General features: G+C 68.0%; 50 protein-coding genes, 1 tRNA gene and 2 pseudogenes (2 of these 53 running past the window's edge). 29 read left to right on the forward strand and 24 right to left on the reverse strand.

Going from position 1 to position 56,612, the window contains the following annotated elements; genetic code table 11:
- Together hpnE and K6V06_RS11275 are read left to right on the forward strand one after the other, a co-directional pair.
- Window positions 1-221, forward strand: partial view of a hydroxysqualene dehydroxylase HpnE gene (gene hpnE, locus K6V06_RS11270; RefSeq protein WP_222243367.1) — the 3' portion only. 1,213 nt of this gene lie to the left of the window's left edge; only the last 221 of its 1,434 coding nucleotides appear in the window; its start codon lies off the left edge, out of view; the stop codon is at window positions 219-221.
- A gap of 31 nt (window positions 222-252) precedes the next feature.
- On the forward strand, window positions 253-1,539 hold the full coding sequence (locus tag K6V06_RS11275) for a Zn-dependent hydrolase (protein WP_222243369.1): 1,287 nt from the start codon (window positions 253-255) through the stop codon (window positions 1,537-1,539).
- A 42-nt stretch (window positions 1,540-1,581) separates the two neighbouring features.
- Here K6V06_RS11275 and K6V06_RS11280 read toward each other — a convergent pair whose 3' ends face one another.
- The gene (locus K6V06_RS11280; protein WP_222243371.1) at window positions 1,582-1,944 is read right to left on the reverse strand and encodes a hypothetical protein; all 363 of its coding nucleotides are present in this window, start codon (window positions 1,942-1,944) and stop codon (window positions 1,582-1,584) included.
- Between the two features lie 179 nt (window positions 1,945-2,123).
- On the opposite strand from K6V06_RS11280, the gene ompR reads away from it, so the two are divergent.
- The 5 genes from ompR (at window position 2,124) to K6V06_RS11305 (ending at window position 6,489) form a co-directional block, all read left to right on the forward strand.
- Window positions 2,124-2,846 carry a two-component system response regulator OmpR gene (gene ompR, locus K6V06_RS11285; protein ID WP_222243383.1) on the forward strand — a complete coding sequence of 241 codons (723 nt, stop codon included), beginning with the start codon at window positions 2,124-2,126 and terminating at the stop codon, window positions 2,844-2,846.
- Between the two features lie 15 nt (window positions 2,847-2,861).
- Entirely contained in the window at window positions 2,862-4,211 is a 1,350-nt protein-coding gene (locus tag K6V06_RS11290; RefSeq protein ID WP_222243385.1) for an ATP-binding protein, read from the forward strand.
- Window positions 4,212-4,492: 281 nt separating this feature from the next.
- A complete protein-coding gene (locus K6V06_RS11295) occupies window positions 4,493-5,041 on the forward strand; it encodes a peroxiredoxin (RefSeq protein ID WP_222243387.1) in 549 nt (182 codons plus the stop codon).
- A gap of 124 nt (window positions 5,042-5,165) precedes the next feature.
- Window positions 5,166-5,687 carry a carboxymuconolactone decarboxylase family protein gene (locus tag K6V06_RS11300; RefSeq protein WP_222243389.1) on the forward strand — a complete coding sequence of 174 codons (522 nt, stop codon included), beginning with the start codon at window positions 5,166-5,168 and terminating at the stop codon, window positions 5,685-5,687.
- 220 nt (window positions 5,688-5,907) lie between these two features.
- On the forward strand, window positions 5,908-6,489 hold the full coding sequence (locus K6V06_RS11305; RefSeq protein WP_222243391.1) for a GNAT family N-acetyltransferase: 582 nt from the start codon (window positions 5,908-5,910) through the stop codon (window positions 6,487-6,489).
- Between the two features lie 17 nt (window positions 6,490-6,506).
- Here the strand turns inward: K6V06_RS11305 and ispF are convergent, their stop codons facing one another.
- Together ispF and ispD are read right to left on the reverse strand one after the other, a co-directional pair.
- Complete coding sequence (gene ispF / locus K6V06_RS11310) at window positions 6,507-7,016, reverse strand: 2-C-methyl-D-erythritol 2,4-cyclodiphosphate synthase (protein ID WP_222243393.1); 510 nt, start codon at window positions 7,014-7,016, stop codon at window positions 6,507-6,509.
- A complete protein-coding gene (ispD, locus tag K6V06_RS11315) occupies window positions 7,013-7,768 on the reverse strand; it encodes a 2-C-methyl-D-erythritol 4-phosphate cytidylyltransferase (RefSeq protein ID WP_370637446.1) in 756 nt (251 codons plus the stop codon). Before ispD ends, ispF begins: the two co-directional genes overlap by 4 nt.
- Before the next feature lie 236 nt (window positions 7,769-8,004).
- On the opposite strand from ispD, the gene mfd reads away from it, so the two are divergent.
- The 6 genes from mfd (at window position 8,005) to K6V06_RS11345 (ending at window position 16,396) form a co-directional block, all read left to right on the forward strand.
- On the forward strand, window positions 8,005-11,520 hold the full coding sequence (mfd, locus tag K6V06_RS11320) for a transcription-repair coupling factor (RefSeq protein WP_222243405.1): 3,516 nt from the start codon (window positions 8,005-8,007) through the stop codon (window positions 11,518-11,520).
- Between the two features lie 103 nt (window positions 11,521-11,623).
- Window positions 11,624-12,874 (forward strand): acetylornithine deacetylase, encoded by a 1,251-nt coding sequence (gene argE / locus K6V06_RS11325; RefSeq protein ID WP_222243407.1) that lies wholly within the window; start codon window positions 11,624-11,626, stop codon window positions 12,872-12,874.
- A 148-nt stretch (window positions 12,875-13,022) separates the two neighbouring features.
- Window positions 13,023-13,889: a phosphoserine phosphatase SerB gene (serB, locus tag K6V06_RS11330; RefSeq protein ID WP_222243409.1), complete on the forward strand. Its 867-nt coding sequence runs from the start codon at window positions 13,023-13,025 to the stop codon at window positions 13,887-13,889.
- A 263-nt stretch (window positions 13,890-14,152) separates the two neighbouring features.
- Window positions 14,153-14,440 carry a hypothetical protein gene (locus K6V06_RS11335; protein ID WP_222243411.1) on the forward strand — a complete coding sequence of 96 codons (288 nt, stop codon included), beginning with the start codon at window positions 14,153-14,155 and terminating at the stop codon, window positions 14,438-14,440.
- Complete coding sequence (locus K6V06_RS11340) at window positions 14,437-14,709, forward strand: hypothetical protein (RefSeq protein WP_222243413.1); 273 nt, start codon at window positions 14,437-14,439, stop codon at window positions 14,707-14,709. The genes K6V06_RS11335 and K6V06_RS11340 overlap by 4 nt, the downstream gene beginning before the upstream one ends.
- Before the next feature lie 19 nt (window positions 14,710-14,728).
- Complete coding sequence (locus K6V06_RS11345) at window positions 14,729-16,396, forward strand: PepSY domain-containing protein (RefSeq protein ID WP_222243415.1); 1,668 nt, start codon at window positions 14,729-14,731, stop codon at window positions 16,394-16,396.
- 98 nt (window positions 16,397-16,494) lie between these two features.
- Here K6V06_RS11345 and K6V06_RS11350 read toward each other — a convergent pair whose 3' ends face one another.
- From K6V06_RS11350 to rimO, 4 genes are all read right to left on the reverse strand, one after another.
- Window positions 16,495-17,688 carry a cystathionine beta-lyase gene (locus K6V06_RS11350; RefSeq protein ID WP_255581775.1) on the reverse strand — a complete coding sequence of 398 codons (1,194 nt, stop codon included), beginning with the start codon at window positions 17,686-17,688 and terminating at the stop codon, window positions 16,495-16,497.
- Window positions 17,689-17,849: 161 nt separating this feature from the next.
- Window positions 17,850-18,572, reverse strand: a complete 723-nt coding sequence (locus tag K6V06_RS11355) for a hypothetical protein (RefSeq protein ID WP_222243419.1) — start codon at window positions 18,570-18,572, stop codon at window positions 17,850-17,852.
- Window positions 18,573-18,576: 4 nt separating this feature from the next.
- Window positions 18,577-19,761, reverse strand: coding sequence for a beta-ketothiolase BktB (gene bktB / locus K6V06_RS11360; protein WP_222243421.1), 1,185 nt, complete (start codon window positions 19,759-19,761; stop codon window positions 18,577-18,579).
- Between the two features lie 128 nt (window positions 19,762-19,889).
- Window positions 19,890-21,260 (reverse strand): 30S ribosomal protein S12 methylthiotransferase RimO, encoded by a 1,371-nt coding sequence (gene rimO, locus K6V06_RS11365; RefSeq protein WP_222243546.1) that lies wholly within the window; start codon window positions 21,258-21,260, stop codon window positions 19,890-19,892.
- Between the two features lie 332 nt (window positions 21,261-21,592).
- Here rimO and K6V06_RS11370 point away from each other — a divergent pair.
- A pseudogene (locus tag K6V06_RS11370) lies at window positions 21,593-21,893 on the forward strand (type II toxin-antitoxin system RelE/ParE family toxin).
- Between the two features lie 3 nt (window positions 21,894-21,896).
- A complete protein-coding gene (locus tag K6V06_RS11375) occupies window positions 21,897-22,193 on the forward strand; it encodes an addiction module antidote protein (protein ID WP_222243423.1) in 297 nt (98 codons plus the stop codon).
- 59 nt (window positions 22,194-22,252) lie between these two features.
- Here K6V06_RS11375 and phaR read toward each other — a convergent pair whose 3' ends face one another.
- The 4 genes from phaR to phaC all read right to left on the reverse strand — a co-directional run bounded on the left by phaR (window position 22,253) and on the right by phaC (window position 27,263).
- Window positions 22,253-22,813: a polyhydroxyalkanoate synthesis repressor PhaR gene (phaR, locus tag K6V06_RS11380; protein WP_222243425.1), complete on the reverse strand. Its 561-nt coding sequence runs from the start codon at window positions 22,811-22,813 to the stop codon at window positions 22,253-22,255.
- Between the two features lie 479 nt (window positions 22,814-23,292).
- Window positions 23,293-24,033, reverse strand: a complete 741-nt coding sequence (locus K6V06_RS11385) for a 3-ketoacyl-ACP reductase (protein ID WP_222243427.1) — start codon at window positions 24,031-24,033, stop codon at window positions 23,293-23,295.
- 93 nt (window positions 24,034-24,126) lie between these two features.
- Window positions 24,127-25,308 (reverse strand): acetyl-CoA C-acetyltransferase, encoded by a 1,182-nt coding sequence (locus K6V06_RS11390; RefSeq protein ID WP_222243429.1) that lies wholly within the window; start codon window positions 25,306-25,308, stop codon window positions 24,127-24,129.
- A gap of 98 nt (window positions 25,309-25,406) precedes the next feature.
- A complete protein-coding gene (phaC, locus tag K6V06_RS11395; RefSeq protein WP_222243439.1) occupies window positions 25,407-27,263 on the reverse strand; it encodes a class I poly(R)-hydroxyalkanoic acid synthase in 1,857 nt (618 codons plus the stop codon).
- A gap of 340 nt (window positions 27,264-27,603) precedes the next feature.
- Between phaC and K6V06_RS11400 the strand changes: the two genes are divergently transcribed.
- Complete coding sequence (locus K6V06_RS11400) at window positions 27,604-27,924, forward strand: hypothetical protein (protein WP_255581777.1); 321 nt, start codon at window positions 27,604-27,606, stop codon at window positions 27,922-27,924.
- On the opposite strand, the gene pgeF is transcribed toward K6V06_RS11400, so the two are convergent.
- Together pgeF and K6V06_RS11410 are read right to left on the reverse strand one after the other, a co-directional pair.
- Window positions 27,878-28,744: a peptidoglycan editing factor PgeF gene (gene pgeF / locus K6V06_RS11405; protein ID WP_370637447.1), complete on the reverse strand. Its 867-nt coding sequence runs from the start codon at window positions 28,742-28,744 to the stop codon at window positions 27,878-27,880. The two genes, K6V06_RS11400 and pgeF, sit on opposite strands and share 47 nt — an antisense overlap.
- Window positions 28,716-30,104: an RluA family pseudouridine synthase gene (locus K6V06_RS11410; RefSeq protein ID WP_370637448.1), complete on the reverse strand. Its 1,389-nt coding sequence runs from the start codon at window positions 30,102-30,104 to the stop codon at window positions 28,716-28,718. Before K6V06_RS11410 ends, pgeF begins: the two co-directional genes overlap by 29 nt.
- 16 nt (window positions 30,105-30,120) lie before the next feature.
- Between K6V06_RS11410 and K6V06_RS11415 the strand changes: the two genes are divergently transcribed.
- A complete protein-coding gene (locus K6V06_RS11415; protein WP_222243445.1) occupies window positions 30,121-30,951 on the forward strand; it encodes an outer membrane protein assembly factor BamD in 831 nt (276 codons plus the stop codon).
- A 139-nt stretch (window positions 30,952-31,090) separates the two neighbouring features.
- Window positions 31,091-31,372: pseudogene (locus K6V06_RS11420) on the forward strand (LysR substrate-binding domain-containing protein); the annotation flags it as partial.
- A 27-nt stretch (window positions 31,373-31,399) separates the two neighbouring features.
- On the opposite strand, the gene K6V06_RS20705 reads toward K6V06_RS11420, so the two are convergent.
- From K6V06_RS20705 to K6V06_RS11440, 3 genes are all read right to left on the reverse strand, one after another.
- On the reverse strand, window positions 31,400-33,688 hold the full coding sequence (locus K6V06_RS20705) for an ATP-dependent DNA helicase (RefSeq protein WP_370637449.1): 2,289 nt from the start codon (window positions 33,686-33,688) through the stop codon (window positions 31,400-31,402).
- 106 nt (window positions 33,689-33,794) lie between these two features.
- A complete protein-coding gene (locus tag K6V06_RS11435; RefSeq protein WP_222243447.1) occupies window positions 33,795-33,998 on the reverse strand; it encodes a DUF465 domain-containing protein in 204 nt (67 codons plus the stop codon).
- A 75-nt stretch (window positions 33,999-34,073) separates the two neighbouring features.
- Window positions 34,074-34,850, reverse strand: coding sequence for a hypothetical protein (locus K6V06_RS11440; RefSeq protein WP_222243449.1), 777 nt, complete (start codon window positions 34,848-34,850; stop codon window positions 34,074-34,076).
- A 127-nt stretch (window positions 34,851-34,977) separates the two neighbouring features.
- On the opposite strand from K6V06_RS11440, the gene K6V06_RS11445 reads away from it, so the two are divergent.
- On the forward strand, window positions 34,978-37,335 hold the full coding sequence (locus K6V06_RS11445; protein WP_222243451.1) for a Tex family protein: 2,358 nt from the start codon (window positions 34,978-34,980) through the stop codon (window positions 37,333-37,335).
- Between the two features lie 83 nt (window positions 37,336-37,418).
- On the opposite strand, the gene K6V06_RS11450 is transcribed toward K6V06_RS11445, so the two are convergent.
- From K6V06_RS11450 to K6V06_RS11485, 8 genes are all read right to left on the reverse strand, one after another.
- Entirely contained in the window at window positions 37,419-38,564 is a 1,146-nt protein-coding gene (locus K6V06_RS11450; protein ID WP_222243453.1) for a ShlB/FhaC/HecB family hemolysin secretion/activation protein, read from the reverse strand.
- Window positions 38,565-38,617: 53 nt separating this feature from the next.
- Complete coding sequence (locus K6V06_RS11455; RefSeq protein WP_222243455.1) at window positions 38,618-40,948, reverse strand: filamentous hemagglutinin N-terminal domain-containing protein; 2,331 nt, start codon at window positions 40,946-40,948, stop codon at window positions 38,618-38,620.
- 134 nt (window positions 40,949-41,082) lie between these two features.
- The gene (locus tag K6V06_RS11460; protein WP_222243457.1) at window positions 41,083-42,981 is read right to left on the reverse strand and encodes a potassium transporter Kup; all 1,899 of its coding nucleotides are present in this window, start codon (window positions 42,979-42,981) and stop codon (window positions 41,083-41,085) included.
- Between the two features lie 313 nt (window positions 42,982-43,294).
- Entirely contained in the window at window positions 43,295-44,011 is a 717-nt protein-coding gene (locus K6V06_RS11465; RefSeq protein WP_222243459.1) for an ABC transporter ATP-binding protein, read from the reverse strand.
- Window positions 44,008-44,925, reverse strand: a complete 918-nt coding sequence (locus tag K6V06_RS11470) for an ABC transporter ATP-binding protein (protein ID WP_255581764.1) — start codon at window positions 44,923-44,925, stop codon at window positions 44,008-44,010. Before K6V06_RS11470 ends, K6V06_RS11465 begins: the two co-directional genes overlap by 4 nt.
- Window positions 44,922-45,971, reverse strand: a complete 1,050-nt coding sequence (locus K6V06_RS11475; RefSeq protein ID WP_222243461.1) for a branched-chain amino acid ABC transporter permease — start codon at window positions 45,969-45,971, stop codon at window positions 44,922-44,924. The genes K6V06_RS11470 and K6V06_RS11475 overlap by 4 nt, the downstream gene beginning before the upstream one ends.
- A 79-nt stretch (window positions 45,972-46,050) precedes the next feature.
- Window positions 46,051-46,917: a branched-chain amino acid ABC transporter permease gene (locus tag K6V06_RS11480; protein ID WP_222243463.1), complete on the reverse strand. Its 867-nt coding sequence runs from the start codon at window positions 46,915-46,917 to the stop codon at window positions 46,051-46,053.
- Between the two features lie 72 nt (window positions 46,918-46,989).
- Window positions 46,990-48,240, reverse strand: a complete 1,251-nt coding sequence (locus tag K6V06_RS11485; RefSeq protein ID WP_222243549.1) for an ABC transporter substrate-binding protein — start codon at window positions 48,238-48,240, stop codon at window positions 46,990-46,992.
- A 416-nt stretch (window positions 48,241-48,656) separates the two neighbouring features.
- Here K6V06_RS11485 and K6V06_RS11490 point away from each other — a divergent pair, with 416 nt between their 5' ends.
- The 10 genes from K6V06_RS11490 to K6V06_RS11535 form a co-directional block, all read left to right on the forward strand.
- Window positions 48,657-49,607 (forward strand): helix-turn-helix transcriptional regulator, encoded by a 951-nt coding sequence (locus K6V06_RS11490; protein WP_222243474.1) that lies wholly within the window; start codon window positions 48,657-48,659, stop codon window positions 49,605-49,607.
- Window positions 49,608-49,927: 320 nt separating this feature from the next.
- Window positions 49,928-50,317, forward strand: coding sequence for an MbcA/ParS/Xre antitoxin family protein (locus tag K6V06_RS11495; protein ID WP_222243476.1), 390 nt, complete (start codon window positions 49,928-49,930; stop codon window positions 50,315-50,317).
- A complete protein-coding gene (locus K6V06_RS11500; protein ID WP_222243478.1) occupies window positions 50,277-51,038 on the forward strand; it encodes an RES family NAD+ phosphorylase in 762 nt (253 codons plus the stop codon). Before K6V06_RS11495 ends, K6V06_RS11500 begins: the two co-directional genes overlap by 41 nt.
- A gap of 77 nt (window positions 51,039-51,115) precedes the next feature.
- Window positions 51,116-51,192 (forward strand) — tRNA-Met (locus K6V06_RS11505).
- A gap of 218 nt (window positions 51,193-51,410) precedes the next feature.
- Window positions 51,411-51,995 carry an NUDIX hydrolase gene (locus K6V06_RS11510; protein ID WP_222243480.1) on the forward strand — a complete coding sequence of 195 codons (585 nt, stop codon included), beginning with the start codon at window positions 51,411-51,413 and terminating at the stop codon, window positions 51,993-51,995.
- Between the two features lie 62 nt (window positions 51,996-52,057).
- A complete protein-coding gene (aat, locus tag K6V06_RS11515; RefSeq protein WP_222243482.1) occupies window positions 52,058-52,810 on the forward strand; it encodes a leucyl/phenylalanyl-tRNA--protein transferase in 753 nt (250 codons plus the stop codon).
- Window positions 52,811-52,885: 75 nt separating this feature from the next.
- Window positions 52,886-53,644, forward strand: a complete 759-nt coding sequence (locus K6V06_RS11520; protein WP_222243484.1) for an arginyltransferase — start codon at window positions 52,886-52,888, stop codon at window positions 53,642-53,644.
- Between the two features lie 130 nt (window positions 53,645-53,774).
- Window positions 53,775-54,809 carry a quinone-dependent dihydroorotate dehydrogenase gene (locus K6V06_RS11525; RefSeq protein ID WP_222243486.1) on the forward strand — a complete coding sequence of 345 codons (1,035 nt, stop codon included), beginning with the start codon at window positions 53,775-53,777 and terminating at the stop codon, window positions 54,807-54,809.
- 65 nt (window positions 54,810-54,874) lie between these two features.
- Window positions 54,875-55,942, forward strand: coding sequence for an aldo/keto reductase (locus tag K6V06_RS11530; protein ID WP_222243488.1), 1,068 nt, complete (start codon window positions 54,875-54,877; stop codon window positions 55,940-55,942).
- Window positions 55,943-56,222: 280 nt separating this feature from the next.
- Window positions 56,223-56,612, forward strand: partial view of an ABC transporter substrate-binding protein gene (locus K6V06_RS11535; protein ID WP_222243490.1) — the 5' portion only. 582 nt of this gene lie beyond the right edge of the window; only the first 390 of its 972 coding nucleotides appear in the window; its start codon is at window positions 56,223-56,225; its stop codon lies off the right edge, out of view.

Raw genomic sequence — 56,612 nt, forward strand, 5'->3', positions numbered from 1 at the left:
CGGACCGTGGCCACTTCGTCGTCGCCGAGAAGCGCGCGACCTTCCGCTGCGTGCCCGGCCTGCCGCGTCCGCACAACAACATCGGCGTGGCCGGTCTTGCGCTGGCGGGCGACTATACCGCCGGACCCTATCCCGCCACCATCGAGGCGGCGATGCGCAGCGGCAGCGCCGCCGCCAGGCTGCTGACCGACGCGGCGCCGGCGCGCGGACGACATTCCTGATTCCTCCTTCACCCGAACCAACCCCTGCCAGATGCAAACCAGTCCGACTTCCTCCCTTGGCCAGACCATTCTCGATCACGCCGCATCGCTCGCCCGCTTCTCCGACATGGAGGGCGGCCTGACCTGCGCCTTCCTGACGCCGGCGCACCGGGCCGCCGCGGCCGAGCTGGCCCAACGGATGAGGGACGCCGGCATGCAGGTTCGCGTCGACGCGATCGGCAACGTGATTGGCCGCTATGCCGCCGCGGGCGACGCGCCGCTCGACCCCAAGGGCCAGCCGCGCGTCCTGATGACCGGCTCGCATTTCGACACCGTGCGCAATGGCGGCCGCTACGACGGGCGGCTTGGCATCCTGCTGCCGATCGCGGTGGTTGCCGAGCTGAACCGTGCCGGCGTGCGCCTGCCCTACCATCTGGACGTGGTGGCCTTCGCCGAGGAGGAAGGGCTGCGCTTCAAGACCAGCTTCCTGGCCAGCAGCGTGCTGGCCGGGCGCTTCAACCCGGACCTGCTGGCGCGCACCGACGCCGACGGCGTGACGCTGGCACAGGCACTGGCCGATGCGAAACTGGCGGGCGGCGGCGAGCTTGCCGCACTGCAGGCGGCGGCGGTCGACCCGGCTACCCTGCTCGGCTTCGTCGAAGTGCATATCGAGCAGGGACCGGTGCTGCTGCACCACGAGCTGCCGCTTGGCATCGTTACCCAGATTGCTGGCAGCAGCCGCTTCCAGGTACGGGTGACAGGACTGGCGAGCCATGCCGGCACCACACCGATGACGATGCGCAAGGACGCCGCGGCGGCGGCGGCTGAAATGGTGCTGCTGGTCGAATCGCGCTGCGGGCAGGCGCCGACGCTGGTGGGCACGGTCGGTCAGTTCACCGTGCCGGACGGCTCCAGCAACGTGATCCCGGCCGCCTGCCACTTTTCGATGGATATCCGCGCCGGCGACGATGCGCTGCGCGAGGCCGCCATCGCCGATATCGTGGCGGGCATCGAGGCGATCGCGCAGCGGCGCGGCGTGCGCGCCGAGGTGGAACGGGTGCCGCCGGTCAACAACGCGCCTTGCGCGAGCTGGCTGCGCGATCAGTTCGCCGCGGTGCTGACCAAGCGCGGGCTGCCCGCGTTCGAGTTGCCCTCGGGCGCCGGCCACGACGCGATGATGATGCATCGGATCACCGATGTCGCGATGCTGTTCGTCCGCTGCGGCAACGGCGGCATCAGCCACAATCCGCTGGAGACCATCACGGCGGAAGATGCGCAACTGGCGGCGGAAGTGTTCGTCGACTTCTTGCGGCACTTCCGCCCGAAGCAGGAGGACTGAGGGACCGCGAGAAAGGCAGGCCGGGTGGTCGGGACCGGCAGCCTAGCCGCCGTGGTACATTTCCCGGCCAAGCTCGTACAGGCTCTGGCGCAGCCGGCGGCGCTCCTCGGCCGACAGGCCGCCGCGTTGCGACCGGCCGGCGTCCCGCTCGGCGCGATAGCGCAGGGCGCGGGCCCGCGCCTCGCGCTGCGTAGCGGCACGCTTGGGCACGACCCGGTCGCGCTCCTGGCGGGCGACGCCATCAGGGGCGCGCCCCGTCCGTCCGTGCCCCTGCATCAGCGCGCTGACACCGGGCGACTGCGCCCAGGCCACTCCGTGGCAGCACAGCAGGAAAAGAACGCCGGCGATGCGGCGTTTCGCACGGCCGAAACGATGGGGAGACTGCCGGTCGGTATTCGGTTTCATCGATAATGTCATGCCCGTCCTCGCACGGACGCGCCCTCGGAACGACCAGGGTGCGCCTGCCGTGACGCAGGCGCAGTGTAATCGCACCTGACAACGCGGCCTGGGCGCGAGCGCAGTAACCGTTGTAACCTTTTGTTAAGCCGTTTCGCCCCCCTTCGGGACTCGTTAAGATTAGCGCCATGGAAAATACCAGCCACAAGATTCTCGTCGTGGACGACGACCCTCGTCTGCGCGACCTGCTGCGCCGCTATCTGGGCGAGCAGGGTTTCACCGTGCTGGTGGCGGAGAACGCCACCGCCATGAACAAGCTCTGGCTGCGCGAACGCTTCGACCTGCTGGTGCTCGACCTGATGATGCCCGGGGAAGACGGGTTGTCGATCTGCCGGCGGTTGCGCGGTGCCAACGACCAGACCCCGATCATCATGCTGACGGCCAAGGGCGAGGATGTGGACCGCATCGTCGGCCTGGAGATGGGCGCCGACGATTACCTGCCCAAGCCGTTCAATCCGCGCGAGCTGATCGCGCGGATCCACGCCGTGCTGCGCCGCAAGGGCCCGGCCGAAGTGCCGGGCGCGCCGTCGGAAACGCCGGAGACCTTTGCCTTCGGCGACTTCGTGCTGAACCTGGCGACCCGTACGCTGAGCAAGAACGACGAGGAAATCACCCTGACCACCGGCGAGTTCTCGGTGCTGAAGGTGTTCGCCCGCCATCCCCGCCAGCCGCTGTCGCGCGAGAAGCTGATGGAAATGGCGCGGGGACGCGAGTACGAAGTATTCGACCGCAGTCTGGACGTGCAGATCTCGCGGCTGCGCAAGCTGATCGAGCCCGATCCGAGCAACCCCCGCTTTATCCAGACCGTCTGGGGCCTGGGTTACGTGTTCATCCCGGACGGCGTCAAGTAAGGCACGGCGGTCGAGGTGCCGACACGTATCAAGCGCACAGCCACGCGCTTCTTCGGTTCGCTGTTCTGGCGAACCTTCATGCTGATCGCGCTGTTGCTGGCCATCTCGCTGGGCATCTGGTTTCAGAGCTACCGGCTGTTCGAACGCGCCCCGCGTGCCCAGCAGATCGCCATGCAGGTGGTCAGCGTGGTCAAGCTGACGCGCGCCGCCCTGCTTTACTCGGACCCCGCCCGGCGCCGCTTCCTGCTGCTCGACCTGGTGCAGAATGAAGGCATCAAGGTCTATCCGCGCGAGCGGGACGACGACTTCACCACGCCCACCGCCAATCCCTTCCTGACCCAGCTGGTGCAGCAGGAGATCCGCGAGCGGTTGGGCGGCGATACGGTGATCGCCACCACGGTCAACGATATCCCGGGCGTCTGGGTCAGCTTCGAGATCGAGGGGGACGACTACTGGGTGGCGATCAGCCCCGAGCGCTTCGAACGGGTGCCGGGCCTGCAATGGCTGTGGTGGACGGTGGCCGCGGTGCTGCTGTCGATCTTCGGCGCGGCCTTCATCACCGCGCGGGTCAACCGGCCGCTGAAGCGGCTCGCGGACGCGGCCCGCGCCATCGGCGCCGGCGGCGCACCGCCGCCGCTACCCGAGCACGGCGCCAGCGAGGTGGCGCAGGCCAATCACAGCTTCAACCAGATGGTGCGCGACCTGCGCCAGGTGGACGATGACCGGCTGGTGATGCTGGCGGGGATCTCGCACGACCTGCGCACGCCGCTGACCCGGCTGCGGCTGGAAACGGAGATGTCCCCGGTGGACGACTGCACGCGCGAGGCGATGATCACCGACATCGAGCAGATGGACGCGATCATCGGGCAGTTCCTCAACTACGCGCGCCCCACCCAGGACAGCAGCGAACCGGTCGACCTGACCGCCGTGGTCAAGGACGCGGTGAACGTCTATGCCGCCCACGACGACGTGCGCATCGACGTGCGCGCCAACGGGCCGGTACTGGCGCTCGCCAACCGGATGGAAGTGCGGCGGATCCTGGACAATCTGGTGGAGAACGCCAGGCGCTACGCCAAGAATCCGGAAACCGGCATTGCCCAGGTCGAGATCACCACGCGCTGCCATGACCGCGAGTCGGTGCTGGTGGTGGCCGACCGCGGCGCCGGGGTACCCGAATCGCAGTTGCCGTTGCTGACCCGTCCCTTCTACCGGCTCGATGCGGCCCGCAGCGAAGCGAAGGGCGCGGGGCTTGGCATGTCGATCGTCAACCGGATCATGCAGCGCAACGGCGGCCGTCTGCTGCTGACGAACCGGCCGCCGCCCGGCAGTGGCCTGATCGTCAGCGCATGCTTCAGAAAGGCATGACCCTGCGCCTCGCAGAACTATCCTGCCATCGCACGGTCATCGTTTGAAAGCACGCTTGCCGTCGGTGAAGACCTGCCGCTCTCCCCGGCTCTCTCCACTCGAAGGCCAGAGGGGGGAAGCGTCTCTGCCGGCCCACCACTGCCCCCTATCGCCCTCTTTGAGATTTTCAATTAGCCCTTGGCGAGAGGATGCTGCATACTCCCCTTTCGTTGGGCTGGCGGCCATTGTCCGCAATTGGCCGGCCAGCGCAGGCATTTGTTCAACCGTATCAGGAGAAGTCCATGAAGACCGTTGGTGACAAGCTCGAACCGTTCCACGTTGTCGGTGTCAAGCCGGGTTTCAACAACCACGAAGAGAACGGCCAGTCCGCTTTCGAAGACATCACCGAGAAGTCGTTCGAAGGCAAGTGGAAGATCATTTACTTCTACCCGAAGGACTTCACCTTCGTCTGCCCGACCGAAATCGTGGCCTTCGCCAAGCTGAACCAGGACTTCGCCGACCGCGACGCAGTCGTGCTGGGTGGCTCGACCGACAACGAGTTCGTCAAGCTGGCATGGCGCCGTGAACACAAGGACCTGGACAAGCTGCCGTCGTACCAGTTTGCCGACACCACCGGCTCGCTGATCGACCAGCTGGGCGTGCGCGAGAAGGACGCTGGCGTTGCTCTGCGCGCCACCTTCATCGTCGATCCGGACAACGTGATCCAGCACGTTTCGGTGAACAACCTGAACGTCGGCCGTAACCCGGAAGAAGTGCTGCGTATCCTCGACGGTCTGCAGACGGACGAGCTGTGCCCGTGCAACCGCGCCGTTGGCGGCGCCACGCTGTAAGGTCGATGCGAACGTCCCTGCCGGCCAGGCCGGTAGGCACGCGCAGGACCGAGCGGGGGAATATTCCCCCGCCATCAAACCCGCCTGTGCGGGTTTTTTGAGCCCAATGCGATAGGAGAATTTTATGGAATTCCTCAGCACGATCAAGAATCTTGTCCCGGACTACGCCAAGGACATCCGCCTGAACCTGGACGGCACCATCGCCCGCTCTTCGCTGGAAGGCAACGATGCGGTCGGCGTGGCGCTGGCCGCGGCGTTCGCCGCCAAGAGCAAGATCATCGTCGATGCCATCCGCAATGCCGGCGTGCTGTCGCCCGAGGAATTGAACGGCGCATTGACGGCCGCCGCGCTGATGGGCATGAACAACGTCTGGTACCCGTACATCGAAATGGCGGGCGACAAGGATCTGGCGAGCCAGCCGGCAGGCCTGCGCATGAACGCGTACGCGACGCACGGCGGCGTGGACAAGCGCCGTTTCGAAATGTACGCGCTGGCCGCCTCGATCGTCGGCAAGTGCCACTTCTGCGTCAAGTCGCACTATGAACTGCTGAAGAACGAGCAGGGCATGACTTCGCAGCAGCTGCGCGATGTCGGCCGTATCGCCGCAGTGATCGCCGCCGCCGCGAACGTGATCGCCGCCGAGTAAGCCGCGCCGTCCTGCGCATTGCCGGCCCCCTGACGGGGGCCGTTTTCGTTCGCCCGGTGCGTCGGTGCGACACCGACTGCGCCCGCTGCCTGGCCGGCCTACAATGCGAGGCACGCCCCTGCAACGAAGCGGCTTCGGGCCGCCCGCCGGCAGGTTTCAGGGATATGGCGCGACAATGCGCGCCGTCCAGATCGCCCCGCCCGGATAGCCGCGGATTGCCATGAGTCAGCTGCCCTCCCCGTCGTCCCCCCGCTTCCACTACCGCCTCGCCACCGCGTCCGACTGGGGCGATATCGCCACCGTCACCCAGGAAGCCTACGCGCAGTATCACCTGGAGATCATGGAGGACTGTCGCTCGTCCTTCCAGCAGGGAATGCGCTCGGTCCTCGCCTCAAACTCGGCCGAAATGGAATGGTGGGTGGCGGAGGCCGACCACGGCATCAGCGGAGCGGTCCTGTTCTGCCACCCTGGTGCCACCCTGCAGGCGCTGGACGGCAGCACCATCACGCTGGCGCTACCCGAAGCGCGGCTGCTTGCGGTCAGTACGAGCGCGCGCGGACTGGGGCTGGGACGAACGCTGATGCAAATCTGCATCGAGCGGGCACGCGACATCGGCGCGCCCGGCCTGATGGTGCGCACCATGCCGGAGATGGCGGCGGCCAACCGTCTGTGCGAACAGATGGGCTTTACGCGCCGGACCGAAGCCGGCGCCCGCTCGGGACCGCTGGAGCGGCTGGTGGACTACGTCTATCCGGTAACGAAGGAAGCGCCACCGGAGCCGCCGGCGCAGCCCGCGCTCTGAACTGCGCGGCGGGCGTGTCAGTCCTGCGCGGCCCCGCCCTCGTTGCGCCAGATCAGCACCGCTGCCTGCGCGACGATGCCTTCCTGCCTCCCCTCGAATCCCAGCTTCTCGTTGGTCTTGGCCTTGACGTTGCAGCGGTCGGCGGGAATGCCCAGGTCCTCCGCCAGGTTCGCCACCATCGCCCCGATATGCGGTGCCAGCTTCGGCGCCTGCGCGATCACCGTCGCATCGACGTTGCCAACCGCATAGCCCGCGCGCCGCACGCGCAGCACCGCCTCGCGCAACAGGGCGCGGCTGTCGGCGCCAGCGAAGGCGGGGTCGGTATCCGGGAAATGGCGGCCGATATCGCCCAGCCCTGCCGCGCCGAACAGCGCATCGGTCACCGCGTGCAGCAGCGCGTCCGCGTCGGAATGGCCGAGCAGGCCGCGGTCATGGGGAATCGTCACGCCGCCGAGGATCAGCGGGCGGCCGGGCACCAGGGCATGGACGTCATAGCCCTGCCCGACACGAAAGTCGAAAGGCATCATTCGGAATGGTCTCCAGGACTGGGGGCGGCAGGGGCGCCGCCGAGCAGGATTTCGGCGAGCGCGAAGTCCTCGGGCCAGGTCACCTTGAAATTGCGCAGCGAACCGTTGACCAGCCGCGGCTTCAGGCCGAGCCGCTCGATGGCGCTGGCCTCGTCGGTCACCTCCGCCCCGCACGCGAGCGCGTCTTCCAGCGCCTGGCGCAATACACCGATGCGGAACATCTGCGGTGTCTGCGCCTGCCAGAGGCCCTCGCGCGGCACGGTGCTGCCGATGCGGCTGGGCTCGGCGTCGGCACGCTTGAGCGTATCGGGCACCGGCACGGCGAGGATGCCGCCGATCGCGGCGTCGGGGCCGTCGCCCTCCACGGCCCGCACCAGCTGCTCGATCATCACCGGGGTCAGGCCGGGCCGCGCGGCGTCATGCACCAGCACCCAGTCGTGGTCGGCCGCGCCCAGTTGCGCCAGATGACGCAGGCCGTTCAGCACCGACTGATGCCGGCTCGGCCCGCCGACGAAGGCGGTATCGAAACGCAGCCCGGCAAAGACGGCTGCGCCGAAGCGCGCCTCCAGGGGCATGTCGTCGGGCGATAGCACCACGGCGGTGGCGGCGATCGATTCCGAGGCGGCGAAGGCGGCGAGCGGATACCAGATCAGCGGGCGCCCCGCCACTTCCCGGTACTGCTTGGGCAAGCCCGCGCCGGCGCGGCTGCCGGTGCCGGCGCAAGGAATCAGGGCAAAACGTCGTTCGGACACGAAAGGGGGTTCCGGAAGGCGGGAATGAATGACACGAGGCGCGTCGGCGGGTTGGAATTCGGAGGCGGTTGCAGGGGCGCGCCGGTTCATGAGGTCCACCGGGCGCCGGCACGCCGGCCCCCGGCATTCTATAATACGGCCCTTGCTTCGACACCCCGCCCGCACTGCCGGCGGGGTGCTGTCGTTTGCTGCCGCCCCTGTTCAACGCCCGACCGTTCGCACGGTCCGACCGCTTAATGTCCGACGCTTCGCCGCTGCCCCAGTCCCCCTCCTCCACCGCGCTGCCGGATGCCGTCCAGTTGCCGCTGCTGCGGCCGGGCCAGCGCCATCACGTCTTCGGCCTGCATGGCTCCGCCGATGCGATGAGCCTGGCCGCCTACGCCCGCCGCCACCGCGGCGAGATCGCCATGCTGTCGGTGGTCTGCGCCAATGCCGTCGATGCGCAGCGGCTGGCCGACGAGATTCCGTGGTTCGCGCCGGAGCTGCGCGTGCGGGTGCTGCCGGACTGGGAAACGCTGCCCTACGACAGCTTCTCGCCGCACCAGGACCTGATCTCCGAGCGGCTGGCGACGCTGCACGACATCCAGACCGGCCAGTGCGACGTGATGCTGGTCCCGGCGCAGACTGCCCTGTACCGCCTCGCCCCGCCGGCCTTCCTCGCTGCCTACACCTTCTTCTTCAAGCAGGGGGAATCGCTGGACGAGGCCGCGCTGAAGGCGCAGTTCACGCTGGCCGGCTACGAGCATGTCAGCGCGGTGATGCGCCCGGGCGAATACAGCGTGCGCGGCGGCCTGATCGATCTGTTCCCGATGGGCTCGCCGCTGCCTTACCGGATCGACCTGTTCGGCGACGAGATCGAGACCATTCGCGCCTTCGATCCAGATACGCAGCGCAGCCTGTATCCGGTGTCCGAGGTACGGCTGCTGCCCGGCCGCGAGTTTCCGCTCGACGAGCCCTCGCGCACCGCCTTCCGCGGGCGCTGGCGCGAGGTGTTCGAGGGCGATCCCAGCAAATCGCCGATCTACAAGGACATCGGCAATGGCGTGCCGTCTGCCGGCATCGAGTACTACCTGCCGCTGTTCTTCGAGTCCGCCGCGACGCTGTTCGACTATCTGCCGGAGGGGACACAGCTCGCCTTCGTCGGCCCTGTCGACGAAGCGGTGCGCCGCTTCTGGACGGACACGCAGCAGCGCTACGACTTCATGCGGCACGACCGCGAGCGGCCGCTGCTGCCGCCGTCGCAACTGTTCCTGAACGAGGAGCAGTTCTTCTCGCTGGCCAAGCCGATGGCGCGGCTGGTGCTGTCGGCCGCCGGCGAACGCGCAGGCGCTGCCGAGGGCGGTGCCGAAGGAGGCCAGCCCAGCGTGCAGACGGTGTCGTCGCCGCTGCCCGATGTGTCGGTCAACCGTCGCGCCGAGGACCCGCTGGTCAACCTCGAAGCATTGCTGATGCGCAAGCAGGCGCGGGTGCTGATGTGCGCCGATTCGGCCGGCCGCCGCGAGACGCTGCTGCAGCTGTTCGCCGAAAGCGGCCTGCGCCCGCAGACGGTCGAGGACTGCGCCGCCTTCCTTGCGGCCGATATCCCCTTCGCGATCGCGGTGGCGCCGCTGCAGAGCGGCTTCCTGCTGCCCGGCGCGGCGCTGGCCTTCGTCACCGAGGCGGAGCTGTACGCCAATACCGCGCGCCGCGCCGGCCGCCGCAAGCAGGAACAGGCCAGCAGCGTCGATGCGATGGTGCGCGACCTGGCCGAGCTGAAGATCGGCGATCCGGTCGTGCACGTGGAGCACGGCATCGGCCGCTACCAGGGCCTGGTCACCATGGACCTGGGCCAGGGCGACGAGGAATTCCTGCACCTGGACTACGACAAGGGCAGCAAGCTGTACGTACCGGTGCACCAGCTGCATGTGATCTCGCGCTATTCGGGCGCCGATCCGGACACCGCGCCGCTGCACCAGCTCGGCACGGGCCAGTGGGACCGCGCGCGCCGCCGGGCCGCGCAGCAGATCCGCGATACCGCCGCGGAGCTGCTGAACCTGTACGCGCGCCGGGCGCTGCGCGAGGGGCATGCCTTCGCGCTATCGCCGAAAGACTACGAGACCTTCGCCGAGAGCTTCGGCTTCGAGGAAACGCCGGATCAGGCCGCGGCCATCTCGGCGGTGATCGCCGACATGACCTCGGGCAAGCCGATGGACCGGCTGGTCTGCGGCGACGTGGGCTTCGGCAAGACCGAGGTCGCCTTGCGCGCCGCCTTCGTCGCCGTGCTGGGCGGCAAGCAGGTCGCGATGCTGGCGCCGACCACGCTGCTGGCCGAGCAGCACTTCCAGACGCTGTCGGACCGCTTCGCCGACTGGCCGGTGCGGATCGTCGAACTGTCGCGCTTCCGCACCAAGAAGGAGGTCGACGCGGCGATCAAGCAGATCAACGACGGCACCGTGGACATCGTCATCGGTACCCACAAGCTGCTGTCCAACGAGGTGCGTTTCCAGCGCCTGGGCCTGGTCATCATCGACGAGGAGCACCGCTTCGGCGTGCGGCAGAAGGAAGCGCTGAAGGCGTTGCGGGCTGAAGTCGACGTGCTGACGCTGACCGCCACGCCAATTCCGCGCACGCTGGGCATGGCCCTGGAAGGCCTGCGCGACTTCTCGGTGATCGCCACCGCGCCGCAGAAGCGGCTGGCCATCAAGACCTTCGTGCGGCGAGAGGAAGACGGCGTGCTGCGGGAGGCCATCCTGCGCGAGCTCAAGCGCGGCGGGCAGGTCTACTTCCTGCACAACGAAGTCGAGACCATCGAGAACAAGCGCGCGCGGCTGGCCGAACTGGTGCCGGAGGCGCGCATCGCGGTGGCCCACGGCCAGATGCACGAGCGCGAGCTGGAGCGGGTGATGCGCGACTTCGTCGCGCGGCGCGCCAATATCCTGCTGTGCACCACCATCATCGAGACCGGCATCGACGTGCCGACCGCCAACACCATCCTGATCCATCGCGCCGACAAGTTCGGCCTGGCGCAGCTGCACCAGCTGCGCGGCCGCGTCGGCCGTTCGCACCACCAGGCGTATGCCTACCTGCTGGTGCACGATCCCGAAGGGCTGACGCGCCAGGCGCAGCGCCGGCTCGAAGCGATCCAGCAGATGGAGGAACTGGGCTCGGGCTTCTATCTGGCCATGCATGACCTGGAGATCCGTGGCGCGGGCGAGGTGCTGGGCGACAAGCAATCGGGCGAGATCCACGAGATCGGCTTCCAGCTCTACACCGACATGCTGAACGCCGCGGTGAAGTCGCTGAAGGCCGGCAAGGAGCCGGACCTGATGGCCCCGCTGGCGGTCACGACCGAGATCAACCTCGGTACGCCGGCACTGCTGCCGAACGACTATTGCAGCGACGTGCACGAGCGGCTGTCGCTGTACAAGCGCTTGGCGAACTGCGAGCGCGCCGAGCAGATCGACGACATCCAGGAGGAACTGGTCGACCGCTTCGGCAAGCTGCCGCAGCCCGCGCAGGCGCTGATCGAGACGCACCGGTTGCGCATTGCCGCGCTGCCGCTCGGTGTGCGCAAGATCGACGCAGGCGAGGCATCCATCAGCGTGCAGTTCGTGCCGAACCCGCCGATCGATGCCATCCGCATCATCGACCTGGTGCAGAAGAACCGGCATATCAAGCTGGCCGGGCAGGACCGGCTGCGGATCGAGGCGAAGATGCCCGACGTGGCGGTGCGGGCGCAGACCATCAAGCAGACGCTGCGGCAACTGGCCTGAACGCGGGTCCGGGCGGGGGCGGAAACTCCCCCCGTGGCGGAATGGACGCCTTTCGGGAGCCGGGTGTAGGATCGGCCTGATCCAACTCCACTTCGCCCCAGCCATGCAAGCCGACACCCAGCAGACCGCGATGCCCTCCTCCTCCACTCCCACGCGCACGGTGCCCGGCGCGGCGTGGGGCGAGACGCCGGACAGCGCGCTGGACTGGACGCGCCGGCTGATTGCCTTCGACACGACCAGCCGCAACTCGAACCTGGGGCTGATCGAGACCATCCGCGACCATCTCGCCGCCCAGGGACTGGACCCGACGCTCAGCTACAACCCGGCCGGCAACAAGGCGAACCTGTATGTCACGGTGCCGGCCGCCGATGGCGGCGTGCAGGGCGGCATCGTCTGGTCGGGCCACACCGACGTGGTACCGGTGGACGGACAGAACTGGAGCATGGACCCGTTCGACCCGGTGGTGCGCGACGGCAAGCTGTATGGCCGAGGCGCCTGCGACATGAAGGGCTTCATCGGCACCGCGCTGTCGATGTTGCCGACGCTGCAGCAGGCGCGCCTGCGCGAACCGGTGCATTTCGCGCTGTCCTTCGACGAGGAAATCGGCTGCATGGGCGCGCCCTACATGCTGACCGAGCTGCGCGAGCGCGGCATCCAGCCCGCGGGCTGCATCGTCGGCGAGCCCACCAGCATGCGGGTGATCGTCGCCCACAAGGGGATCAATGCCTACCGCTGCTGCGTCAAGGGGCACGCCGCCCACTCGTCGCTGACGCCGCGCGGGGTCAACGCCATCGAATACGCCGCCCGGCTGATCTGCTTCATCCGCGACCTGGCCGATGAATTCCGCGCCCGCGGCCCGTACGACCAGGCGTTCGACGTGCCCTTCACCACCGCCTCGACCGGCACCATCCAGGGCGGCATCGCGCTGAACACGATTCCGGCGCTATGCGAGTTCGTCTTCGAATACCGCAACCTGCCCGGGGTCGATCCCGAAGCGATTCTCGCCCGCGTGCAGCGCTACGCCTTCGACGAGCTGCTGCCGCGGATGCAGGCCGAGCATCCGGACGCGGGGCTGACCATCGAGCGGATCGCCGCCGCGCCGTCGCTCGACGCGGCGGAGCAGGACGCGATCACCCAGCTGGTGCGCGCGCTGACGGGCGACCGGGACATCAGCAAGGTCGCGTACGCCACCGAAGGGGGCCTGTTCCAGCGCGCCGGCATCCCGGCGGTGGTCTGCGGCCCCGGCGACATCCAGCAGGCGCACAAGGCCGACGAATATGTCGAGATCGAGCAGCTGGCCGCCTGCGAGCGCTTCCTGCACAAGGTGGTGGACAGCCTGCGGGTGCAGGACTGACGCAAGCCTGCAGGGGGATTGACGCGGGGCCGCCGAAGGTTGCGGCAAGCCGGGGCGGCCAGTGCCAGCCCCCGGTTGATTACAATAGCGCCTCGCCACGGCGCCGCCTGCCGGCCGCGCCGCCTTTCCTCACGCAATCCCGCCTTCCATGACGCTGATCGTCCAGAGCCTTGCCCCCCTCGCCGCTTCCGATATCGACATGCTGCGCCAGCTTGCCGGCGCGCCGGGCCTGACGCAGATCAGCGAAACGGTGGCACGCGCCGAGCTGAGCTCCGAACCCCGCGCCGACGGCAGCGACGGACTGCGCGATGCGCTGGACGACTGGTGCGGCCCGCGCGGCATCGATTGGGCGATCGTCCCCGGCAACCGCCAGCTGTCGGACTTCCGCCTGGTGGCGATGGACATGGACTCGACGTTGATCACGATCGAGTGCATCGACGAGATCGCCGACTTCTGCGGACTGAAGGCAGAGGTGTCGGCCATTACCGAAGCCGCGATGCGTGGCGAGATCACCGATTTCAACGAAAGCCTGCGGCGCCGGGTGGCCCTGCTCAAGGGCCTGGACGCCAGCGTGCTCGACCGCGTCTACGCCGAGCGGCTGCGGCTGTCGCCCGGTGCCGAACGGATGCTGGAAGCCGTCCGCGCGGCGGGCCTGCGCACGCTGCTCGTCTCGGGCGGTTTCGTTCACTTCACCGGGCAGCTGCAATCCCGGCTGCAACTGGACTTCACCCGCGCGAACACGCTGGAGATCGTCGATGGCAAGCTGACGGGCCAGGTGCTCGGCGAGATCGTCAATGCCGAAGTCAAGGCGCGCACGGTGCTGGAAACCTGCGCAGCGATCGGCGCGCGTCCCGAGCAGGCCATCGTGATGGGCGACGGCTCCAACGACCTGAAGATGATGGCGGTCGCGGGCCTGTCGGTGGCCTTCCGTGCCAAGCCGGTGGTGCGGGCGAAGGCCGACGTCGCGTTCAATCACGTCGGCCTGGACGGCCTGCTGTCGCTGTTTCCGGTCTGAGGCGAGCGCAGCGCCCGAAAACCAACCCCTCTCCCCGGCCCTCTCCCCTTGACGGGGAGAGGGAGCACACCGCCAGCGGTGGAACCGCCGCCGATTGTCTCCCCTCGCCCGCTTGCGGGAGAGGGCCGGGTGAGAGGGCCGGGTGAGAGGGCAAGCGGCAGCCAACGCACAGGCAAGTCCAATAATCGTCCTTGCCCTCCAAATTGCGAATCATTATCATTCAGTTTTCGCCGAACCCTGTTGCGAAAGGAATGGATTCGCCTATGGAAGGACTTGCCATCGTGCTCGGCCTGATCGCCGCCGCATGCCTGTATCTCGCCTCGCCCAACCAGGTACTGGTTGCGCGGCGGGCCTCCCTGCCCTCGGCCGGCGTCCTGTGCTGGTCGGCACTCGCGCTGACGGTACTTGGTACCTGGTTATGGGCGCTGAGCCACGGCTGGCCCAGCGCCATCGCCGGCATGCTGGTGACGCTCACCTGCGCCGTCAGCGCCTGGCCGTTCTTCGGCACCTGGGTGCAATCGCGTCGCGCCAACGCACAGGAGGCAGCATGACGCTCGGAACCAAATGGCTCGCCGGCGCCCTGCTCGGCCTGCCGCTCGCCATGGCCCTGTGCACGCTGGCCGTGCTGCCGCTGCCAGGCGGCTGGAAGAGCGGCGCCGTCGTGGCAATCGTCGTCTCGCTGCCGCTGTGGGTGGCGATCTTCTGCGGCAGCGTGATGTTCCGCACCAGCCGGGCCGCCTGGCTGTGGCTGGCTCTGGCCAACGCGGTCTGCTATGGGGCACTGTGGGCGCTGCGCTCGGTGCCGGCGGCCGGTCTCTAAGGGTTCCAAAGGAGTCAGGATGAAACCCACTACCTTGCGCCTCTACCAGACCCTGCATACCTGGGTCGGCCTGATGGCCGGATGGGCGTTGTTCATCGCCTTCTTTGCCGGGGCGCTTACCGTCTTCCACCACGAACTGCACGAATGGCAGTCGCACGCGCGCATCCACAAGGAGGCGGCGGCGCCCACAGTCTCGACAGACCCCGCCGAGGTGGACCGCTTCGTCCAGAAGATGGTTGCGGCCCATCCCGATGCCGCCAAGAGCGCCTACGTGGTGCTGCCGACCGAGGGCGAGCCGGAGATGACGGCTTACTGGCAGGACGGCGCCGGCACCTGGCACATGACGACGTCTGCCAAGCTGGAAGCCGGCCAGACCTCGCCCAGGGACACCGACATCAAGCAGGTCACCGGTGAACTGGCGAACTTCCTCAACGTCCTGCACTACGGCCTGGGCATCCCCGACGTCGGCATCTACTTCATGGGCGTGGTCTCGCTGCTCTACGGCGTCGCGCTCGTTTCCGGCGTGCTGCTGCATCTGCCACGGCTGAAGAAGGACCTGTTCGCCGTACGGCCGGGGCGGAACCTGAAGCGCTTCTGGATGGACGCGCACAATGTACTCGGTCTGTTCAGCCTGCCGTTCCATCTGATCTTCGCCGTGACGGGGGCGCTGTTCTGCCTGTCGCTGGTGCTGATGATGGCGTTCAACACCATGACCTTCAACGGCAAGTTGATGAACGAGGTGCCGACCCTGACCGCCGGCGTGCCGATCGCCACGGCCGCCGGACGCCCCGCCGAACTGCTGCCGGCCGAGCGGCTGCTCGCCATCGCCAGGGAAGCCGGCGGCGAGCGCTTTACCCCCAATTCGATCCATTACCAGCAGATCGGCGACGCCAACGCGCTGGCGGATGTGCGCGGCGAAAGCGAGCGGGCGCTGGGCAACTGGGGTTCGGTGGGGCTGCATGCGGCAGCCGGCCAACCGAATTCGGGCGAGGTGATCAGCAACCAGACGGCCAGCGGCCGCGACACCAACCACGCGGTCTATAGCGCGATGTTCGCGCTGCACTACGGCACCTTCGGCGACCTGGGGATCCGCCTGGTCTACCTGCTGGCGGGCCTGGCCGGTGCGTTCGTGTTCTACTCGGGCAACCTGCTGTGGATCGAGTCGCGCCGCAAGCTGCGCCAGGCGGAACAGCCGCGCATCCACCGCCTGCTGGCGCAGGCTACCGTGGGTGTCTGCATCGGCTGCTGCGTCGGCGTGGCGGCGGCGTTCTCAGGCGCGCTGCTGTGGCCGGACCTTCCCTCGTCGTACGTCTATTTCCCGGTGTTCTTCGCCGCGCTCGCGTGGGCGCTGCTGCGTGCCCCGGTGCAGGCCGCGACCGAGCTGCTCTATGCCGCGGCGCTGGCTTCGCTGCTGGTGCCGGTGACCAATGCCGTGGTGACGGGCGACCATATCGCCCGCACGGTGGCGAACGGCCAATGGGGCGTGGCCGGCTTCGACATCGGCGCGATCGCTCTGGCCGCCGGATACGTGGCGCTGGCGCGCGCGACCCAGCGGCGTGCACGCAAGGGACCGCAGGATTCGGTGTGGGCGGCGCCCTCGGCCGCTGCCAGCAACGTCAAGGCCGCGCCCATCGCCACGGAGCGGCCCGCCACGCAAGCGACCGCTTCCGCGCACGACGCGGCCTGAGTCGCGTCGGCCAGGCTGGCCCTGGCCGGCATCGCCATGCTGCCCGGCGCGGAAGGACCATCGCGCCGGGCAGTGTCGTTTCAGGGTTGCCGAAGGACTCAGGCGCCGGCCAGATGCCGTTCCATCGCCGCCTTCAGGTCGGCGATCAGATCGCGCGGATCTTCCAGCCCGATATAGAGCCGGACCAGTTCGCCAGCGTCTTCCCAGCCCGCTGGCGGCCAGCTTCCGGCCGGACGCATGGTCTGCACGTGATAGGGAACGGCAAGACTGCGCGCCCCGCCCCAGGACCAGCCAATCGCAAACCGCTGCAGGCCCTCGACGAAGGCATCGACCTGCGCGCGTGCATACCGCTCGCGCAGCACGATGGCGAACAGGCCGCTCGCGCCGCTGAAATCGCGGCGCCAGAACTCGTGGCCCGGGCATTCGGGCAATGCCGGATGCAGGACCCGGGACACTTCCGGCCGCTGTGCCAGCCATTCGGCAATCTCCCGGGCGGCGCGGTCGTGGGCCGCCAGCCGTACCGGCATGCTGGGCAGCGAGCGCAGCACCAGATAGCAGTCGTCGGCGGACACGCCCCATCCCATGCGGGCACGCGCCTGCCTGAGCCGCTGACCCAGCGAGTCGTCGCGCCAGAGCACCGCGCCCATCAGCACGTCGCTGCCGCCGGACTGATACTTGGTCAGCGCCTGCACCGAAATATCGATGCCCTTGTCGAACGGGCGGAAATAAACGCCAGCCGACCAGGTGTTGTCGATCGCGGTAACCACACCCCGGCTGCGCGCCGCGGCGATGATGGCCTCGCTATCCGGCACTTCCATCGTCACCGAACCGGGCGCTTCCATCCAGATCAGCCGGGTTTCCGCGCGGATCAGGTCGGCAATGCCGGCGCCGATCATCGGGTCGTAATAGCGCACGGTAATGCCGAAATCGCGCGCCAGCCATTCGCCGTGATCGCGGTTCGGGCCGTAGACGTTATGCGGCACCAGCACATCGTCGCCCGCCTTGAGCAACGCGAAGTAGACCAGCGAAATGGCAGCGAGGCCGGAGGGCAGCAGCAGCGTATGCGAGGCGCCTTCGATCAGCGCCAGATGCTGGCACAGCGCCTCGCTGGTCGGCGTCGCATGCAGGCCGTAACGCCAATAGGTAGTCTCGCGATCGCCATGTGCGCGCAGTTCCGCCAGGTTGCGGAACACCACCGTGGAGCCACGATGGGTAGGCGGAGAAAAGGAGTCGAAGCCGGGAGGAATATCCAGCGCGGGCTGCACTGCCACGGTCTGCGGAAACGCAGGCAGCGGCTCGCCGGATACGGAAGAACTGGTGGTGGTGACAGGTCGGTCGGACACGGGGGCAGCCTCATCGGGAATACTGGAAGATCACTCGAGCTTACCAGCAATGCACCGGTCGCCGCCATGCCTGCAGGCGCGTGGCAAGGGCGCGGTGTGAGGCGCCCCGCTCAGCGCGATTGCGTGGTTCCCGCCGGCTTGCCACCCTTGTCCGGCTTGCCATCCAGGATCGAGGAGCGCGGCGGCGGCGGGGCATAGGTGACGCCGCTGCCAGCATCGCCCGGCACCATGCCGACCGGCGGTATCACCATTACGCCGACCGGGCGGATGGCGAACGGCAGCCCCCGGGATGGATTCGAGACATCGAACCACTGGCCCTGGATTGCCCCGTAGGGGTCGATCCTGCCTTCCCACTGCCCTGTCACATGGGTGCCATCGGCCGACTCCTCCATCAGCAGCGCGCCATCGACGTATTCGCCGGAAAGCAGCCGCACGCCGCGCCCGTCCTCGAACCCATACTCGCCGTGGAAACTGTCGCGGGTATCCGGCTTCGGCCCGATTCGCAGACGGATCGGACGATTGCCCAGCGTCCCGACATAGACCGGCAAGTCGGCATAGGCGGGCTGGGACGACAGCGGCACGCCCTGCCCCTGGCCCGCGGGGTTACCGGCATGGCTGCGCGTCGAGAGTTGCGTGCCGCGCCGCGCCTCCCCTTCCCGGATCGCCTGCCCGATACCGAAGGCCCCAGATGAGGTGCCCTGTTCCCCACGCGGCATGGCGCCGGTGGAGAGCACGGTGTCGGCCAGCGCGGGCGTGGTTGCCGCCAGGGCGGCGGCCCCGCCTGCGCCGAGCGCCAGCAATGTCAGGAAAGCAGAGAGACGCGTACGGGGCATAGGCTCAGATCCTCTCGAAGATGGCGGCAATGCCCTGCCCGCCGCCGATACACATGGTCACCAGCGCATGGCGGCCCTGCACGCGCTGCAGCTCGTAGAGGGCCTTGACGGTGATCACCGCGCCGGTCGCGCCAATGGGGTGGCCGAGCGAAATGCCCGAGCCATTCGGATTGACCTTCGCCGGGTCCAGGCCGAGCAGCTTGTTGACCGCGCAGGCCTGGGCGGCGAAGGCTTCGTTGGCCTCGATCACGTCCAGGTCCGACACCGACAGCCCGGCGCGGTCCAGCGCATTGCGCGTGGCCGGGACCGGGCCGATGCCCATGGTCCTGGGATCGACGCCGGCATGCCCGTACGACACCAGCCGTGCCAGCGGCTTCAGCCCGCGCCGCTCGGCAACGCTGCGCTCCATCAGCACCACCGCCGCCGCGCCATCGTTCAGACCCGAGGCGTTGCCGGCGGTCACGGTGCCGTCTTCCTTGACGAAGACCGGCTTGAGCCTGGCCATGTCGTCCGCGGTCGCGTCGTGCCGCACATGCTCGTCGGTATCGAACACCACCTCGCCCTTGCGACTCTTCAGCGTCACCGGCAGGATCTGCTCGCGGAAGCGCCCTTCGCGGATCGCCGCCGATGCGCGGCGATGCGATTCCAGCGCCGCCTCGTCCTGCTGGCCACGGCTGATGCCATGCTCCTTCGCCACGTTCTCGGCGGTGACGCCCATATGGATGCCATGGAAGGGGTCGTGCAGCGCGCCGAGCATCATGTCGATCAGCTTGGCGTCGCCCATGCGGGCGCCCCATCGCGCCGCGGGCGCCAGGTACGGTGCCCGGCTCATGCTCTCCGCGCCGCCGCCGATGGCGACGTCGGCATCGCCCAGCAGGATGGCCTGCGCGGCGCTGACGATGGCCTGCAGGCCCGAGCCGCACAGACGGTTCACCGTCATTGCCGGAGTGTCGATGGAGACGCCGCCGTCCAGTGCCGCCACCCGGCCGAGGTACATGTCGCGCGCCTCGGTCTGGATCACGTTGCCGAACACCACATGGCCGACGTCGTCGCCGCTGACGTTGGCGCGGGACAGCGCCTCGCGCACCACCATCGCGCCCAGCTGCGTCGGCGAAAAATCCTTGAGGCTGCCGCCGAAGGTGCCGATCGGCGTCCGGACCCCGCTTACCACCACCACTTCACGAGTCATTCTGGTCTCCTTTGGTTCTGTTGCATCGCACAGTATAGGACCGGTCCGGCAGAAGCGAACGGTCGTACTTTTACCTAAGGATCCCGCGGCAACGCGGCAAGGCGACCAAGCCGGCCTCGCGGAATGGCTTACTGCACCACCTCGCCCCACAGGTCGTGGCCGTCGGCGCCATTGATGCGCACCGAAACGAATTCGCCCGGCTTGCAACGCTGCCACGACTTCGCCGGCGGATCGATATAGACCAGGCCATCGATCTCGGGCGCGTCCGCGGCGGAACGGCCGATGCCGCCGTCCTGATTGACCCCGTCGACCAGCACGCGCAGCGTCTGGCCGACCTTGCGCTGCAATCGACGGGCCGACACCTCTTCCGCGACCTCCATGAAGCGCGCGCGGCGTTCCTCGCGCACCTCGTCCGGCAGCGCGCCGGGCAGATCGTTCGCGGTCGCGCCTTCCACCGGCGAGTAGGCGAAGCAGCCGACCCGGTCCAGTTCCGCCTCGGCGATGAAGTCCAGCAGCGTCTGGAACTCTTGCTCGGTCTCGCCCGGGAAGCCAGCGATGAACGTACTGCGGATGGTCAGGTCCGGACAGATCGCGCGCCACGCGCGAATGCGCTCCATGGTCTTTTCCGCGTTGGCGGGGCGCTTCATCCGCTTCAGCACATCCGGATGCGCGTGCTGCAGCGGCACGTCCAGATACGGCAGCACATGGCCGTCGTTCATCAGCGGGATGATCTCGTCCACGTGCGGATACGGATAGACGTAATGCAGCCGCACCCACGCGCCGTACTGGCGAGCCAGCTCGCCCAGGGCAGCAACCAGCTCGGTCATTCGCGTCTTCAGCGGGCGGCCGTTCCAGAAGCCAGTCCGGTAGCGCACGTCGACGCCATAGGCGCTGGTGTCCTGCGAAATGACCAGCAGCTCCTTGACGCCCGACTTGAACAGGTTCTCCGCCTCCAGCATTACCTCTGCCACCGGACGCGACACCAGGTCGCCGCGCATCGACGGGATGATGCAGAACGAGCAGCGGTGATTGCAGCCTTCCGAAATCTTCAGATAGGCGTAGTGCTTGGGCGTCAGCTTGATGCCGGCGGCCGGCACCAGGTCCACGAAGGGATCGTGCGGCTTGGGCAGGTGGGTATGGACGGCTTGCATCACCTCGCCCAGCGCATGCGGACCCGTGACGGCCAGCACCTTGGGATGAACCGAGGTGACGATATCGTTACCGCCGGCATCCTTCTTGGCGCCGAGACAGCCAGTGACGATCACCTTGCCGTTCTCGGTCAACGCCTCGCCGATCGCATCGAGGCTCTCCTGCACCGCCTCGTCGATGAAGCCGCAGGTATTGACCACCACCAGGTCCGCGCCGTCGTAGGTGCCGCTGATGGCATACCCCTCGGCGCGCAGCTGCGTGATGATCTGTTCGGAATCGACCAGGGCCTTGGGGCAGCCCAGTGAGACAAAGCCCACTTTGGGAGCAGCCACGGTCGCGGCGGCGGGCATGGCCACGCCGGAATTCTGGGAATTGGAAGACATGGGGATTCGACGCTGTAGGCGAATCCCGATCGGGCGTCGCCACTTCTGGAAGCGGTGGGACGCCCCTGAAGGGGGTCGTCGCACCGGAATGGGCGCGATTTTACCTGAAAGCACCGGCTGCTGAGGCGTCAGGACCAGGGCCAGTCAATGCGCGCACGTGTTCAACATAGGATGTGGTGTAAAGGGCTGGAAGCGGAGATAAAGACGCGAACCACCTTTGACGGTCTCGCCATTGCGGTCTGCACGCCTTCGCTAAGGAGAACCATTGCGATGACCGTAGCCTATGGATTACAGTCTCCATGCTGACCTTGAGAACGACGACCACCTTCGACGCTTGGCTCGAAGACCTTCGAGATCGCCATGCGCGAGCACGGATCCAGTGCCCGCCTCGACCGGCTCGAGTTCGGAAATCTCGGAGATTGCAAGCCGCTGGGTCACGGGATCTGGGAGCTGCGTGTGGATTGCGGTCCAGGGTACCGGATCTACTTCCGCAGGCGTGGCCCGGTGATCATCGTCCTCCTGTGCGGCGGCGATAAATCGACGCAGAGCAGCGATATTGCCAGGGCAAAGGCATTGGCGTCGGCAATTGAACTGGAGTAAGAAATGAGCGAACCGACTCGCCCTTGGGACTCGGCCAAGTATCTGAAGACAGACGAAGATATCGCTGCGTACTTTGACGCATGCCTGGAGGAGGCAGGTGACGACTACCGTTTCATAGCCCATGCTCTCGGGGTCATTGCGCGAGCACGGGGCATGTCATCCGTTGCGCTCGAGACTGGGCTGTCCCGAGAGAGCCTCTACCGATCCCTGTCAGAAGAAGGGAACCCTGAATTCGCAACCATATGGAAGGTAATCAGGGCATTGGGCATAAGGCTGCACGCGAAGGCGGCATACAGTTAGGCAGACCCTTTGCGCATCCCGGACGGGCTGCCTTGGCGGAGGGCTCGGGGCGATCGAACTCAGGGCTTCTTCACATTATCCGTCTGGTTGAACGGGAAATTCCCGAACATGCTCTTGGCCTGATTCTGCATCTGCTCCTGCATCTGCACGAACAGGTTCTTGCTCTGCTCGATGTAGTTGCTCATCATGCCCTGCATCATCGGCGCCTGCATGTTCATGAACTGCGACCACATGTCCGGGCTGAACGGCTCGCCGCTGTAGAGCCCCTTGGAGTTCTCGGCGAGCTTGTTCTGGATGTCGATGAAGGCCTGGATGTTCTTCTCCAGGTAGGTGCCCATCATGCCCTGCATGGCGTGGCCATAGAAGCGGATGATCTGCGACAGCATGGCGCTGGAGAACATCGGCACGCCGCCGGTCTCTTCCTCCAGGATGATCTGCAGCAGGATGCTGCGGGTCAGTTCGTCACCGGACTTGGCATCGACCACCTTGAAGTCCTCGTTGTCCATGACGAGCTGCTTGACGTCGGCCAGCGTGATGTAGGTGCTGGTCTGCGTATCGTAGAGACGACGGTTGGGGTACTTCTTGATCAGTCGCTCTGCGCCTTTCTTGGTGGTGGCCATCGGTGCTCTATCCTTTCGTGATGTCCGTCCAGGCCGCGAGCCGCTGGTTTGCGGCATGGAGCGGGACTTGCTGCGCTGCATCTCCTGCGATGCGATAGCCGCCTTCGCCTGTCTGCCAGTGTTGGCCGAATCGAGCCGGATCGGCATTCGATTCCGGCGCCGGCACCGGCCGCGCCGCTGGTCTGATTCTATGCTTAACAAGGCACTATGAAAAGCCGAGGGCCGGTAAGGAAAACCCCGAACGCGAGTGCGCACATAGCCACTCCCCCTCCCGCGCCCCGCGGCTGGCGCCAGGGCCGGAGACCGCCGGCCTTCCCCATTCCCTCCGGCCCCGGCGCTTCCGGTGCGGACGATCGGCTCCTGTTCCCCCGAACGAAAAAAAGGCATGGCCGACAAGTCGGGCATGCCTTTCCATGGCCTGCCGGCCCTTGCTGCAACGCAAGCGAGCGCCGCAGCAAGAATGCCGGCCTGGACGTGTCTCAGCCCATATGGAGTCCGCCGTTGAGCGAGAAGTCCGCCCCGGTGGCGAAGCCCGACTCCTCGGAAGCGAGCCAGGCGCAGATGGAGGCGATCTCTTCCGGTTCGCCCAGGCGCTTGACGGGAATCGTCGCGACGATCTTGTCCAGCACGTCCTGGCGAATGGCCTTGACCATATCGGTGGCGATATAGCCGGGCGACACCGTGTTGACGGTGACCCCCTTGGTCGCCACCTCCTGGGCGAGCGCCATGGTGAAGCCATGCAGGCCGGCCTTGGCGGTCGAGTAGTTGGTCTGGCCGAACTGCCCCTTCTGCCCGTTCACCGAGGAGATATTGACGATGCGACCGAAGCCGCGGTCGACCATGCCGTCGATCACCTGCTTGGTGACGTTGAACAGCGAGGTCAGGTTCGTGCTGATCACCGCATCCCAGTCCGCCCGCGTCATCTTGCGAAAAACCACATCGCGGGTAATGCCGGCGTTGTTGATCAGGATGTCGATCTCACCGACTTCGCTCTTGACCTTGTCGAACGCTGCCTTTGTGGAATCCCAGTCGGCAACGTTGCCCTCCGACGCGGTGAAGTCGAACCCGAGCGCGCGCTGCTGCTCCAGCCAGCGCTCGCGCCGAGGGGAGTTGGGACCGCAGCCCGCGACCACGCGGTAACCATCCTTGGCCAATCGCTGGCAGATGGCGGTGCCAATGCCGCCCATGCCGCCCGTTACGTATGCAATGCGCTGAGTCATAGCCACTCCTGTCCAGGTTCTTGTTATTGGAAATCGCCGCGCGCCGCAGCCCCTCCGGGCGCCGTCGCGCGCTGCGCTAACTGTTGCTGGCCCTTACTGGCGCTCGACGGCCAGGGCGACGCCCATGCCGCCGCCGATGCACAGCGAAGCCAGGCCGCGCCTGGCATCGCGCCGCTTCATTTCATGCAGCAGCGTGACCAGGATGCGGCAGCCGGATGCGCCGATAGGATGGCCGATCGCGATCGCGCCTCCGTTGACGTTGACCTTGTTCAGGTCCCAGCCCATCTGCTGATGCACCGCCAGCGCTTGCGCGGCAAAGGCCTCGTTGATCTCGGCCAGGTCCAGGTCGTCCACGGTCCAGCCCGCGCGCTCGAGGCAACGCCGCGACGCCGGTACCGGCCCCATGCCCATCATCTTCGGATCGACGCCAGCGCTGGCGCTGGCACGGATGGTGGCCAGCGGTGTCAGGCCGAGTTCGCGCGCCTTGTCCGCCGACATCACCACCACGGCAGCCGCGCCGTCGTTGATACCCGAAGCGTTCGCAGCGGTCACCGTGCCTTCCTTGTCGAAGGCCGGCTTGAGGCTCGCCATGCTTTCGACCGTGGCGCCGTGGCGCACGAACTCGTCGGTGGCGAAGGCAACCGGATCCCCCTTGCGCTGCGGGATCATGACCGGCACGATTTCCTCGTCAAAGCGGCCGGCCTTCTGCGCCGCCTCGGCCTTGTTCTGCGACGCCACCGCAAACGCGTCCTGCTCCTCGCGGCCGATGCCGTACTCGCGGGCAACGTTCTCGGCGGTGATGCCCATGTGGTACTGGTTGTAGACGTCCCACAGCCCATCGACGATCATCGTGTCGACCAGCTTGGCGTCGCCCATGCGGAAGCCATCGCGCGAGCCGGGCAGCACGTGCGGCGCGGCGCTCATGTTCTCCTGTCCGCCCGCGACGACGATTTCCGCGTCTCCCGCCACGATGGCGTTGGCGGCCAGCATCACCGCCTTCAGGCCCGAGCCGCAAACCTTGTTGATGGTCATGGCCGGCACGCCCTCCGGCAGGCCTGCCTTGATCGAGGCCTGCCGCGCGGGGTTCTGCCCCGAGCCGGCGGTGAGCACCTGGCCCATGATGACCTCGCTGACCTGCTCCGGCCGCACGCCGGCGCGCTGCAGCGCGGCTTGAATGGCGATGGCGCCCAGATGCGGCGCGGGGATCCGTGCCAGCGAGCCTCCGAACTTGCCGACCCCGGTGCGGGCGGCGGAAACGATAACGACTTCGGTCATGGTCGAGTTCCTTCTGTAGTGCGAGGCCGGCGCGTGGACCGGCCCTGTGTTGGTCTCAATGGTTGCTGGCGGTGCCAGTCGACTGGGTGGCGGACGGTTCAGGCCTTGGCGCGCACGTAGCGTCCCGGCGCGGGTTCGATCACCGGATAGGCGCGGCTGCCGTAGGAGGTGGGCGCCTTGCGTCGCGCTCCCGCTTGCCGGCCCAGCCAGTCGAACCAGTCCGGCCACCAGCTGCCGGGCACTTCCTCGGCGCCGGCCAGCCACTGCTGTGGATCGGGGGGCAGCTGTTCATTGAGGAAGTGGCTGCGCTTCTTCTTCGCCGGTGGGTTGATCACGCCCGCGATGTGGCCCGACGAACCGAGCACGAAGCGCAGTTCATTGGACAGCAGCGCCGTGGACGCATACGCCGAGGTCCACGGCACGATATGGTCCTCCCGTGATCCGTACAGATAGGTAGGCACGTCGATGCTGCCCAGGTCGACCGGCACGCCGCATACGGTCAGCTTGCCCGGTTCCTTCAGCTCGTTCTGCAGGTAGGTGTGACGCAGGTACCAGCAATACCACGGCCCCGGCAGGTTGGTCGCATCGCCGTTCCAGAACAGCAGGTCGAACGGCACCGGGCTGTTGCCCTTCAGGTAGTTGTCGACCACGTAGTTCCACACCAGGTCGTTCGGCCGCAGCGACGAGAAGGTATTGGCCAGTTCGAGCCCGCGCAGCAACGCGGGCGGGGCACCGGCCGCCCCGCCCAGCGTCGCCTCGCGCAGCTGCACATGGGCCTCGTCGACGAACACGTCGAGCACCCCGTTGTCGCCGAAGTCAAGCAGCGTGGTCAGCAGGGTCAGGCTGGCAGCGGGCCGCTCGCCGCGCCCCGCCAGCACCGCCAGTGCGGTCGCGAGGATGGTGCCGCCGACGCAGAAGCCGAGCACGTTGATCTGGTCCTGCGCGGAGATTTCCTTGACCACGTCGATCGCCTGGATCGCGCCGTGTTCGATGTAGTCGTCCCAGGTACGCCCGGCCATGCTGGCGTCCGGATTGCGCCACGACACCAGGAAGACCATGTGGCCCTGCTCGACGACGTGCCGCACCAGTGAGCTTTCCGGCTGCAGATCCAGGATGTAGTACTTGTTGATGCAGGGCGGCACCATCAGCAGCGGGCGCGCATGGACCTTGTCGGTCAGCGGCTTGTACTGCAGCAGCTGGAAGTACTCGTTCTCGAACACCACCGCGCCTTCGGTCACCGCGACGTTGCGGCCGACCTCGAACGCCGACTCGTCGGTCTGCGAAATCTTGCCGCGCGTCAGGTCTTCCAGCAGGTTGCGCAAGCCGCTGCGCAGCGATTCGCCCTTCGACTCGATCAGCAGCCGCTGCGCCTCGGGGTTGGTGGCGAGGAAGTTGGCCGGCGACATGGCATCGACCCATTGCGACACCGCGAAACGGATACGCTGGCGGGTCTTGGCATCCGCCTGCACCGCCTCGGCCAGCGCGGACATGGCACGCGCCGTCAGCAGGTAGAAAGCCGCGGCGTACCGATAGGCCGCATTGCTGCGCCAGGCTTCCCCGGAGAAGCGGCGATCGGCCAGCGGAATGTTCTCGTCCTGGCCGGAAGCGACGGCTTGCCACAGCGTGGCGAAGTCCTGCAGGAACTGCTGCTGGATTTGCGCAAGGCGCTCCGGCGGCAGGTGAATACCGGGCAGTCCTGCGCCCTTGAGCGCCTCGAACCCGGGCATGCCGCCGCCGAACATTTGTTGCGCCGCCTGTGCCGCCGCGTTCGCCGCTGCGGCGCCGCCCGGCTGCATGCCGGGAGGGATGCCCCACTGCATGCCGGCCGGAAAGCCGACCTGCATGCGCCTGGACCACTCCAGCCACGTTGCTGGATCGAATGGCCCCGGCGCAGATGAAAATGGTGTGGTCTGTTCTTCCTGTGCGGAAGATGCCGCGCCTTTGCCGGTCGCCATGATGTCGTCTCTCTGCCGTCTGGATGGTTGCGCTGCCCATTGGCGCGCGCTTCGCGCTACCCTGCTGGGACAGGGCGATGCGTTATGCTGTTTGCGGCGTGCCGCGAGGCATTCGCCCCGGGCGGTGCCGTCGCACCCTCGGCATGTCGCCCAAACCGTGGGCCGCTAGCGGTGACCGTGTCACCGCCCTGTAGCCGCGCCGGGCGCAACGTTGCATTGTTTGCAGGCATTGTTGCCTTGCATTGTCAGGACTGTCAATGCGGGAAGCGGCCCTCCGCCCTCTGGAGGGCCTGGCATGCGAGCCAGCCTGCACAGTCTCGGCCAAGAGGATGAAAAACAGATGTATGTCGTGGCGGTTGGCTGGCTCTATGTCGCCCTGATGATGGCGATCACCGAACACACCGCCGTGGCCGGTGTGGCGACCTTCGTGCTGTACGGCGTCGTCCCCGTATCGATCGTGCTGTACATCATGGGCACCCCGGGACGGCGCCGTCGCCGCAAGGCCCGGGAGGCGTGGGCGGCGCGTGAAGCGCAAAAGGCAAGCGGCGACGGGCTGGCGGACGGACAGGAGCGGCAGGCCGAGGGCGGCGCGCCCAGCGGGCCGCCCTCGGCAGTCAGCCCGCCGGATCGAGCCAGATCAACGTCGCCATCCGGCCGGTGACGCCGTCGCGCCGATAGGAGTAGAAACGCTCGGCGTCGGACACCGTGCAGGCATCGCCGCCATGGACGTCGTCGCAGCCGGCACGGCGCAGGCGGATGCGGGCCAGCGCGTAGATGTCGGCCAGGTACTTGCCAGCGGCAGCGCCGCCCTCGGCCTGGCTGGCCGGACGGAACGCTGCCTCGACGTCGCCCGCCTCCGCCGCCGTGGCGGCACGCAGAAAGGCATCGCGTACCTCGGCGCCGACTTCGAACCTGGCCGGACCGATGGCCGGGCCCAGCCACGCCATCCAGCGCGGCCGCGCATTGCCGGCCAGGGCGGCAATCTCCGCCATGCGCTGCACGGTACGTTCGATCACCCCGGCACAAAGGCCGCGCCAGCCGGCGTGAGCCGCCCCGACGACCGTTCCCGCGGCATCGCATAGCAGTACGGGCAGGCAATCGGCGGTCATCACGGCGCAGACGCGGCCGGGTTCGGCGCTCACCGCGGCATCGGCGACCGGCGGCCCCTCGCCATCGCCTGCCGCCGCGACGACAACCTCGCATCCATGGACCTGCTCCAGCCATCGAGGCTGGGCGGGCAGCAGGCGCGCCAGCAATTCCCGGTTCGCCGCCACCGCCGCCGGATCGTCGCCCACGTGCGTGCCCAGATTGAGTCCGCCCCCGCGCCCTCCGGCCAGCCCGTAGGGGCCTGCACTGACGCCGCCCTGCCGCGTGGTGGACAACGACCGTACTCGAGGGGGCGCGGGCCAGTCCGGCCGGAGCCAGGCTTGCCCGTCCGCAGCCGCACCCTGCTCAGCGTACGCGTTCGTCGGCATCGTCATCCTCGTCGTCATCCTCGTCGTCCCGGTCCTCCCGGTCGTCGTCCTGGTCGTCCTCATCGTCGTCATCGTCGTCGCCCTGCCAGGGCTCGGCTTCGTTCCAGTGCGACCAGCCGAATTCCTCCTCGCTCTGCGCCGGATCGACGAAGTCGAGCGCGTCGATCAGCGCCTGCAGATCCTCGGGCGCGGGCGTGCGCCACGACACCGGCCTCCCGGTGACGGGATGCACGAGGCCCAGCCGCCAGGCATGCAAGGCCTGGCGCTCGAATGGCACCGGCAGCGGCGCCTTGATCGGCTGGCGCTGACCCCGGCGCGTGGCGCGGTGATAGACGGGGTCGCCCAGCAGCGGGTGCCCGATCGATTCGAAGTGGACCCGGATCTGGTGGGTGCGCCCGGTTTCGAGCTGGCACACCACCATCGATACCTGGCCACGGCCCAGCGATGCCACGCCGATGGTGCGGAAATGCGTGCGCGAAGGCTTGCCGCTGGCGGTGTTGACCACGGCCATGCGGGTGCGCTCGCGGGGGTCGCGGCCGATCGGCGCGTCGATGGTGCCCTCCTCCGGCGTCTCGCCCCACACCAGCGCCAGATAGGTCCGCTTGACGGTGCGCGCCTGCAGTTGGCGCACCAGGTCGGTCTGGGCGGTCAGCGTGCGCGCCACCACCATCAGGCCCGAGGTCTCCTTGTCGAGCCGGTGCACGATTCCCGCGCGCGGCAGCCGGGCAGCATCCGGGTCGCGGTGCAGCAGCCCGTTCAGCACGGTGCCGCTCCAGTTTCCCGCCGCGGGATGGACCACGAGGCCCGCCGGCTTGTCGATGACCAGCAAGGCGTCGTCTTCGTAGAGCACGTCCAGCGGCACCGGTTCGGGCGCGAAGGCCTGGGTCTCGGGCGCAGCCTGCGGCCGCACGTCAATGAACTGGCCCATCAGCACCGCATCGCGTGGCCGGCGCGGCTCGCCATCGACGCGCACCGCCCCTTCCTCGATCCACTGCTGGATGCGGCTGCGCGAGAAGCCGGCAAGCTTGCGCGCCAGCAGCTTGTCCAGCCGTTCGCCGTGCGCGGCGCTGTCCACCTCGATGCGGACCGGGGCCATCTCCCCCTGCGCGTCGGCGGCAGGGGCCGACGCCGGCGCCGGTTCGTCGCCCGGCTCATCGAAGTCTTCCAGGTCTGTCTCGGCGATCGGTGCCGCGCCTTCCGCCGGTTGCGGCGCGTTGCCCGGCTCCCTTTTGGCGGCGTTGCGGCGGCCTTTTGCGCCGGCGGACCTGATCGATTTGCCCGCGGTCGGGGACAGGTCTTCGGTTACCGTCTGGCTGGCGGATTCGGCCGAAGGGCTTGGGCTATAATGCTTGACGCTATTTTTCATCCGGAATGGGTTGCCCATGCATTCGATGAGCATGAAGCGCGCGAGTTGGCGCGCAAGATTTGGAGCGATTCTGCTCGCGGGCGGCTGCCTCACGCTGTCGGCATGCGGCCTGCTCTCGGAACAGCCTGACGAAACCGCCGCGTGGTCGGCAAACAAATTATATTCGGAAGCGAAGGACGCACTCAGCGCCGGCGACTATCCGCGCGCGGTCACGCTGTACGAAAAGCTGGAGAGCCGCTATCCGTTCGGCCGTTTCGCCCAGCAGGCGCAGATCGACACGGCCTATGCCAACTACAAGGATGGCGAGACCGCAGCCGCACTCGCTGCCGTCGATCGTTTCATCCAGTTGCATCCGAATCACCCGAATGTCGACTACGCCTACTACCTGAAGGGCCTGATCAACTTCAACGACAACCTGGGCTGGCTCGGCCGCTTCTCGGGGCAGGATCTGAGCGAGCGCGACCCCAAGGCGGCGCGCGCGGCCTACGATGCCTTCCATACGCTGGTCACGCGGTTCCCGGAGAGCAAGTACGCGCCGGACTCGGCGGCGCGGATGCAGTACATCGTCAACTCGCTGGCGCAGCATGAAGTGCACGCGGCGCGCTATTACTACCGCCGCGGCGCCTATCTGGCCGCGGTGAACCGCGCGCAGCAGGCGCTGAAGGAGTATGACGGCGCGCCGGCGAACGAGGAAGCGCTGTACATCATGATCCGGTCGTACGACGCGCTGGGCATGAAGGACCTGCGCGACGACGCCGAGCGCGTGATGAAGCTGAACTACCCGGACAGCGACTTCATCCGGTACGGCGAGCGGCGCAAGGAACGTTCGTGGTGGCAGATGTTCTGATCGTCGGCCGCCCGGCCGGCCTTCGGTAGCCCGAACGCCGTCAGCCCCCTGATAGCACCCCGAAGCGTGGACTTGCCCGCTTCGGGGTGTTTTTCATTGCGCGGGCGGTATCCCGGTATCCCGCTGCGACCGCTCTGCCTGGTTTGCGGCTTACAGCGACCGGCCGGCGCCGGACCGCTTCGGGCTGCGTTTCGACCGTGCGCAGATGGCGCTGGACGCGGCGACGCAGGGGCTCGGCATCGCGCTGGAAAGCGCCACCATCGCCGGCATGCACCTGGCGGAAGGCAAGCTCAAGCCGCTCTTCGGTATGGAACGATGCCTGCGGGTGCAGGCGCATTTCGCCGTCTACCCCGCACGTCACGCGAGGCGCGCACCGGTGGCGGCGTTCCTGCAATGGTTGCGCGAGCAGGCGGCGCAGTAGCGCGCCCCCTGCCCTCGCCTGCCAACATCAATCCGCGGCGGCTTCGGGGTCGGGGGTGGCCTTGTTCTGCGGTTGCTGCTCGCCACGCAGCCCTTCCAGGAATTTCACTACCGCCGCCTGGTCGCGGGTGCGCCGGAACGGCGGCAGGCTCTGCCAGATCTGGCGCCCATAGGGCTTTTCCACCAGACGGGTATCGCAGATCACCAGCACGCCCTTGTCGCTCTCGGAGCGGATCAGGCGGCCGGCGCCCTGCTTCAGCGTGATCACGGCGTGCGGCAGCTGGTGGACGGCGAACGGACTCAGCCCCTTCTTCTGCAGCGCCTCCATCCGCGCCGCCAGCACCGGATCGTCGGGCGGCGCGAACGGCAGCTTGTCGATGATCACCAGCGACAGCGCCTCGCCTCGCACGTCCACCCCTTCCCAGAAGCTCTGGCTGCCGACCAGCACCGCATTGCCCAGGGCCCGGAAGCGGTCCAGCAGTTCGGTGCGGCTGGCCTGCCCCTGCACCAGCAGTGGCAGTTCGAGGCCGCGGGCGGCGAAGGCTTCGTAAAGCAGGTCGGAGGCGCGTTGCACGGCGCGCAGCGTGGTGCAGAGCAGGAAGGTCCGCCCGCCCGCTGCCTCGATCAGCGGCAGCGCGGCCTGCACCACGGCATCGGTAAACTGCGGCGACTGCGGCGCCGGCAGCTCGCGCGGCACGTAGAGCAGGCCCTGCGAGGCGTAGTCGAACGGGCTGGGCAGGGTCAGCGAGCGGTCCTTGTCCAGGCCCAGTTGCGCGGCATAGTGCGCGAAGTTGCCGCGCACAGACAGCGTGGCCGAGGTGAAGATCCACGCGCGGGGGTGGCCGCCCCGTTGCCGCGCGAAGATCGGTGCGATCGACAGCGGCGTGCGGTGCAGCTGCACCGTGTGCGAAAAGACTTCGACCCAGCGGACGGTTTCGGTGCGGAACGCCGGTGCGGCGGCAGTGGAGACCGGCGCTTCCGCCTCGGCCCCGCTGTCGGCGCCCGCCCCCCTGACCGCCGGCACACTGCCAGCGTCCGGTGCTCCCTCCCCCGCTTCGCCGGCTTGCGCGCCACCTTGCTCGCCGGCCGCAAGCCCAGGCAACTCGCTGCCACCCCTGGCCGGCGGGTCTTCCGGCGGTAAGGCCACCGGCGCGTCGTCATCGCGCCAGGCGCGCAGCCGGTCCGCCAGCTCCTGCGCGCGGCGATGGCATTGCTCCAGCGTATCGGCGCGTTCGGCCTGGCCGCGCAGCAGCGCCACCACATCGGTCAGCGCGTCTTCAAGCGTGTCGAGCGTATCGAAGAACGGTTCGCCGATGCGCGCGTCGGCCTCGATCTGCCCGATCGCCATACGCACGTTGTCCTTGCCGAAGGCCAACCGCAGGTCGCGTGCGGCGCGCTCGAGCGGCGCGACGATGCCGACCCAGTCGGCCGCATCGCGCGCGTGCGACAGCCCTTCCGCGACGGTATCGCGGGCCAGTTCCAGCAGCTGGCTGGTAGACAGCGTTTCGCCGAAGAACAGCGTCGCCGTTTCAGGCAACTGGTGGGCTTCGTCGAAGATGATGGTATTGGCGGCGGGCAACAGCTCGGCCATGCCGGTGTCGCGCAGCACCACGTCGGCGAAGAAGAGGTGGTGGTTGACCACCACCAGGTCCGCCTGCTGCGCTTCCTTGCGGGCGCGCATGACGAAGCAGTCCTTGTAGTGCGGGCATTCGCTGCCCAGGCAGTTGTCGCGCGTCGAGGTCACCATCTGCCACACCGGCGCATTCTCGGGGACGCTGGCGAGTTCGGCCTTGTCTCCCGAGGACGTGGTCCGGGCAAAGTTGGCGATCTCGCGCAGCCATGCCGCATCCTGGCGCGACGCCAGCCGGCCGGCGGCCTGTGCGCGTTCCAGATGGTAGTGGCAGAGGTAGTTGGCCCTGCCCTTGAGCAGCGCGACCGACACCGGCACCTTCAGCGCCCGGCGTACCGTCGGAATGTCGCGCAGGAACAGCTGGTCCTGCAGCGTCTTGGTGCCGGTCGACAGAATGACCTTGCCGCCCCACAGCATCGCGGGCACCAGGTACGCAAAGGTCTTGCCGGTGCCGGTTCCCGCCTCGACGATGACCGTGTCGTTCTCGTCGATCGCTCCGGCCACCGCCTCGGCCATCCGCGCCTGCGACTGGCGCGGGCGATACCCGGGAATCCCCTGCGCGAGCGTGCCCGTGGGCGAGAAGATCCGCTGCAGTTCGCCAGCGCGTGCAGCGGCGGCATCGGGCTGCCCGGCCGGCGCAAGCCGGTCGCCGCTGGAGGAGTCGGGCGCCGGGCTGGACGGGTCCACGTCGGGCGATGAGTCGGGATGGTGGTCAGGCAAGGGGGACAACAGCAAATGAGGGTGGGATCGCCCGCAACGCCATGGCGGCGGTCATGCGGGCATGGACCGACGTCTAGGCAGGCACGTCGGGTTCGAGCTGAAGCTGCAGCAAGGTGATCGCGTCCTTCAGCTTGAGCTTGCGTTTCTTCAGCCGCCGCAGCTGCAGTTCATCGCAACTCGGCTCGTCGGCCAGCCGCTCGATCAGGTAATCGAGGTCGCGGTGCTCGATCTGCAGCTCGATGATGCGACGCTGCACGGTATTCAGGTTCTGGTCCATCCGCTAATCGGGTAAAGGGCAAGGCGACGAGTGGCGGCACGAGCCGGCCTGCGCGGCAGCGCCGGCCGGCGACGCTCAGAAGCCGAACGGGCGGGCCTTCGGTTCGCTCGCCTGGCGCTCGCTGGCGCGCGCGCGGCGCTCTTCCACCTCGCGCTGGCGCTCTTCGGCCTGGCGCTGCTTGGCTTCGAAGGCACGCACGTTCTCGGCGCGCTGGCGGGCGTCCTCGGCCGCGCGTTCGCGCGCCTCACGCATCCGCGCATCGAACTCGGCCTGCTTCTGCTGGTACTCGGCGGCATTGGCCGCACGCTGCGGCGCCTGCGCCTGACGCTCGGCGTCGCGCAGCTGCTGCTCCTGTTGCCGGCGCTCGAAGGCCGTCCGGCTGGCCGCCTCGTCCGCCTCGCGCTGCGGGCGGCTGGCTTCGTACTCGGCCTCGCGGATCGCCTGGTCGCGGTCGCGCCGCTGCGCGCGCCACGCCCGCTCGGCTTCGCCGATCTCGAGGTCGCGCCGGCGCAGCACTTCCAGTTCCGCGCGCTGCGTCTCCTTCGCATCATCGAGGCAACTGCTGACGAAGAACTTGTCGTAGCAGGCGTGCGCGGCCTGTGCATGACGGTAGTTGGTCCAGGCGCGGGAATCGTCCACCGCCTTGCGTTCGGCGGCGAAGTCGCGCGGCGGCTGCGCATCCGCCTGCTCCGCAGCCGGAGCGGCGCCTTGCGCAAGGGCAGCGCCGGCCGCGACAGCCAGGCAGGCCGCGCCCAGCGCAGCGCGCAGGGTGCGCATGGCGGGCACGCGTGCCGAGGGCAGCGGGGTCGTCGCAGCAGGGTTTCGTGACGTGACGTCTGGCTTGGCGTTCATGGCGCGATTCTATCACCGCGGCCCCTTTCGGCCCCCAGCGCGGGTGCGGGTTTCCCCCTGACCTCGCGCGGCGGAAGCCTGGCGCCCTTGTGGCAAAATGCCCGGCTTTCGACCGACTGTTTTTCCGATGTCCAACCTGCCCGCACCCGTCCTGCAAAAGATCGTTTCGCTGATCGCGGCCGAACTGTCCGTGCAACCCCGCCAGGTCGCGGCGGCCGTCGAGCTGCTCGACGAAGGCGCAACCGTTCCCTTCATTGCCCGCTACCGCAAGGAGGCGACGGGCAACCTCGACGACACCCAGCTGCGCACGCTGGAAGAACGCCTGCTGTACCTGCGCGAGATGGAGGAGCGCCGCGCGGCGATCCTGGCGTCGATCGAGGAACAAGGCAAGCTGACCGACGAACTGCGCACGGCAATCGAACAGGCGGTCACGAAGCAGACGCTCGAGGACCTGTATCTGCCGTACAAGCCGAAGCGCCGCACCCGTGCACAAATCGCACGCGAGTGCGGACTCGAGCCCCTGGCGCAGGCGCTGCTGACCGATCCGTCGCTGGACCCGCAGGCCGAAGCGGCCAGGTACGTCAATGGCAAGCCCACGGCCGACGGCGGCGTGCCGGACGTCAAGGCCGCGCTGGACGGCGCGCGCGACATCCTCTCGGAACAGTTCGGCGAGACCGCCGAGCTGCTGGGCAAGCTGCGCGACCACCTGTGGAACCAGGGCGTGCTCAGCTCCAGCGTGATGGAAGGCAAGGAAGGCGCGGAGGAAGAGAAGTTCCGCGACTACTACAACTACAGCGAGACGATCCGCACCATCCCGTCGCACCGTGCGCTCGCCCTGTTCCGGGGGCGCAATGCCGGCGTGCTGCTGGTCAAGCTGGGACTGGGCGAAGAGCAGGACGCGCTGGTGCCGCATCCCTGCGAGGTGATGATTGCCGAGCATGTCGGCATCCGCAACCAGAATCGTCCGGCCGACAAATGGCTGGGCGATGTCTGCCGCTGGTGCTGGCGCGTCAAGGTGCAGCCGCACCTGGAAACCGAACTGCTGACCCGTCTGCGCGAGACCGCGGAAGGCGAAGCGATCAAGATCTTCGGCCGCAACCTGCATGAACTGCTGCTGGCCGCCCCCGCTGGCCCGAAGGCCGTGATGGGCATCGATCCCGGCATTCGCACGGGCTGCAAGGTGGCGGTGGTCGATGCCACCGGCAAGCTGCTGGAAACCGCCACCATCTACCCGCATGAACCGCGCCGCGACTGGAACGGCTCCCTGGCAACGCTGGCGCGGCTGGCCAGGCAGCATGGCGTGGCGCTGGTGTCGATCGGCAACGGCACCGCCAGCCGCGAGACCGACCGGCTGGTGCAGGACCTGATGCGGCAGGCGCCAGAGCTGAAGCTGACCAAGATCGTGGTCAGCGAGGCTGGCGCGTCGGTGTACTCGGCGTCGGAACTGGCTGCCAAGGAATTTCCGGAACTGGACGTCTCGCTGCGCGGCGCCGTCTCCATCGCGCGCCGCCTGCAGGATCCGCTGGCCGAACTGGTCAAGATCGATCCCAAGTCGATCGGCGTGGGCCAGTATCAGCACGACGTCAACCAGCGCGAGCTGGCGCGCACCCTCGACGCCGTGGTCGAGGACTGCGTGAATGCGGTGGGCGTCGACGTCAACACCGCTTCGGTGCCGCTGCTGGCGCGCGTGTCGGGGCTGAACAGCGTGCTCGCGCGCAATATCGTCGAATACCGCGATGCCAATGGCGCCTTCGGCAACCGCAATGCGCTGAAGAAGGTGCCTCGGCTGGGCGACAAGACCTTCGAGCAGGCCGCCGGCTTCCTGCGCATCAATGACGGCGACAATCCGCTGGACCGCTCCTCGGTGCACCCGGAAGCGTATCCGGTGGTGCAGCGCATTCTCGACCATATCCGCAAGGACCTGCGCGAGGTGATGGGCAACCGAGACGCGCTGCGCGGGCTGAGCCCCAACCAGTTCACCGACGAGACCTTCGGCCTGCCCACCGTGCGCGACATTCTGGCCGAGCTGGAAAAGCCCGGCCGCGATCCGCGTCCGGAGTTCAAGACCGCCACCTTCCAGGACGGCGTCGAGGATATCAAGGACCTGCAGCCCGGCATGATCCTGGAAGGAGTGGTGACCAACGTCGCCGCGTTCGGCGCCTTCGTCGACATCGGCGTGCATCAGGATGGACTGGTGCATATCTCGGCCCTGTCGAACAAGTTCATCAAGGATGCGCACGAGGTGGTCAAGGCGGGCCAGATCGTCAAGGTCAAGGTCATGGAAGTGGATGTGAAGCGCAATCGGATCGGTCTGTCGATGCGGCTGGACGACGAGCCCGGACAGCAAGGCGGCCGGCCGCAGGGCGGGGAGCGCGGCGAACGTTCCGACCGCGGCGGCCAGCGCGGCCGTGGCGCGCCTGCGGGCCGCCGCGACGCGGAGCCGGCCGGCGCCATGGCGGCGGCGTTCGCCAAGCTCAAGCGCTGAGCGCTGCCCTGCCCCGCCGTGCACGAGTACGGCGGGACCAGGGTCGGGTGCGATACCCGGCTGTCCGCCTCGGCTGGCACCGTTCAGAAGGTCGACGCCAGCTGCAGCCACAGACTGCCGCGATGCCCGGCGAACGCGCGAGGCATACGCAACGGCCAGCCGAGCGACAACTCCAGATGCAGGGCGGCGGCGCCTGCCCGAGGCCATCGGCCCCTGACGCCCACGCCTGCGCCTGCGAGAGTGCGGCCCGGCAAGGCCGCCGCCGCCGGTCCCCAGACATGACCGACGTCGGCACCCGCGACCCACTGGACCGCCCCTTGCCAGGCGGGGATGGTCAGTTCATTGCTGACGGCCCAGCCGTTCTCCGCTGCCAGCACATGGCGCCCACCGAAGCCCCGTACCGTCTGCCGGTCGCCAATCGAAAAGTGGCTGGATGGCTGGGCGGCGCCATGCGTCATCGTTCTCTGCAACAGCAAGGCGGTGTCGACACGAAACGGCCGTTGCAGCGCGGGCATCCCGCTCGCCAGCGCGCCCAGCGCCGCCCGCAGCCGCACCACCGGTGCGGCACGGCACGCCTGCGGCATCGCCCAGGGGTCATGCCGGCTGCCATGTCCTCCCGGCAGGTCAGCCATCCAGCTGGCGTCCAGCGTTGCTGCCAGTTGCCGGCCGGCATGGCGGTGCTGCAAGCCCACCGTCCATCCAGCCGTGCGCAGACGTTGCACGTCCAGATCTACCCCGTCGATCGACCCTGCCGCCTGCCGGCGAAACAGTCCCGCGCGCATCGTCAGGCTCTGGTCGCCTCGCATCACCTCGTGGCCGATCTCGGCCTGCATGTCGGTGCCGTGCCAGCGCCAGTCCAGGCGCGCCTGCCCGATCGCCAGGGCACGCCGCAGTTGCGAGCGCCGCGCGCCAAAGGCGAGACGCCAGTCGCCCAGCGATAGTCGGTAGTGGGCCGCGGCGGCTCTGGCCAGACCCATGCCCCGATCCACCTGGCCGCCCGCGACAGCGGACAGCGTCAGCGTGTCCCGCAGGTGCAGCGGCGCATCGAAGGCGGTCTGGAAGACGAGCTGGCCACCCTCGCGCCATCCCGCGTCGCCGTTGCTCGCCGCGATGGTGGCATGCCACCGTTTGCCGGCGCCCTGCGCTGCGACTGGGGCGCCGTCCGGCGTCCGGTCGGCAGCAGCCGGTATCGGCATACCCGCGCAGATCAGTACGACAAGGACTGCCATGGCGCGATGACACCGCCTCCCGGCAACCGCCCGCGATGACTGGCGGGACTGCCTCATGGCCGGCTTCCGCCAGCATCCTCCGCTGCACGGCCAGCACGCCCGGGGCCGATACGCAATTGCACGCCCTCGCCCGCCAGCAGTTGCCCATCGTCGTTGTTCAGCGCCGCCGTGCGCAGCTGCAGCACCTTGCCCGCGTGCAAGCGCCCCCCGGCATTGTCGATGGCAACCGTGGCCCCCGCGGTGGCGTCGCCGCCGACGTCCATCCCGCCGTGCCGATTGGACAGCGTTCCCACGTCGATGAAGGCGTTCCCCGCCGCGGTCATGGCGCCGTCGTCGTTGGCAACCCTGCCCGCCTTGAGCTCCAGGTCTCGCCCCGACAGCAGGATGCCCTTGCCGTTGCCGATCACCGTGGCATGCAGCCGCACGTCGCCGCCGGCGGCAAGCCGGCCCCCGTCGTTGTTCAGCAGCGGCTCCCCGCGGGTTTCCGCGTGGACGGATTCGACCGCTTCGATCTGGCCCGCGCGGTTGTCCACCAGCCCGCCGAAGACGGCAAGGGACCTCGCATGCAGCTTGCCGCCGCGGTTGTCGAGGGAGATGCCGGCGGGTTCGAGCAGCACGTCCTCGCCCCGGATCCGTCCGCCCCGGTTGTCAATGGCGCCGCCGTGCATCCACAGCGGCCCGCCAGCTTCGACCGTGCCCTCGTCGTTGTCGACCGTGCCGTGCAGCGCGACCGATCCGCGCGGCACGGCTACGCGGCCGCCGCGGTTGCGCAGCCTCGGCGCCCAGGAGTCGAGGCCCGCGCCGGCCAGCAGCGAGCCGCCGCGGTTGTCGATCTCGCTGGCCGACTGCAGGGTCAGCGCCGCCGTCGATTCGATCCTGCCGCCGCCATTCAAGAGCCGCTGCCCCCGGATCGTTGCATCGCCAGCGCGCGAGACGATCGAACCCCGGTCGTTATCGAGAGCGTGGCCGGCGGCGATGGCGACCGTGCCACCTTCGATCCGTCCCTGCGCGTTGTTCACCTGCGTGGCCGCGCGCAGCGTCGCCACGCCGCCCGCCCGGATCGATCCCCCCGCCAGGTCCAGCGTCGTGCCGCTCAGTTCGACATCGCCACTGGCGTCGATGGTGCCGCTGGACTGCAGTTGCTGCGCGGCCCGGAGAACTGCCCGTCGGGGCGGCAACGGCGGACCTGCCTCGGCGTCCGCCGGCATGCCGGCGGCCAGCGTTCCCCGGTTCGCGATCTGCGCGCCGTCGATCAACAGCGTGCCGCCCGCTGTCACGTTGCCGCTATTGCGCACGGCGCCTTCCCGGCAGTGCGCAGCCAGCTCGATAGCGTCCCGCGCCTGTAGCCTTCCGTCATTGGTCACGTCCGCCGCGTCGAGGTGGATGGCCCCCGCCGAACGCAGCTCGGCCGCAGCGCCAATTTCCACCTTGCCCTGGCTGTCGACATCGAGATCGCCTGCCGCCGCGAAGGCGCGCCCGGCCAGCCGGATGCCGCTGCCGCGCTCCGTCGCAGCCAGCCGCAGACCCTGCGCCTGCACCACGGCGGCAGGGCCGAGCGCGATACCGGTGGCCGGCGCATCGCCTTCACCAAGCTGGGGGGTCGCGGACGGATCGCCGGCAGGCGCGAGCGGCCCGGGATAGGCGATGGTATTGGCGCCGGCCACCGCATGTATCCGGCCGCCCTGTATCCGTCCCTGGACGTCGATGGCGCGGGCGAGCAGATCGACGCGCGCCTCGGTCGCCTCCAGTCCCGCTGCGCCGATCTCGATCGTGCCGCGCCGTACGTCGAAGCCATTGGGGTTGCCGTCCCCGTCGAACAGTGGCGTGCCGGTCGCCAGCACGAAGCGGCCCGAGTGCAGCGCGCCGCAACCGGAGCAGACGATCCCGGCAGGATTGGCGACGACCACGGCGGCGGGATATCCGGCCACTTCGTGCATGCCTTGCAAGCGGGAGGCCGCGCCGCCAATGACCTGCTGCACGATGATCCCGGCATGGCGGTTGCCGAGCATCGGGTTGCCGGCCACACGTCCGGCCAGCACCGTGCCGGTTCCCATGCCGCTGTTGACGAGTACGACGCCCGCGGGGCCGATATCGTAGGTCGTGAACCGGTTGATGCTGGTACCGCCGTCCCGCGAGGGCGGCACGATATGCACGATGGCCGTGCCTCCCGGGGGCGCGGCAACGAAGGGATGCGGCCCCGGCGCACGGTGATCGACCTGGATGGCTGGCTGTGCGGCAGCGCTTGCGGTGAACGACAGCACCGCACAGGCCAGCCAGCGACATGGCGCTCGGGTGCGCGCCGCCTTGCGCGGGACCGCGCCGACGGGATCCGGCTGATGGGATGCCGTTGGCAACGACGTCCGTGAAGGGCAAAGATCGGTCATGGCGGCTCCCGCGAAGGACAGCGATGGAAAGAGTTCCACCAGCCTACGCAGGGCCACCGGCTCGCGACATCAGAGCATTCCGAAATTCCCCTGCAGGGGTCGGCAAGGGCGCCCCGCGCAGGGCGCCCTTGCGCTCAGATCTCGACCTTGGTGCCCAGCTCCACCACCCGGTTTGCCGGGATCTGGAAGAAGTCGGACGGCTTGGCACCGTTCTGATGCATCCACGCAAACAGCGCTTCGCGCCAGATCGGCATACCGGGAATCCGCGACGGGATCACCGATTCGCGCGCGATGAAGAACGAGGTCTCCATCAGCTCGAACACCATGTCGAGCTTGCGGCGCGACAGGTCCAGCACCTTGTGGACGTCCGGCGTCTCCTTGAAGCCGTACTCCGACTTCAGGATGAAGACGCCATCGCCGAGGCTCTTGCAGCTGAGACGACGATCGTCGTCGACATACGGAATGTCGCGGGTGACGAAATTGAGGAAGACGACCCGTTCGTGCAGCACCCGGTTGTGCTTCAGGTTGTGGAGCAGCGACACCGGCACGAATTCGGTATTGCCGGTCAGGAACACCGCCGTGCCTTCCACACGGTGCGGTGGATGGGCGAGCAGGCCGGCCATGAACGGTTCGAGCGGAATGCCCTCCTCCAGGCTGCGCGCGCGCAGCAGCTTGCGCCCGCCATACCATGTCATCAGCAGGAAGAACGCGACGCTGCCCAGCAGCAGCGGGAACCAGCCCCCTTCCGCCACCTTCAGCAGGTTGGCCGAGAAGAAGGACAGGTCGATCACCAGGAACGCGGCGCCGGCGATGCCCACCAGCAGCGGCGGCCAGCGCCACAGGAAGCGCATCACCACGATGGCGAGCAGCGTCGTGATCACCATGGTGGTGGTCACGGCGATGCCGTAAGCGGCTGCCAGGTTCTCCGACTTGCGGAAGGCAAGCACCACCATGATGACCATGGCGAGCAGCGCCCAGTTGATCACCGGCAGGTAGATCTGCCCGATCTCGGCTTCCGAGGTGTAGCGGATGCGCATGCGCGGCAGGAAGCCCAGCTGGATCGCCTGGCTCGTCAACGAGAACGCACCCGAGATCACCGCCTGCGAGGCGATCACCGCCGCGCAGGTGGCCAGCACCACCATCGGAATCAGCAGCGGCTCGGGCACCATCAGATAGAACGGGTTACGCGCCGCGTCCGGGTTGCCAAGCAGGGAGGCGCCCTGGCCGAAGTAGTTCAGCATCAGGCAGGGCATCACGATGGCGAACCAGGACACGCGGATCGGCCTGGGGCCGAAGTGCCCCATGTCGATGTACAGCGCCTCGGCGCCCGTCAGCACCAGGAAGACCGCGCCCAGCACGATGAAGGCCTGCAGCGAATGCTCGACCAGAAAGCGCACGCCATACAGCGGATTGACCGCCGCGAGGATCGCCGGCGATTGCACCAGGTGATAGATGCCCAGTGCCCCCAGTGAGATGAACCACAGCAGCATGATCGGGCCGAACAGCTTGCCCATGCTCGAGGTGCCGCGCCGCTGCAGCAGGAACAGCACCAGCAGGATGGCCAGGGACATCGGTATCACATAGTGCGACAGCGCGGGGGTCGCGATCTCGATCCCCTCGACCGCGGACAGTACCGAAATGGCCGGCGTGATCACCGCATCGCCGTAGAACATGCAGGCGCCGAAGATGCCCAGCATCATCAGCACCTTCGCCCGTCGGGAACGCGGCGAGGCCGTACGCAGCGCCAGTGCCATCAGGGCCAGCACGCCGCCTTCGCCGTCGTTGTCGGCTCGCATCACGAAGACGACGTACTTGATCGACACGACCAGGATCATCGCCCAGAACAGCAGCGAGATCACGCCGGTCACCGCTTCCGGGCTGAAGGGAATGCCGTGCTCGGCGCTGAAGCACTCCTTGAGTGCGTACAGTGGACTGGTGCCGATGTCGCCAAAGACGACACCAATCGCCGACAGCACCAGTGCCCGTGTGCCCGGCGTCTCGACGAAGTAGTGACTCGTGGTGGGTTGGGTCATGAAATGGATCAGGAGGTTCGCTCTGCACTCCCCGGCCGCGTCCTGGCGCAAGGATATTGCAACGCACAATCGGGCGCATTCTAGAGGAACTCGGGAAGATACGTCAGCCCGCGTTGCCCGGCCACCCATTTGCACGGGTCGGAACCCCGGGATGGATGCGCCGCAACGGGAAAGGATGCGAGGGATACGACTCCCGGTCAAGCGCGTGCCCGCAGGCGACGGCAGGGCCGCACCAGACCGGTGCAAGGACGGCCGTATCCTCGCGGGGCCTGGGTGGCAAACGACCCGCCGGCGATTCCGCGCCGTCGCCCGCTCAGACCCCCAGCAGGCGCTGCAAGGTTGCCAGATCGCTGGCGAAGCCGGCGGCAGGGCCAGCGGCCGCGACGCACCCCTTCTCCAGCACCACCAGCCGGTCGGCATGCGCGACCACCTGGCGGTAGTTGCGATCCACCACCACCGATGCGATGCCCGTGCCGCGGATGGTCCGGATGACTTGCCAGATCTCGTGGACGATCCTGGGCGCCAGGCCCTCGGTCGCCTCATCCAGGATCAGGCAGTCCGGGTTGGTCATCAAGGCCCGTCCAATCGACAGCATCTGCTGCTCGCCGCCGGAAAGCTGCTGCCCCCCGTGGGAGAGCCGCTCCTTCAGGCGGGGGAACAGATCCAGTACGCGCGCCTCGTCCCAGTCCGCCCGCCCCTGGCGGCCCTGGCGCGCGGCCATGACCAGGTTCTCGCGTACCGACAGGTTGGGGAAGATGCCGCGTCCCTCGGGCACGTAGGCAATGCCGAGCCGCGCCACCTCGAACGGCCGCGCCCGTGACACGTCTCGCCCAGCGACCCGGATGGTGCCTTGCCGTTGCGTGACGTGACCGAGCAGGGTCCGCAGCAGCGTGCTCTTGCCCATGCCGTTGCGGCCGAGCAAACCCACCGTTTCGCCGACGCCGACGTGGAAGTCCACATCGCGCAGCACATGGCTGGTGCCGTACCAGGCGTGCAGGGCGGTGGCCTCGATCAATGCCGGTGTGCTCATGCCGCGCGCTCCGCCCTGCCCGCCCCTGGCGCCGCCTGCACGCGCTCCGGCTGCTGCAGGGGCACGCCGGCATCGTCCTCCTCGCCGAGATAGGCCATCTGTACTTCGCGGTTGGCGCGGATTGACGACGGCGTATCGGAGGCGATGACCGCCCCGTTGACCATCACGGTAATGCGGTCGGCCACGGCGAAAACGGCGTCCATGTCGTGCTCCACCAGCAGGATGGCATGGCCTTCCTTCAGCTCGCGCAGCAGCGCCAGCATCCGCGCCGACTCGTCCTGCCCCATTCCGGCCAGCGGTTCGTCCAGCAGCAGCACCACGGGCTGGGTCGCCAGGCACATGGCAACTTCCAGCTGGCGCTTCTGCCCGTGCGATAGCGCCATCGCAGGCAGGTGCGCGCTGTCGGCGAGGCCGGCCCGCTCCATCGCCTCGTCCCCGAGTGCGCGCGCGGTACGGCAGCCGGTCGCGCTCTCCCACAGCCGCCAGGCGCGCTGCGCCCGCGACTGCGCGGCCAGCCGGCAGTTCTCGCGCACCGTCAGCGGACCGAAGACGTTGTTGCGCTGGTAGCTGCGGCCCACTCCGGCTCGTGCCAGCCGCGGCTGCGGCCAGCCTGTCACGTCCTCGCCATGCAGGCGGATCTGGCCGCCGCTTGGCGCCAGTTCGCCGGACAGCAGATTGATCAGGGTCGACTTGCCGGCGCCATTGGTGCCGATCACTGCATGGATCTCATGCAGCGCCAGGGCAAGATCGACATCCGCCACCGCCGCCAGCCCGCCGAAGCGCCGGCTCAGGCCGCTGGCCAGCAGCACCGGATCGCCCGCGGGCGCACCGGCGCCCCGGCCGCCCTGCGGTGCACCGTCGCCAGCGGCCTGGCGCGACGGCGCCGCGCCGCGTCGTTGCTCGTCCATCGTCATGTCGGCTCTCCGGGGCGAACGCGCCCGTTCTCACGCGTCTTGCGCCATGCGGCACGGCCCGGACGCAGCAGCGCGCCAAGGCCAACCAGCCCCTGCGGCAGCAGCGCCACGGCGGCAATGATGAATAGTCCCATCGCCAGCTGCCAGTGCTCGGTCAGCGTACTGAACCACTCGGCGAGCAAGACGAAGGCGAATGCCCCGATCACCGCCCCGGCCAGACTGCCGATACCGCCCAGGATCACCATCAGCATCGCATTGCCCGACTGATGCCACGACGCGATTTCCGGATTGACGAAGCCGAACTGGATCGCATACAGATAGCCGGCAAGACCGGCGAGCGCCCCGCCCAGCACGAACGCCCCCAGCTGGTACCGTCCGGTCGCATAGCCGGCCGCTCGCATCCGCTGTTCGTTGCAGCGAATGCCCACCAGCGCATGGCCGAAGCGCGAGCGCAGTACCATCGCCAGCAGCGCCACGGTCAGGGCCATCGCGGCCAGCACGAACCAGTAGAACCGCACCGGATCGTCGATACCCAGCGGACTGCCGTTGAACAGCGCGAACTCGGGACGGAAATAGATGTAGGTGCCGTCGCTGCCGCCGGCAATGCCGGTATCGTGGAAGACGAAGTACACCATCTGCGCGAAGGCCAGCGTCACCATGATGAAGTAGATGCCGCGCGTGCGCAGCACCAGCATGCCCACCAGCAGCGCCAGCAACGCGGCCGCCCCCATCGCCGCCACCAGCAGCCACCAGCCGTTGCCCGGCTCGCTCTGCGGCGCGAGCATCGCGGTGGTGTAGGCGGCCATGGCGAAGTAAGCCGCATGACCGAGACTGATCAGTCCGGTATAGCCGATCAGCAATTGCAGCGACAAGGCAAAGATCGCCATGATCATCACCTTGCTCAGCAGCTCGATATAGAACGCCTGTCCCTCGCCGGCCGGCACCAGTGGAAACAGCGCAAGCGCGCCGAGGGCGAGCGCCCAGCCGATTGCGGCGGGCGATATCCTCGGCCGCGTGGCGACGGTCAGGGGGAGCGTGGATTCCATCGATGGTTACGAGTGAGGTTGGGTCCAGTGCTAGCGCGCGGATAGCGGCGAAAACAGGGCCGGTGCGGCAAGGCGGCGGCTATCCCGCCCGGAACAGGCCCTGCGGCTTCCACAGCAGGACGATCGCCATCAGCAGGTAGATCAGCACGCCCGCCGCTTCCTGCCAGAACACCTTGCCGAAGGTATCGACAAAGCCCAGCAACAGCGCCGCGACCATGGCGCCCTTGACCGAGCCGATGCCGCCGATCACCACCACGACGAAGGAGACGATCAGCACCTGGCCGCCCATGTTCGGATACACCGACGACACCGGCGCGGCGATCATGCCCGCGAGCACCGCCAGCGCCACGCCGAGCGCGAACACGATGCGGTACAGATGCACGACGTGGATGCCGAGCGACTGCACCATCTCCCGGTTGGTCGCGCCCGCGCGGATCATCATGCCCAGGCGGGTCCGCCGGATCATCACGTACATGCCCAGGGCGACCAGCAGGCAGACCGCGGAGATGAAGAGCCGGTACACCGGATACGTCATGCCGTTGCCGATCGGCACCGCGCCATCCAGCAGCGCGGGGACCGTGACGCCATGCACGTCGTCACCGACCAGGAGGCTGCGCAGTTCCTCGAAGACCAGGATCAGCCCATAGGTCATCAGCACCTGCTGCAGATGGTCGCGGGTGTACAGATAGCTGAAGAACAGCCATTCCAGCAGATAGCCGAACACCACCGCCAGCAGCACGCCGAGTGGCAGCGCCAGCAGCAGGTTGCCGGTCAGGCCCGCCAGCGTGAACGCCAGGTAGGCGCCCAGCATGTAGAAGCTGCCGTGGGCGAGATTGATCACGCCCATGATGCCGAAGATCAGCGTCAGGCCGCTGGCGACCAGGAACAGCAGCAAGCCGTACTGCACGCTGTTCAGGCACTGGATCAGGAAGGAAACGAAGTCCATGCAAGGAGGGCTGGGTGAAGGTGCTGGCCGGCAGGCGGCGCGGGTGCGCGGCCTGCCGTTGCGGCGCGCGCGTCAGAGACGGCAACCTCGGGCCGGATCGGCCAGCGCCTTGGCGGCGATACCGACCGAGCGGTTCTCGGTGCCCTCCACCTTGCGCAGATAGAAATCCTGCACCGGGTTGTGCGCCCGCGACAGCGTGAAGGCACCGCGTGGGCTGTCGATCCGGGCCGCACCGATCGCCTTGTAGACATCGTTCTTGCGCGACATGTCGCCATTGACGGCCTTGACCCCGGCGGCCAGCATCTGCGCCGCGTCGTAGCCCTGCACGGCGTAGACATCGGGCTGCAGCTTGTAGGCCTTGGCATAGGCCGCGCGGAAGCTCTGGTCGCGCGGATTGGTCAGCCCGTCGGCGTAGTGCAGCGTGGTCTCCAGCCCCTGCGCGGCCGCGCCCTGCGCCTGCAGCGTGCCGTCGGTCAGGAAGCCCGATGCATAGAGCGGAATCTTGTCCTTCAGCCCGGCCGCGGCCCAGTCCTTGACGAACTTCACCGCGCCGCCGCCAGCGAAGAACACGAACACCGCATCCGGCTTCAGCGAGGCGATCTCGGTGATCAGCGCCTGGAATTCGACGTTGGGAAACGGCAGCGTGAGCTCGCGCATTACCTTGCCGCCGCGCTTCTCGAACGCCTCCTTGAAGCCGCGCACGGATTGCTCGCCGGCAGCGTACTTCCAGGTCAGCGTCACCACCCGCTTCATGCCGCGGTTGGCCACCACCTCGCCCATCGCATAGCCGGGCTGCCAGTTGGAGAACGACGAACGGAAGACGTTGGGCCCGCACAGCGGACCGGTCGCCTCGTCGGCCCCGGCGTTGGGGATGATCAGCAGCGTATTGTTTTCCTTGGCCACCTTGACGATCGCCATCTGCACGCCGGAATGCACGGTGCCGACCACCACATCGACCTGGTCGCGCTTGATCAGCTTGTTCGCGTTCTCCGGCGCCTTGGCCGGATCGGACTCGTCATCGACCTTGTGAAACTCGACGTCCTTGCCGCCCAGCTTGCCACCCTGCTCCTGCACATAGAGCCGGAAGCCATTCTCGATCGCATTGCCCAGCGCCGCATAGGTCCCGCTATACGGCAGCATGAAGCCGACCTTGATCGGCGCCGACGCCGCCGACGCCGCCGGCGCCGCCGGCTTGCCGCCGCTCTGCGCGTGCGCGGGCGTGCTCAGGGCCAGCGAGATCGCCAACGTGGCGGCAGCGGCAGCAGTGGCCGTGGCGGCGATGGCGAACGACAACGCACGATGGCGCCGGGCGTCTGCCGCCATGGCGGCCCCGCGGCAGCGAGTCGTGAAGCGATGCATCGATGTCTCCTTGTCTGTGTCCTGGCGAGGATGGGTCCTCGCTATAGGGGTTACCGCTTCGCTGGCGGCGAGTTGACCGACGTCTGCTGCTTGGGGCGCACCCAGGGTCTTGTGCCCGGCTTGCGCCCTGCTGGTTGGCCTGGCGAGTGTAAGTAGCCGATCCCGGCGCGCCAATCGCGGCTTACCCTCCCCCTCGGGGAGCAGCGCTTGTGGATTCCAATGCACGGTGAGAACGCGCCGCAGATGCACTTTATTTCAGCGACAGGAAACTGCAACCCCGGGAATGCACTATATGGCAGCGCCAGCGCTTATAATGCGGCCTGCACCGCGTATTCCCGCGCGGATGCCCCCCTCTCACGGATCCATTTCCCCTCGCCACCATGCGCCGTCTTATCGAATCTGCCGCGCTCCCTGCCGAAGCGGAAGGCCGCCCCGGAGAGCGCGACCCGTTCCTGACGCAGCTCGGCGAACGGATCCGCCTGTTGCGCGCCGCCCGCGGCATGTCGCGCAAGGATCTGGCGCGCGGCGCGGGGGTGTCCGAACGGTATCTGGCCAATCTCGAAACGGGGACGGGCAACGCCTCGGTGCTGTTGCTGCGCCAGGTGGCGGCCGCCCTCGACGTCCCGCTGCCGGTGGTACTGGCCGAAGCCGACCAGCGCGTGGCGGGCAGCACCGGCCGCTCCGCCGACTTCGCCCAGTTGCTGCAATGGCTGGCGCAATTGCCGCCGGCGGATCTCGCCAAGGTCCGCGAAGCCTGCCAGCAGGCACTGGCGCCTGCCGCGCCGCTCGACAGCCGGCACGGCCGCATCGCGCTGATCGGTCTGCGCGGGGCGGGCAAGTCGACGCTTGGGCGGGCCCTGGCCGAGGAGCAGGGCGTGCCCTTCGTCGAACTGAACACCGCGATCGAGCGCGAGGCGGGGGCCACCCTGTCGGAGATTCACTCGCTGTACGGACAGGCCGCCTACCGCCGCTATGAACTGCGGGCGCTCGAACGGGTGCTGCGGGAACACGACCGGCTGGTTCTTGCCACACCGGGTAGCCTGGTGTCCGAGCCGGCCACTTTCAACCTTCTGCTGGCCCACTGCTACACGGTGTGGGTCAGGACCACGCCCGAGGAACACATGGCACGGGTGGTGGCCCAGGGCGACATGCGCCCGATGCAGGGCAACAGCGAGGCAATGTCGGACCTGCGCCGCATCCTGCAGGCGCGTTCGCCGCTGTACGCGCGCGCCGATGCGGTGATCGATACCAGTGGGCAATCGATCGACAGCTCGTTGCAGGAATTGCGGGAGCGGCTCGCCGGGGCCACGGGTTACGCAGTGAGAGGCTGACCCTCGCTCGCTCTATTGGGCGCCCGTTGCCTTCTCCCCCCGATCCCTCTCCCGCTGTGCATCCCGGAAGCGGGCGAGGGCAGCAACCCGGCAGCACTTCGTCATGCGGTGGTGTGCTCCCTTCCCCGCCCGCGGAAGCGGCGCCCGGGACAGAGGCAAGCCGCGCCGAACCCCGCACCCCCGCCGCGCTCCAACCAACAGCGCCGGACGCACGCGGGGAAAAGACCGGACTGTACGCCCCACCCCGTCCAGTGATGATTTCTTACTTCCCTTGCGAAACAAGCGGCCTATAATGTTTCAGAGGAAACTGGAGCAAGGTGATGCAGAGCAAGTCTCTTCGACAACAGCTGCCGGCGGGCGCACCTGACGCCGGTACCACGCTGACCAAGGCCGTCATGCGCGCGGCCGGCTTCTTGGGCATCAGCCAGGCTGTCGTTGCAACCGTGCTGGGAATCAGCACCGCCTCGGTGTCGAGGATGGCGTCGGGCCAGTATGTACTCGACGCGCACCGCAAGGAATGGGAATTCGGCGTGCTGTTCGTGCGCCTGTTTCGCTCGCTGGATGCCATCCTCGGGCACGGCGACCAGGCGCGGCTCTGGCTGGCCAACGACAACCTTGCGCTCGGCGGCAAGCCCCTCGAACTGATTCGCACAACCGAAGGCCTGGTCCGTGTCGTTCACTACCTGGACGCCACCCGAGGTCGCGTCTGAGCGCAAGTCGCTCGCGCTGACGCTCTGGCGGGCGGTGGAGGCCCAGCATGTGGTCTCGACCATGCCTCTGGTCGACAGCCTGGAGGAGCAGGCAGTGCTGGAAGCCGTGCTGGACTCCGGCAAGCCGGCCGTCCCGGACTACGCGAGCCACCTGCACTATCTGCTGTTTACCCCGTTCCGCTATCCGCCATCGCCGTGGGGCTCGCGCTTTCGTTCGGCGCAGGACCCGGGCGTCTTCTATGGGGCAGACGAGGTGCGCACCGCGTGCGCGGAACTGGGCTACTGGCGCTGGCGATTTCTGCAGGACAGCCCGGCCCTTCCGCGCATCGACGCACGCGCCCAGACCTTGTTCCAGGTCGCGATCCGCACCGACAGCGTGGCGCTGACGGAGCCGCCGTTCGACCGCGATGCCGCGCGCTGGCGCGACCCGCAGCACTACGAGGCGTGCCAGTCGTTCGCCCGCGTCGCCCGGGAAGCCGGCATCGGCATGATCCGCTACGCCTCGGTGCGCGATCCCGAAGCCGCCATGTGCTCGGCAGTGCTGACCCCCAAGGCGTTTTCCCGCCCCTCGCCGCTGGTCACCACGACGTGGATGCTCACGGTGCGGCCCGACCGCGTGATCTGGCAACGGGACGATCTGTTGCAGCGCCAGAGTTTCGAGTTCGAGGCGGGACACTGGCAGGGTCGAGACGCCCGGCCCCGCCCCGGAAATGGCGGCTGATCGGGCGCCCGGATGCCTGCTAGCAGTTCCTTGTTGCATTGCAATTAAATTACGCCTATAATTCGATCTTCGACGGACGCGGGGTGGAGCAGTCTGGCAGCTCGTCGGGCTCATAACCCGAAGGTCGCAGGTTCAAATCCTGCCCCCGCAACCAGCACCGTCGACATAGTGAAAACGCCCTTCCGGGGCGTTTTTTGCTTTCTGGCGCCCATTGCGCTTCTGCCTGCGACGGTCTGTCGGACCGTGCCCGTCCCTCCCCTTGCGCCCGGACTGCCCGCAGCGGTTCGATCCCGGTCTCGGCCTGCCCCCGCTTCCCCACGGACGCCACGGATGCCGGTGATAAACTTGCGCCATTCCTCCCGGATCCTTCCCATGAAATTCTGCTCGAACTGCGGCCATGCAGTGGTGTTGCGCATCCCCGAGGGCGACAACCGCCCGCGCCATCTTTGCGACCAGTGCGGCACCATTCACTACGTCAACCCCCGCAACGTCGTGGGGACGATCCCCGTGTGGGAGGACAAGGTGCTGATCTGCAAGCGCGCCATCGAGCCGCGCTATGGCTTCTGGACGCTGCCCGCGGGCTTCATGGAGATCGGGGAGACCACCGCCCAGGGCGCCGCGCGCGAAACGCTGGAGGAAGCCGGCGCACGCGTGCAGATCGGCGAGCTTTACTCGATGCTCAACGTGCCGCATGTGCATCAGGTGCATCTGTTCTATCTGGCAACGCTGCAGGATCTCGAATACGCCCCTGGCGAGGAGAGCCTGGAGGTCAAGCTGGTAGGCGAGGACGACATGCCGTGGGACGAACTGGCCTTCCCCACCGTCATCCATACCTTGCGCTGCTTCTTCGCGGATCGGGCCGCGGGCCGCATCGGCGATGGCAGCTTCCGCGTCCATACGCTCGACATCGACAAGCCGATGCGCCCGCTGCCGGCGCGTGCCACGGTCGCGCCCTGACCGCACTGGCCTGAACCGGCGGCCCCTGGCCAGACCGTTTGCCGCCGCCCTCCGCGCCCCGCATGATCCCCTGGCTTGAACCGCACGACCCCTTCCCGCCGCCCGATGCGGCGCTCGGACACGATTCCGGCGCCCCCGGGTTGCTGGCGGCCAGCCACGACCTTTCCCCGCAACGCCTGCTGCTGGCGTACCGGCAAGGGATCTTCCCCTGGTACGGCCAGGGACAGCCGGTCCTCTGGTGGAGCACCGATCCGCGCATGGTGCTGGTCCCCACTGAACTGCACGTCTCCGCCAACCTGCGCAAGACGCTCAAGCGCGTGGTGCGCGATGCCGCGTGGGAGATCCGCGTCGACGACGATTTCGCCGCGGTGATGCACGCCTGTGCGCAAACCCCGCGCGAAGGACAGGACGGCACCTGGATCACCCCGGAAATCATCGCTGCCTATACCGCCCTGCACCGGCGCGGCCAGGCGCACTCGGTCGAGACGTGGTTCGAGGGCCGGCGGGTGGGAGGCCTGTACGGCGTGGCGCTGGGCGCCATGTTCTTCGGCGAATCGATGTTCGCGCACCGCACCGACGCCTCGAAGATCGCGCTGGCCGCGCTGTGCGGCTTCCTCGCGGCACAAGGGGTGACGATGATAGACTGCCAGCAGGAGACCGATCATCTCGCCTCCCTCGGGGGCCGGCCAATTCCACGTGAAGCGTTCGTTGCCCATGTACGGCAGGCGGTCACGCAAGGTGGGCCGCATCCGTGGCATTTCGACAAAACCGCGCTGGAATGGTGGACGCGGCCCCGGAGCAACGCGCAAGCTTGAGCCTCACGGCTGGCACCATTGCGTGTTCAGGCGGGTGCAGGCAGCAACCGCCATGGCCGACTGGCTGACATCGACATGAGCAAGCTCAAGGAATTGCCCCTCTCCGCGCTGCAGTTCTATGCGACGGCACCGTACGCTTGCAGCTATCTGGAAGGACGCATGGCCCGCTCGCAGGTGGCCACGCCCGCGCACCTGATCAACGCCGACGTCTATTCACGGCTGGTGCGCGCCGGCTTTCGCCGCAGCGGCGTCTTCACCTATCGCCCCTACTGCGACGAATGCCATGCCTGCACGCCGTGCCGGCTGGTGGTGCGCGACTTTCGCCCCGACCGCAGCCAGCGCCGCGCCTGGCAACGCCATGCCGGGCTGCACGCGCTGGTCGCGCCGTTGACCTATGTCGAGGAGCACTACGCGCTGTACCTGCGCTATCAGTCGCTGCGCCACGCCGGCGGCGGCATGGACCAGGACAGCCGCGACCAGTACGAGCAGTTCCTGCTGCAAAGCCGCGTCAACTCGCGCCTGGTCGAGTTCCGCGAACCGCCGGGATCGCCCGATGCCGGACGGCTGCGCATGGTCAGCATGATCGACGTGCTGGACGACGGCCTGTCCTCGGTCTACACCTTCTACGATCCCGAGGTGCCGGGCGCAAGCTATGGCACCTACAACATCCTGTGGCAGATCGCGCAGACGCGCGAGCTGGGGCTGCCTCACCTCTACCTCGGCTACTGGATCGCGGACAGCCGCAAGATGGCCTACAAGGCCCGCTTCCAGCCGCTGCAGGTGCTCGAAGGCAACCAGTGGCGCCCCTTCCGCGCCACCACGGCCGCCGCCTGAACGACGCGGCGGCCGCCGCCATGGCGGGCGCTGCCCGTGCACGCCAGGGACGCGCAGGTCGCCCGTTGCGCGGCAATAGCGCCGTAACCGTTACAATGCGGGCCTTCGTCCGATCCCACCCGCCCCTGCCGTGCTGAACGCGCTCTACCCCCTGCTTCGCCCCGCCTTGTTCTCGATGGATGCCGAGGACGCTCACCACCTGACGCTGCAGAACCTGATGCGGGCGCACCGCGTGGGCGTTGCCAGCTGCATCGGCAACCGCATCGAAGACGACCCGCGGACGGTGATGGGGGTGCGCTTTCCCAATCCGGTCGGCCTCGCCGCGGGGTTGGACAAGGACGGCGCGTATATCGACGGCCTGGCCGCATTCGGCTTCGGCTTCATCGAAGTGGGCACCGTGACGCCGCGCCCGCAGCCGGGTAACCCGCGCCCGCGCATGTTCCGCCTGCCCGAGGCCGGCGCGCTGATCAACCGGATGGGCTTCAACAACGGCGGCGTCGATGCCTTCGTCACCAACGTGCGCGCCTCGGCCTGGAAGGCGAGCGGCGGCGTGCTGGGCCTGAATATTGGCAAGAACGCCGACACGCCGATCGAGCGCGCCGTCGACGACTACCTGTATTGCCTGGAGCGCGTCTATCCGCACGCCAGCTACGTCACCGTCAATATCTCCTCGCCCAACACGAAGAACCTGCGTCAGCTTCAAGGCGCCAGCGAGCTCGACGGCCTGCTGTCGGCGCTGAAGGACGCGCAGCAGCGCCTGGCCGACCAGCACAGGCGCTATGTGCCGCTCGCGCTGAAGATCGCGCCTGACCTCGATCCGGACCAGATCGGCAATATCGGCGATGCCCTGATCCGCCACCGCATCGACGGCGTCATCGCCACCAATACGACGATCTCGCGCGAGGCGGTCCAGGGCCTGCGCCACGCGGCGGAGGCGGGCGGCCTTTCCGGACGTCCGGTGTTCGCTCCCTCCACCGCGGTGGTGAAGGCGCTGCGCGCGGTGGTCGGCGATGCCGTGCCGATCGTCGGCGTGGGCGGGATCGAATCGGGGGCGCAGGCACGGGCCAAGATCGATGCCGGCGCCCAACTGGTGCAGCTCTACACCGGCCTGATCTACCGCGGTCCGGCGCTGGTGCGCGAGTGCGCGGCGGCGCTGCGCCAATAAGCGTCTGTTCCGGGCGATAACCTTGTGCCCGCAATCCCATCCGCATGCAAGCAAAGGAACACCGCATGGAAACCATCCGACTTGGACAGAGCGACCTGACCGTTTCCCGCATCTGCCTCGGCACCATGACCTTCGGCGAGCAGAACACCGAAGCCGAAGGGCATAGCCAGCTGGACTACGCGCTCTCGCGCGGCATCAACTTCATCGATACGGCCGAGATGTACCCGGTCAAGCCGCGCGCCGAAACCTATGGGCAAACCGAGCGCATCGTCGGCAGCTGGCTGCGCCGCCAGCCGCGTGACCGCGTGGTGCTGGCCACCAAGGTGGCCGGGCCGGCGCGGATGCCATGGATCCGCAATGGCGGCGACCTGACGCCCGACAGCATTCGCGCCGCCGTCGAGGACTCGCTCAAGCGGCTGCAGACCGACTACATCGACCTGTACCAGATCCACTGGCCGGCCCGCAACGCGCCCATCTTCGGCCAGAAGCAGTTCGACCCGTCCCGCGAACGCGATTGCACCAGCATCCAGGCGCAGCTCGAAGCGATGGACGGGCTGGTGCGCGCCGGCAAGATCCGCTACGTCGGTGTCTCCAACGAAACGCCGTGGGGCATCGCCGAGTTCGTCAAGCAGGCGGAGCTGCACGGCCTGCCGCGCATCGCCACCGTGCAGAATCCGTACAACCTGCTGAACCGCAGCTTCGAGCAGGGCCTGGACGAAGCGTGCTTCCGCAGCGAGGTCAGCCTGCTGATCTACAGTCCGCTCGCCTTCGGCCAGCTGACCGGGAAGTACCTGCGCGGCGCGCCGGGCGACGATGGCAAGCCGGTGTTCAATCCCGACGCGCAGGGGCGGCTGACGCGCTTCCCGCCGGACTGGAGCCCGCGCTACCTGCGCCCCGAATCGCTGGCAGCCTCGGCCCGCTATGTCGCGCTGGCGCGCGAACTTGGCATGTCGCCCGCCACGCTGGCGCTGGCCTGGTGCTATTCGCGCTGGTTCGCCGCCAGCACCATCGTCGGTGCGACCACGCTGGACCAGTTGCGCGAGAATGTCGATGCGTGGGAGGCGACGCTGCCGGAGGGCGCGCTGGAAGCGATCGAGCGCATTCACGCCGAGATCCACAATCCCGCGCAGTAACGCAGCCGACGAACCGGCCGTCCCGCGCCGCCTCTGCCGGCCCCCTTCATGGGTGGGCGGCTGCACCGAAGCGGGGCCCCGGGCGATCCGAAAATGGTATGCTGACGCGCTTGATGCTGCCCCTGGCGCAGCGGGGAAGACCCTGCTGCAACGCGCCGCGGGCAGCAGACCGACGACCGGCAAGGTCACGCAGCCAGGGACGAGCGGCGTCATGGCGGCCGGCCGGTTGACCGACACATCAGACCTATAAAACGTCCCACTACCGAGGGGTATTGTCACCATGAAGACGCTGAAGACTTCCACCAGGATCTTTCTTGCCGGCGCGCTCGCGGCCGGCCTGCTGCAGGCCGGCGCCGTATCCGCGCAGACCGTCAAGGTACTGTCGATCGTCGAACACCCGGCACTCGACGCCATCCGCGACGGCGTACGCGAGGAACTGAAGTCGGCCGGCTACGACGCCGACAAGAACCTGAAGTGGGAATACCAGAGCGCGCAGGGCAACACCGGCACCGCCGCGCAGATCGCCCGCAAGTTCGTCGGCGACCGTCCGGACGTGATCGTTGCCATCGCCACGCCCTCGGCGCAGGCGGTGGTCGCGGCCACCAAGAGCGTGCCGGTGGTCTATACCGGCGTGACCGACCCGGTTGCCGCCCAGCTGGTCAAGGGCATG

This window comes from Cupriavidus sp. AU9028, from assembly GCF_019795295.1.
Classification (GTDB): Bacteria; Pseudomonadota; Gammaproteobacteria; order Burkholderiales; family Burkholderiaceae; genus Cupriavidus.

Excerpts from the sequence above, each read along its gene's own strand:
- K6V06_RS11510 (WP_222243480.1), top strand. The coding sequence starts at position 51,411 with ATGAAATTCTGCTCGAACTGCGGCCATGCAGTGGTGTTGCGCATCCCC.
- K6V06_RS11450 (WP_222243453.1), bottom strand. The coding sequence starts at position 38,564 with ATGGCAGTCCTTGTCGTACTGATCTGCGCGGGTATGCCGATACCGGCT.
- K6V06_RS11295 (WP_222243387.1), top strand. The coding sequence starts at position 4,493 with ATGAAGACCGTTGGTGACAAGCTCGAACCGTTCCACGTTGTCGGTGTC.
- K6V06_RS11460 (WP_222243457.1), bottom strand. The coding sequence starts at position 42,981 with ATGACCCAACCCACCACGAGTCACTACTTCGTCGAGACGCCGGGCACA.
- K6V06_RS11455 (WP_222243455.1), bottom strand. The coding sequence starts at position 40,948 with ATGACCGATCTTTGCCCTTCACGGACGTCGTTGCCAACGGCATCCCAT.
- rimO (WP_222243546.1), bottom strand. The coding sequence starts at position 21,260 with ATGCCCGCCGCCGCGACCGTGGCTGCTCCCAAAGTGGGCTTTGTCTCA.
- K6V06_RS11470 (WP_255581764.1), bottom strand. The coding sequence starts at position 44,925 with ATGACGATGGACGAGCAACGACGCGGCGCGGCGCCGTCGCGCCAGGCC.
- K6V06_RS11385 (WP_222243427.1), bottom strand. The coding sequence starts at position 24,033 with ATGACTCAGCGCATTGCATACGTAACGGGCGGCATGGGCGGCATTGGC.
- K6V06_RS11495 (WP_222243476.1), top strand. The coding sequence starts at position 49,928 with ATGCAGAGCAAGTCTCTTCGACAACAGCTGCCGGCGGGCGCACCTGAC.
- phaR (WP_222243425.1), bottom strand. The coding sequence starts at position 22,813 with ATGGCCACCACCAAGAAAGGCGCAGAGCGACTGATCAAGAAGTACCCC.
- bktB (WP_222243421.1), bottom strand. The coding sequence starts at position 19,761 with ATGACTCGTGAAGTGGTGGTGGTAAGCGGGGTCCGGACGCCGATCGGC.
- K6V06_RS11520 (WP_222243484.1), top strand. The coding sequence starts at position 52,886 with ATGAGCAAGCTCAAGGAATTGCCCCTCTCCGCGCTGCAGTTCTATGCG.
- K6V06_RS11305 (WP_222243391.1), top strand. The coding sequence starts at position 5,908 with ATGAGTCAGCTGCCCTCCCCGTCGTCCCCCCGCTTCCACTACCGCCTC.
- argE (WP_222243407.1), top strand. The coding sequence starts at position 11,624 with ATGCAAGCCGACACCCAGCAGACCGCGATGCCCTCCTCCTCCACTCCC.
- K6V06_RS11530 (WP_222243488.1), top strand. The coding sequence starts at position 54,875 with ATGGAAACCATCCGACTTGGACAGAGCGACCTGACCGTTTCCCGCATC.
- ompR (WP_222243383.1), top strand. The coding sequence starts at position 2,124 with ATGGAAAATACCAGCCACAAGATTCTCGTCGTGGACGACGACCCTCGT.
- K6V06_RS11345 (WP_222243415.1), top strand. The coding sequence starts at position 14,729 with ATGAAACCCACTACCTTGCGCCTCTACCAGACCCTGCATACCTGGGTC.
- K6V06_RS11415 (WP_222243445.1), top strand. The coding sequence starts at position 30,121 with ATGCATTCGATGAGCATGAAGCGCGCGAGTTGGCGCGCAAGATTTGGA.
- K6V06_RS11335 (WP_222243411.1), top strand. The coding sequence starts at position 14,153 with ATGGAAGGACTTGCCATCGTGCTCGGCCTGATCGCCGCCGCATGCCTG.
- mfd (WP_222243405.1), top strand. The coding sequence starts at position 8,005 with ATGTCCGACGCTTCGCCGCTGCCCCAGTCCCCCTCCTCCACCGCGCTG.
- K6V06_RS11275 (WP_222243369.1), top strand. The coding sequence starts at position 253 with ATGCAAACCAGTCCGACTTCCTCCCTTGGCCAGACCATTCTCGATCAC.
- K6V06_RS11485 (WP_222243549.1), bottom strand. The coding sequence starts at position 48,240 with ATGGCGGCAGACGCCCGGCGCCATCGTGCGTTGTCGTTCGCCATCGCC.
- pgeF (WP_370637447.1), bottom strand. The coding sequence starts at position 28,744 with ATGACGATGCCGACGAACGCGTACGCTGAGCAGGGTGCGGCTGCGGAC.
- K6V06_RS11400 (WP_255581777.1), top strand. The coding sequence starts at position 27,604 with ATGTATGTCGTGGCGGTTGGCTGGCTCTATGTCGCCCTGATGATGGCG.
- K6V06_RS11445 (WP_222243451.1), top strand. The coding sequence starts at position 34,978 with ATGTCCAACCTGCCCGCACCCGTCCTGCAAAAGATCGTTTCGCTGATC.
- K6V06_RS11480 (WP_222243463.1), bottom strand. The coding sequence starts at position 46,917 with ATGGACTTCGTTTCCTTCCTGATCCAGTGCCTGAACAGCGTGCAGTAC.
- K6V06_RS11490 (WP_222243474.1), top strand. The coding sequence starts at position 48,657 with ATGCGCCGTCTTATCGAATCTGCCGCGCTCCCTGCCGAAGCGGAAGGC.
- K6V06_RS11280 (WP_222243371.1), bottom strand. The coding sequence starts at position 1,944 with ATGAAACCGAATACCGACCGGCAGTCTCCCCATCGTTTCGGCCGTGCG.
- K6V06_RS11390 (WP_222243429.1), bottom strand. The coding sequence starts at position 25,308 with ATGACCGAAGTCGTTATCGTTTCCGCCGCCCGCACCGGGGTCGGCAAG.
- K6V06_RS11355 (WP_222243419.1), bottom strand. The coding sequence starts at position 18,572 with ATGCCCCGTACGCGTCTCTCTGCTTTCCTGACATTGCTGGCGCTCGGC.
- K6V06_RS11435 (WP_222243447.1), bottom strand. The coding sequence starts at position 33,998 with ATGGACCAGAACCTGAATACCGTGCAGCGTCGCATCATCGAGCTGCAG.
- ispF (WP_222243393.1), bottom strand. The coding sequence starts at position 7,016 with ATGATGCCTTTCGACTTTCGTGTCGGGCAGGGCTATGACGTCCATGCC.
- phaC (WP_222243439.1), bottom strand. The coding sequence starts at position 27,263 with ATGGCGACCGGCAAAGGCGCGGCATCTTCCGCACAGGAAGAACAGACC.
- K6V06_RS11410 (WP_370637448.1), bottom strand. The coding sequence starts at position 30,104 with ATGAAAAATAGCGTCAAGCATTATAGCCCAAGCCCTTCGGCCGAATCC.
- K6V06_RS11475 (WP_222243461.1), bottom strand. The coding sequence starts at position 45,971 with ATGGAATCCACGCTCCCCCTGACCGTCGCCACGCGGCCGAGGATATCG.
- serB (WP_222243409.1), top strand. The coding sequence starts at position 13,023 with ATGACGCTGATCGTCCAGAGCCTTGCCCCCCTCGCCGCTTCCGATATC.
- aat (WP_222243482.1), top strand. The coding sequence starts at position 52,058 with ATGATCCCCTGGCTTGAACCGCACGACCCCTTCCCGCCGCCCGATGCG.
- K6V06_RS11375 (WP_222243423.1), top strand. The coding sequence starts at position 21,897 with ATGAGCGAACCGACTCGCCCTTGGGACTCGGCCAAGTATCTGAAGACA.
- K6V06_RS11300 (WP_222243389.1), top strand. The coding sequence starts at position 5,166 with ATGGAATTCCTCAGCACGATCAAGAATCTTGTCCCGGACTACGCCAAG.
- K6V06_RS11465 (WP_222243459.1), bottom strand. The coding sequence starts at position 44,011 with ATGAGCACACCGGCATTGATCGAGGCCACCGCCCTGCACGCCTGGTAC.
- K6V06_RS11440 (WP_222243449.1), bottom strand. The coding sequence starts at position 34,850 with ATGAACGCCAAGCCAGACGTCACGTCACGAAACCCTGCTGCGACGACC.
- K6V06_RS11340 (WP_222243413.1), top strand. The coding sequence starts at position 14,437 with ATGACGCTCGGAACCAAATGGCTCGCCGGCGCCCTGCTCGGCCTGCCG.